Raw genomic sequence first — 54,969 nt, 5'->3', positions numbered from 1 at the left:
CACGGAAAGTTTACGCCAGCTTTTGTGCGATGGCCTTGCGCACGGCATCGGGCACGAACTGGCTGATATCTCCGCCGTGAATGGCCACTTCCTTGACCAGGGTGGAGGAGATAAAGGAGTTTTCTTCGGCCGGGGTGAGGAACACGCTTTCAAGCGTGGGCATCAGTCGCCGGTTCATGTTGGCCAGCTGAAATTCATACTCAAAATCCGAGACGGCCCGCAGGCCCCGCACCAGCACGGTAGCGTTATATTCCTGAGCAAAGTCCACCAGCAGGCCGGAGAAGCCCACCACGGTCACATTGCTCAGCTTTTCGTTGCAGACCACTTCCTTGACCAGTGCCACCCGCTCTTCCAGCTCAAACATGGGCCGTTTGCTGGGGCTGAAGGCCACGCCCACGATCACCTCGTCAAACAGCTGTGAAGCGCGTTCTATCAGGTCCAGGTGGCCATTGGTGATGGGGTCGAAGGTGCCGGGGTAGATGACCCTGATGCTCATGACGGTTCCTTTTATCAAACGATGAACGAAAAGAATAAGGTAGAATACCGCGGCACGAGAGCAAGCGGGAGAGCGGATTGACTGCTTCCCTCCCTAAAGGAAGGGGATTCCCAATTCATCGAGAACAGGACACGGACACTGACCCCATGCCACTTACATTCTCTCCAAGGGCTAACACCGCCAGCCCGGCGGCTTTAATGTTGGCTGCGGCGTTGATGTCGCGGTCATGGTGTGCACCACACTCGGGGCAGCTCCATTTCCTGACCGACAACGGCAGCGACGATAAGGTGTGCCCGCAACCCGAGCAGCGCTTGGTGCTGGAAAACCACTGGTCAATGGCAACCAGTGAGCGCCCGGCCCATTCCGCCTTGTACGCCAACTGGCGCACGAACTCCCCCCAGCCAGCGTCGGCAATAGCTTTGCTAAGGGAAGGATTGCGGATCATGTTTTTCACTTTCAGGGATTCGACGCAGATCACTTGGTTCTCGTTAATCAATCTGCGGGACAGCTTGTGCAAGTTGTCCTGTCGGCAATCGGAGATTTTGGCGTGAAGTTTCGCCACCTTCTGCCGGGCCTTGGCGCGGTTGGCCGAGCCGAGCTTTTTCTTGCTCAGTCGGCGCTGCGTCCTGGCCAGTCTGGTGGCGTATTTTGCGGTATGGCGGGGATTGCCGACCCGTTCACCCTTATCGGTGATAAACAGATCTTTCAGGCCCAGATCAATGCCGGTCATGTTGGGGGTAACCGGCAGTTTGCGGGGCTCGAACTCGCACAGGCAGCTCACAAAGTAGCGGCCTGCCGAGTCTTTGGAAACGGTTACGGTACTGGGCTCGCCTGGTAGTTCACGGCTCCAGCGAATATTCAGCGGGGTTTTGCTCTTGGCCAGATACAGCTTGCCGTCCCGGTATTTAAAGGCGGAGCGGGTAAACTCCGCCGACTGGCGATGCCGCTTGCTCTTGAATGCCGGGTACCTGGCGCGGCCTTCAAAGAAGTTCTTGAACGCAGTTTGCTGGTGGCGCAGGCATTGCTGTAACGGCACACACGACACCTCAGACAGAAACGCCAACTCAGGATCTTTCTTGAGTTCGGTCAGTCGGGCGTTGGCGCCGACATAGCCGATTTTTTCCTGCCGTTGGTAAAAGGCATCGGTACGCCAGCGCAGTATGGCGTTATAGACAAAACGCACACAGCCGAAGGTCTGAGCCAGCAGCTCAGTTTGTTCAGGCGTTGGGTAAAACCGATATTTATAGGCGCGCTTTATCATGCCTCACAGTTTAGTATCATTTATGTGAAGATGGCAGCCAACTTAAAACGGAGGAGCGGGAACAGGGGCGGCTGACGCCGCCGCGCTATCCCTCCCCGCCCTGAAAGGACGGGGTTTCCCGCGCAAAATTGATGAAACGAATACTGGTGGTACGCAACGACAAGATCGGCGATTTTATGCTGGCCTGGCCGGCCTTTGCCATGCTGAAGGCATCCCTCGACTGTCATATTACCGCCCTGGTGCCGGGCTATACCCGGCCCCTGGCCGGGCTGTGCCCCGGCATCGATACAGTGCTGGCGGATCCGGGTAAAAACGGCGACGCTACCGCGCAAAAGCAGCTGCTGAAACGGCTCAAGGAAGGCAATTTCGACGCTGTTATCTGCCTGTTCTCCAACTTTCGCAACGCAAAGCTGATGTGGCAGGCGGGTATTGCCCAGCGCTGGGCTCCGGCCACCAAGTTGGCGCAGGTGCTTTACAACCACAGGGTAAAGCAGCGCCGGTCCGAGTCCGCCAAGCCGGAATTCGAATACAACCTGGATCTGGTGCGGGCCTTTCTGACTAAAAACGGCATTACGCCGGTAGAGCCGACCACACCCTATCTGGGCTTTGATGCCGGTGAACTGGTGGCGTTTCGTGAGCAGCAAGCGCAAGCGCTTGGTATTGATGCCGGCCGGCCTTGGCTACTGGTGCATACCGGCAGCGGCGGATCCGCCAATAACCTGAGTGCCAGACAGTACGCCGGGTTTATTGACCGGTTACAGGCGGACTTTCCCGCCGCACAGCCGGTGCTGACCGCCGGCCCGGGGGAAGAAGCGCTGGCGAAAGAAGTGGCCAATATGGCGGGAGAAGGGGCTGTGGTAGCCAGTGGCTTGCCGCTGCCGGACTTTTGCCGGCTGCTGGCCTGTGGCCAGCTGTTTGTGGCCGGCAGTACCGGACCGCTGCATATTGCCGCCGCCCTGGATGTGCCCACGGTGGGATTCTTTCCCCTGCGCCGCTCGGCGACCCCGCTGCGCTGGCGGCCCCTTAACAGCGAGGGCCGCCATCTGGCGTTTCATCCGCCGGCAGGAGCGGAAGCCGAAGACATGAGCAGTGTGGATATCAATTCAGTGGCCGAAAAGGTCAGTCCCTGGGCGGCTGGGTTTCTGTCCTGATCCAGAGGTCGGCGTATTTCACAAAGGTGGAATGGGCCGACAGCAGGCTGAGCAGCAGCCCCTGCTTGCCGTCAAGAAAGCCGGCCTTGAGCACATACATTTTCATAAAACAGCCAATGCCGTGGAGCAGGCCCTGTGAGAGTGAGCCTTTCTTGCCGCGCCGCTGGCGCTGCTCGGCCCAGGCGGCGGCATAGCCTGCCGATTTCACCAGATAATGCTGCAGATCCCGGTAGGTGTAGTGCAGCAGATCGCCCTTGAGCGGCGCAATTTTCATGCCGGGGCCAATCTCTACCTTTTCATGCACCAGGGCGTCGTTATAGCCAGTCAGTGCTTTGGGGTAGAGCCGTAACACCCGGTCCGGATACCAGCCGCAGTGGCGAATATAGCGGCCAAACACCCAGGACAGGCGGGGAATGGAATAGACGGTGTTATCGGCGGGACTTTCCAGCACCGCTTCGATGCTGGCACGCAGCTCCGGGGTGACCCGCTCGTCGGCGTCTACCCACAGCACCCAGTCAGAATTGACCTTGCTCTGGGCCAGCCGGCGCTGAGGGCCAAAGCCCGGCCACTGATCGTTGACAAAAAAGCGGGCGCCGGCGGCCTCGGCCACGGCCTGAGTGGCGTCCGTACTGCCCGAGTCCATCACCACGATTTCATCCACCCAGTCCAGGGTTGCAAGGCACTCGGCCAGATTGTCGGCCTCGTTTTTGACGATTAACACGGCGGCAAGGGTAGGGCGGCTCATGACGGCTCCTGTAATAAATGGAAATCACCGCAGATGCGGTCGAATTGCGCGATTACTCGCTCTATGGTGATGCGCTTCATGGCGTGCTCATCCTTGACCCGGGTGCGCCAGGGCAGCTCGGCCGGCGTTTTACCGGTTTCCGCCAGCAGGGCCTCTTCGTAGACGCTGACCACATAATCCCGGCAGTGGTAGGGGCCGGTGCGGGCCGGGTTGTGGTGGGCATAGAGCCCCAGCACAGGGGTGCCGGTGAGGGTGGCCATGTGCGCCGGGCCGGTGTCGGGGGCCACCACCAGAGTGGCGGTTTGGATAAGCGCCATCAGTCCGGGCAGGCTGGTCTGTCCCACCAGATTTTCGTTGATGTTATCGGTGAGCCGCTCAATCTTCGTTGCCAGCTCCCGCTCCATTCTGGCCGGGCTGCCGATCAGTATTACCTTCATTCCTTTGTGATGAGCATGGTCGGCCAAAGCGGCATAGCCCTCGGCGGTCCAGTTCTTGTAGGCCTTGCTGGCGGCGGGGCAGATCAGCAACAGCGGACGCTTGTCCTTATACTGGGCGGCCTGCGCCAGCTCCTGTTGTGAGCATGGCCAGCTCCACTGCGGCTTTGTCTTCTGCAGCCCGAGCGCCTCGCCAAAGCTCATAAAGCCGTCGGCCACGTGCTCACCACTGGCGGTGACCTTGAGATTGGTAAACAGCCACTGACCGTCCTTGGCGCGCTCCCGCTCAAAACCCAGGCGGTATTTGGCGCGAATGCCCAGGCTGGCAATGCTGGCGCGCATGGCCGCCTGCATGTGCAGCAAGGCGTCGAAGCGACGGCCACGCAGTTGCCGCCACAACCGGCGGTAGCCTTGCCAGCCGGCGCTTTTGTCGAAGCTGATGATTTCAACATCGGGCAACTGGCACAGCAGTTGGGCTTCAACCTTGCCGGTGATCCAGGTTATGCGGGTTTGTGGCCACTGGCGTTGTATGGCCTGTACCAGCGCCACCGCATGGCAGCAGTCGCCAATGGCAGACAGGCGCAGCAAACACAGAGACTCGGGGGCCGAGGTGAACAGTGCCATAAGGAAACTCTTGTGGAATTGGAGTCCGGCATTATGCAAAGCCTTTTCGGCCATGTAAAATTCGGCTTTTCGCTGGGGGGATGGCAATGGAACGAATTGAGCACGGCTCCGAGATTATCTGGTACGACCCGGAATGCTTTGGCGACTTTCACCGGGATTTTTTTGAAATCGATTACTGGCGTGAGCAGGACGCCATTCGCGGCAAATCGGTGGGGCGCAACACCACCTGGTTTGTGGAAGACGAGGTGGGCCACAAGGTGCTGCGTCACTACTACCGGGGCGGCATGATCGGCCGGGTGATGGAAGACACCTTCCTGCACGTAGCCGAGTCCAAAAGCCGGGCCATGGCCGAGTTTACCGTGCTGACCAAGCTGTACCGCAAGGGACTGCCGGTGCCGCGCCCCTGCGCCGCGCGCATGATCCGTTCCAACTTTGTTTACCGGGCCGATATTATTCTTACCCGTATTCAGAACGCGCAGGATCTGGTCGCCATTCTCAAAGAGCGCGAGCTGAGTGCCGAACAGTGGCAGGGCATTGGTCAGACCATTCGCCGCTTTCATAATGCCGGCCTGTATCACGCCGATCTCAACAGTCATAACGTGTTGCTGGACGACAGCGGCAAAAGCTGGCTGATCGACTTCGACAAATGCCACTTCCGCCAGCCGGGCAGCTGGGCCAAGGAAAACATGGAGCGCCTGTTGCGCTCCTTCCGCAAGGAGCAGAACCTGCACCAGGAATTCCACTGGGAAGAGCAGGACTGGAAAGCCCTGCTGAAGGGGTATTACCGGGGAAGCTGAGTATTGATGGCGGCCAGGGTGCGTGCCAGCGCGCCCTGGTTGGCCTCGACTACCTTCAGGGCCGCTTTCCCCATGGCGTTGCGCTGTGGTTCATGCTCAAACAGCTGAGCCAGTGTGTTAGCCAGCTCCTGGCTGTCGGCCACGATACTGGCGCCCTTCGCCTGTAACAGCTCGCGGGTAATATCACTGAAGTTAAAGGTAGAGGGGCCGGTCAGCACCGGCTTGCCCAGGGCTGCCGGCTCCAGCAGGTTATGGCCGCCGCGCTCAATAAGACTGCCCCCCACAAAGGCCACATCGGCTGCAGCCAGCATCAGCGGCAACTCGCCCATGGTATCCCCCAGATAAACCTGAGTGCCTGCTTTCGGCTCACTCTGAGTGCGGCGATGCAGAGTGAGTCCCTGTTTTTGCACCAGAGCCGCGACCTGATCAAAACGCTGGGGATGGCGTGGCACCAGGATCAGCAGGGCGTCCGGAAAGCGTGGCAGAAGGGTTTGGTGCGCTTCCAGCAGCTGCTCGTCTTCCCCTTCGTGGGTAGAAGCGGCAATCCATACCGGGCGCTGTGATCCCAGTTGTGCCCGCAGCATTTTCCCCTGCTCCCGTACGGTCTCGTCGTAGTCGATATCAAACTTGATGGAGCCGGTGGTGCTCAGTCGATTCCGGGGGACGCCAAGGCCGGCAAAGCGGTCCGCATCGTCCCGGTACTGGCAGGCAATATGCGTAATATTTTTCGATAACAGGCGGAAAATGCCGTGAAATTTCCGGTATCTGTCGGCAGAGCGGGCAGACAGCCGGGCATTCAGTACCATTACCGGAAGCTTGCGCCGGCCGCAGGCGGTCAGCCAGTTGGGCCAGAGCTCGGTTTCCATTATCAACAGGGTCCGGGGTTGAACCCGGCGCAGAAACAGCGCCACTGCCCAGGGAAAGTCCAGCGGCGCATAGCGATGCTCGATGAGATCACTCAGCTTTGCGGCCTGATCGGCGCCGGTTCGGGTAGTGGTGGTCACCAGTATTGGAAGGTTCGGATGTTCAGCCTTCAGTTGCCGAATAAGCGGCGTAGCTGCCACCATTTCACCCACACTGACGGCATGCAGCCACACCGGCCGTTTGCCGTTGGTGGGTGACACAAACCCCAGATGCTCTGGCCAGCGTTTGCCAAAGCCGGGCTTGCCCTTTTTCGGCCAGTACAGCAGTGCCAGCAGCAGCGGGCTGAACAGGTGAATAAGCAGGTTGTAGAGTAAGCGATAGAACATGGCTACTCACCCGCTAGCCGGGTCAGTGCGTCAATTACCCGCTGAGGTGGCAGTTCTTTCAGGCATTTGAGGTGACCCAACGGGCACTCGCGCTTGAAGCAGGGGCGGCATTCGATATCGGTATGCACCACGGCCACTTTTTCCGCCAGGGGCGGGGTGTACTGAGGTGAGGTGGAGCCATATACCCCGACCAATGGCCGCTGCAGGGCGGCGGCAATGTGCATCAGCCCGGAGTCATTGGATACCACGGCGGTGCTCAGCGCCATCAGGTCGATAGCCTGGTGCAGCGAGGTTTTACCGGCCAGTACATGGCAATGTTGCTGTAGATGTGTGGGTAAATAGTGTCTGATGGCTTCGGCAACCGGCACATCCTTGGCCGAGCCGAAAATCCACACCTGCCGGCCCAGTTCAATCTGCTGTTGCGCCACCTCGGCATAATACTGCTCAGGCCAGCGCTTGGCCGGGCCAAACTCGGCGCCGGGGCACAGGCTCAGTACCGGCCTGGTGGTATCCAGGTTCAGCTCGGCCAGTGCAGACTGCTGATTATTAACATCCACTCGCAGTGCCGGCCAGGGCAGGTCGGGAATATTCTGATGGCTTTTCATCTGCGTCTTGGGATAGGCGAGGGCGTTATAGCGCTCCACCATCAGCGGAAAGTCCCGCTTGTTGCTGCGCAGATCATTGAGCAGGCCGTAGCGGGACTCGCCCTTCCAGCCGGTGCGTTTTTTAATGCCGGCAAACAACGGGATCAGTGCCGATTTCAGGGAGTTGGGCTGAATAATGGCCCAGTCGTAGCCTTCGGCGGCCAGTTGCCGGCCCAGCCGGAATCGCTCGGCGAGCTTGAACTCGCCGTGCCCCAGCGGCATCACGATAGCCTTGTCGACCTCGGGCATGCGTTCCAGCAGGGCACAGCACCAGGCCGGCGCCATCACATGCAGCTCGGCCTGGGGATGTTGCTTTTTCAGGGTGATGTAAAGGCTCTGGGACATCACCATATCGCCCACCCAGGATGGGGCTATAATCAGAATTTTCATGACGTTGATACTTTGTCTTTGATGACTTGGGATTATACAATCGGTGGCCTGACCTCTCCACGGTAATGCATAGTGTTTAGACGATTTATCTCCAGATCACAGTTACTCAGGGATCAACTGCGCCGAAAAATGGGTAGGCTGTTGTTTGACCGGTCTTCTCCTGGAGGCGATCTTAGGCAGGTAAAACGTGTCTTGCTGGTCCGCTGGGATGCCAAAATCGGTGACTCCATTGTGTCATCATTTTTCTTTAGAGAATTGCGACGGTTTCGGCCAGAAATGCACATCGATGTGATCACCGCGCCTCATATGGCTGCCCTGTATCGGGACCATTTTGGTGTGGATCATGTTTACTGCTGCAAAAAACGACCGACTTATGCTGAGCTGAAAAAACTGAGTACTGAAATTGGCTCTATAGACTTGGTTATTCACCTCAGCAAGCAACTGAAGATGAAGGATATCTATTTTCTTCGTTGCCTCAGTGCTAATAATGTGATGGGGCTGGATGATGAGTTGCGTCTTGTTAACGTTAAACTTGGTGAAGCTACCAAAGGGCGTCATTTTTCTGAAAAGTTTGCATATGCGCTTGGTTTACTGGGAATTACTTCTCCTGATCGTCAATATATTATTCCTGAAGACAGTGAGCGGCGTCAGCTTATACTACGGGAATGGCCTGATACACCTGTAGTGGCACTTAATCCATATGGTAGTGGCAGTAGCCGGCGCCTTAACTTTGATAGTGTATCCATGTTGGTTGAGCTGATAGGCAAGTACAAGCCGGCATGGAAGGTGTGTCTGATGTCGACACCAGATACCAAAGCAGAGGTGGAAAAATGGTGTTGGGAGTTAGAAGGGGGACGAGTGTTCACAGTTAAGTATAGTGAGACTATTCAGGATGCCATCGAAATCGTGCGTTTGTCTGATGCTGTAATTTCTGTGGATACGGCTATAGTACATATTGCTAGTGGTTTGGGAAAACCTTTGTTGGGTATTTACAATCATGATGAAGAGAATTTCTCAGAGTGGCACCCTAACTCTGAAAAGGCTTCTAGCTTTTTTGCAGAAAGGTGTACAGGGTCGTTATTAGACATTAATTTTTTTGATGAGAATAAGTTAATTAGAAAGTTTGACGAGGAGTTCATGTGTAACTAAGTGCTATTACTTGTCTTGTCATGCCCCCTTACTTGTAGGGCTTGTAGGGGGCGAGATTTTGAAGTGTACTTAGTTTTAGCTTTATGTGACGGCTAATTAAATCTTTTTAAGCACATCTCTAAGTAATGTGCTGGATGTATGTTGGGTGTATGGAAAATATATTATTTCTACACCTACCTTTTTAAAATCACTCTCTATTGTTTTCCAAGTTGGACTTCCCTTCCAATCATCCCCTACAAACATTTTGTCAAACTTTATGTTTTTCCATGCTTTCATTTTGTCCATAGATGTTTGAGGAAGAACCTCATCAACAAACTTTATATTCTCAACAATTTCAAGGCGCTCATGAAATGGAATTATGGGTTTTTTATTTTTTCTAGAGAATGCTAGTTCATCGGTTGTCACTCCTACAATCAAGTAGTCGCATTCCAATCTTGCTCTTCTGAGGAGATTTAGATGGCCGATATGAAAAAGATCAAATACCCCTGTCGTATATCCTATTTTTTTCATGAGATTCACTCTTCTTATCATGTGTTATGAGTTGGCTTCAAGTATTATTCTTTTTCTGATTTTTTTCACTGTGGCCATATCGGAAATGCCAGAATCAAGATCTGATGGATGATTTGGCCAGTTAAGATCATGGAATGATTTTTCTTCGAATGTTCTTGAGTTGTTATACCTTGGTATTACATGGAAATGAACTATGCTATCAAGCATCATCAGTGCTAGGTAGTTCATCTTTTCAAATGACACCCACTTACAAAATTTTGTTTCTATATCTTTGAAAATCATGGAGAGCTCTTGAGTCTCACTTTCAGTAAGCTCTGATAGTGACTCACACTCTCTGTTTATACTTACTATGAGGCACGAAAGTGTTATCTGATTTGGTCGAACAGAAACCGTCCAATGTTTATATTTTTTTATGGACAGAGCATCTATGTTAAATTTTTCCTTAAAATCTTTAATACTCAAGAGACTATCTCCCTAACTGATTTTATGGCTTCAAAGACTCTCTCACAGTTTTTCTGGTCATAGAATGAAAAAAAACGAGATGCTTTTTTTTCATCTTTCATTGAGAATGTAAATTCATTGTTTATATTTTCTATTATCTTTTCAATTAAGCTATTATGATCGCTTACTACAGTGCCTGGTATATCTTTTTTGAAGTCTATAAAGGCTTTTTCTTTTCGAGAGGAAATAAATTCATCATAATCAAACTGATACGAAATAAAAGGCTTTTTCATATAGACGAAATCAAAAAAAACACTGGAGTAATCTGTAATAAGTAAGCTGGATCTTTTTAGTAGATCTTGTACGGTGTAGCGCCCTTGTTTAGCCACAGATACATTTTTAGATGAGAAACCGTCTAAGCTGTCACTATATTTTTGGATATTTTGATGCAGGTAGATGACTAGTTTGATATTTTTTTCTTCCAAGCTATTTAACAGCTTTTCATCTATCATAAGCCTTTTAGTCGCCTTATATAAACTTGTACTTTTAAAAGCATCATGTTCTAAATTATCTTCACCATCTCTATATGTTGGCATGAAGGTAATTGTCTTTTTTTCCTCACAGAAGTCGACGAGGTCATCAAAACGTGGATAACCTGTTATAATTACATCTTTATCATCATAGCCATAATGTGTTGTAAATATTTTTTTGTGATCAGGTGATAATGCAATTATCAAATTGTTCAATGGGAAGGTCTTTTTATGATAGTATTTTGAACCATTTTTCAAAAAGCCGACCCCATGGTTAAGCATTACACCATCAAAGTTTAGTTTCTTTCTGGTTATTTTTTTCAAAATACCTAACTCATCAGGTATCATCCATAAGCCATGAGTGGATATTATTTTGTTGGCATGGTAAAGAAAAAACACTTGCTTTATTGTTCCAAGAACTAACGTATTCCCTAGTTCTTGGGGCTTTTTGAGTGACGGTGATTTACTTGATATCACATAGTAAACATCCATTTCTGGATGATTTTCCCTGATCCAGCGGAATAAGAAGTAACCGTTTTCTTGTGCTTGATTTTCTGTTTCACCAATTATCCATATGTCTTTTTTAAAAAAAGGTTTGCTGATCAGATACCCGATCCTGGCAATTTCACAGATAATGGTTAACTTTATTGTGTTATAAAGTTTGCCTAGTCTATTTTTTTTTATTTTTTTATGTTTCATTATAATTTCCTATTTTTCCTAAACACATAATCCCCCTTAATCTTTCGCCATAGTCCGAACACATCGGTACGGGGAAAGATGGCGATGCGGCGGATCTGCCAGGGATCCTCGTGCATGGCCAGGGGGCCGCTGTCGGTGGCCACGGCAAAGGGGTAACCCAGCTCTTCGGCCAGTTGTTTGCTGTCGTTGTTATGAATGCCAAAGGGGTAGGCGAAGGACGTCAGTTCTTGACCCAGTAATTGTTCCAGTTGCGCCTTGTTGCCGGCAATTTCCACGCGTTGTTGTTCGCGGTCGAGCCGGTCCAGCTTGGGGTGGGTCAGGGTATGACCGCCAAATTCCACCAGGCCTGAGGCGGCCATTTCCTTTATCTGGTCCGGGGTCATCAGCTCCACGGATTTTTCCGGGTTGTCGGGGTTTTCTACGTCCCAGCGGTTAAAGGTTTCGCCGGTCACGGCATAGATCACTGCCTTGAAGTCATACTTTTGCAGCAGCGGAAACAGCAACTCATAATTATCCTTGTAGCCGTCATCCACCGTGATAATGATGTACTTTTTGCCAGCACTCAGCCGGCTGGCCAGACCTTTGTCGGCGAGATCGGCGAAGGTCAGCGTTTCATAGCCCAGCCGTTTCAGCAGTCTAAAGTGCTTTTCCAGCATTTTCACATGCAGATAGGTGCCATGTACGCCCTTTTCGCTGTCATCGCGAATAAAACGGTGATACATGATGACGGGCACTTCCCGCCGCAGCCGGTGCACGATTACACTCTGATAATGAGCTTCAAGCTCGGTGGCTACCGCCTGCAGGTCGTAGGCGCTTTTAACAGTGCTGGCCAGAGCGGCGCTGTCGAACCGGGTGTCCAGAGCAGCGGTAATTTGAGCGGGCAGGGTAGCAAAGTCGATATTCAGGTCGTTCGGGCCAATATCGCCAAAATTGCTCGCCATGGCGGCGTCAATGTTGTCGGGAGTCACCAGCCCCACGGCTTCTGCCTCGCCCACGGCAAAGACCGGGCGTTGCATCAGTATGGCTTCCATGGCTACCCGGCCGGCACCGATCACCAGATCGGATTGCGCCATCAGGCCGGGCACATCCTGTACATAGCCAAGAAATTCCGCCTGGTCGCGAAAGCGTTCAAACCGCTCCGGCACTTGCGTGCCCGAGGCAATCTGTACCCGATAGCGGTTCAGATCCAGGCACTGATCCAGCAGCCGGTAGCATAGCTCGCCCTTGGGGCCGGAGAGCCGGCCGATGATGCTGATCAGCGGCTTGTTGTTGGCGGGCGCCGGCACCGGCTGGTAGTGGTGGGTGTCGATGCCGTTGCGGCCGATGGCAATCAGCTCGGGCGCGACTCCCAGACCGGCAACCAGCTGATCCCGTACCGCCTCGCACACCGCCAGGGCGCGATCGCCCAGGGCGTGAAACTTCTTGCGCGAGGCATGCACCGGCTGGCGGCCATGCACTGTGGTGATCATGGGGGTACCGGTGAGCTTGCAGGCGACGTAGCAGCTCCAGCTGGAGGCGCGGCTGTGAGCATGCACCAGCTGAATGCGGTGCTTTTTAATCAGGTAGATCAGATAACCCACATGCCAGAACCGGCGGGGAATGCTGCGCTTGTTAAAGCGCAGTTTGAAAAAAGCTCCCCGGTGCGGTTTGGTCAGGGTGTCGGATACATAAAACACTCGGTGACCACGTTCAGTCAGGGCGTCACCCACCGTAGTGGCATATACCTCCGCGCCGGTCACCTCGAGCTGGGACAGCGCCATCAAAATGTTCATGGTGTGCCTTATTTATTCAGCCAGCTCATATACTCAGCCACGCCTTCGGCCACGGTCTTGAACTCGTGGGGGTAGCCGGCGGCGCGCAGTTTGGTGAGGTCGGCTTCGGTAAAGCTCTGGTAGCGACCCTTGAGATGCTCCGGGAAGGGGATGTATTCAATTTCACCCTTGCCGTGGTGTTTGATCACCGCTTCGGCCACGTTCTGGAAAGGCTCGGCGCGGCCGGTGCCGCAGTTGAAGATGCCGGAGACCTCGGGGTTCTGCCAGAACCAGAGGTTGACCTTGCACACGTCGCCCACATAGATGAAGTCGCGCATCTGGCCGCCGTTGCCGTAGCCGTCGCAGCCTTCAAACAGTTTGGGATTTTCACCCTTGTGCAGCTGAGTATTGAGGTGAAAGGCCACGCTCGACATGCTGCCCTTGTGCTGCTCGCGGGGGCCGTACACGTTGAAGTACTTGAGACCCACCACCTGTGAACTGATCTCCGGCATCAGCCGGCGCACATACTGGTCGAACAGTTGCTTGGAATAGCCGTAGACGTTAAGCGGCTGTTCATATTGCGGCTCTTCAATGAAGTTGTCGTTGCGGCCGCCGTAGGTGGCGGCGGAAGAGGCGTAGATAAACGGAATTTCCCGCTCCAGGCAGTAGTGCAGCAGATCCTTGGAGTACTCGTAGTTGTTCTCCATCATGAACTTGCCGTCCCACTCGGTGGTGGCGGAGCAGGCGCCCTCGTGGAAAATCACCTCGATGCCGCCCCATTCCTCGAACTCGTCGCCGGATACAATGCGGTGCAGGAACTCGTCCTTGTCCAGGTAGTCGGCAATGGTCAGGTCAACCAGATTGACGAACTTGGTACCGTCGGTCAGATCGTCGATCACTACCACGTCGGTACGGCCTTGTTCGTTCAGGGTTTTTACCAGGTTGCTGCCGATAAAGCCGGCACCGCCAGTTACAATGATCATCGCTGTTCGCCTCTTGCTGGCCGGAGCGGGTGCCCGGCTGTTCGAAGAAAAATGGCCGCCAGTTTACCATGGCTCGGCCGCGAAAAACTAACTTGCGGCTCTGTGTTACTATTTCAGGTATCACTCAGTGAAACGCCATTGTGGCCGGGTTATCCCCATGAAAACCAGGGACCGCATTGTGGCCGCGGCTCTGGTTCTGTTTAACGAACGGGGCGAAGCCGGGGTCACCACCAATCATATTGCCGCCCACCTGGGCATTAGTCCGGGTAACCTCTACTACCACTTTCGCAACAAGAACGACATTATTCACTGTATTTTTGAGCATTTATGCGCACATTTGCGCAAGAGCTTTACGCCGGTGAACGGCTCGGCCAGTGCCAGTCCGGTGCTCTGGTGCCATTATCTGGATGCGGTGTTTTACGTGATGTGGGAATTCCGGTTTTTTTACGCCAACCTGCACGACATTTTGCAGCGGGATCCACAACTGCACCGGCAGTATCTGGAGTTGCAGCAAGAGTTTGGTGACAGCCTGCAGGCCTTGTTGCGGGAGCTGAACATTCAGCGAGTGCTGCAGGTGCCCGATGACGACATCATCGCTCTGGCGCAAAACCTGAAAATGCTGCTGTCCTGCTGGATCAGCTACCAGCAGGTACAGTCGCTTGAAACTCGTATTGGTCAGGCGGTGTTGTACAACGGCATGGTCCGGGTACTGACGCTGCTCAAACCCTACTTTCATGGGGGTAAAGGACTCGAACTGAACAATATTCTGGCACATTATCGCGTTTTGGCAGGGGCGTCCGGTGATCCCTTTCACAAATAGGGCAGATTGGTGGAATAAGTTATGAGTATCCCCTTATGAGGTAGTAAAATGGCCTGAATTAAACCCAGATAGCCACATGGAAAACGGGAGTTTGTTATGTCGTCGGCATTTTATGCTTACTTAACCGAGCAGCTGGAAAACACCAAGGCAGAAGGCCTCTACAAGCAGGAGCGGGTGATCAGCTCCCCGCAGAACGCGGCCATTCGCGTGGGCGGAGAAGAGGTCGTCAACTTCTGCGCCAACAACTATCTGGGACTGGCCAACCACCCATCTCTGGTGGAAGCGGCGCAGCAGGGTCTGGACAGCCATGGCTTTGGCATGGCCTCGGTGCGCTTTATCTGCGGCACTCAGGATCTGCACAAGCAGCTGGAAACAGCCCTGTCTTCCTTCCTCGGCATGGAAGACACCATTCTTTATACCTCCTGCTTCGATGCCAATGCCGGGCTGTTCGAAACCCTGTTAGGCCCGGAAGACGCCATTATTTCCGATGCCCTCAACCACGCTTCCATCATCGACGGCGTGCGGCTGTGCAAGGCCAAACGCTACCGCTATGCCAACAACGACATGGCCGAGCTGGAAAAGTGCCTGCAGCAGGCCGAGGCCGATGGCGCCCGTTTCAAGCTGATCGCCACCGACGGTGTCTTCTCCATGGATGGCGTCATCGCCAACCTGAAGGGCATCTGTGATCTGGCCGACCAGTACAACGCCCTGGTGATGGTGGACGACTCCCACGCCGTGGGTTTTGTCGGCGAGCAAGGCCGGGGTACCCATGAATACTGTGAGGTGATGGACAGAGTCGACATTATCACCGGCACTCTGGGCAAGGCCCTGGGCGGCGCCTCCGGCGGTTACACCTCGGGCAAGAAGGAAGTGATCGACTGGCTGCGCCAGCGTTCCCGGCCCTATCTGTTCTCCAACTCGGTGGCGCCGGCCATTGTTGCCGCCTCGATCAGAGTGCTGGAAATGCTGAAGAGCGGCGACGATCTGCGGCAGAAAGTGCGCGAAAACAGCGATTACTTCAGAGAGCAGATGACCGCCGCCGGCTTTACTCTGGCAGGCAAGGATCACGCCATCATTCCGGTGATGCTGGGGGATGCGGCCCTGGCGGCGCAAATGGCCGACAAGCTGCTGGAAAAGGGCATTTACGTTATCGGCTTCTCTTTCCCGGTGGTGCCCAAGGGCCAAGCCCGTATTCGCACCCAGATGTCGGCGGCCCACACTCGTGAGCAGCTGGATCGGGCCATTGCGGCCTTTACCGAAGTGGGTCGTGAACTGGGCGTGATTCAAGGAGAAAAAGCATGAAAGCGCTGGCAAAACTGAAAGCCGAACCCGGCATCTGGATGACCGATGTGCCCGAGCCCGAGCTGGGCCACAACGATCTGCTGATTAAAATCCGCAAAACCGCCATCTGCGGTACCGATATTCATATCTACAACTGGGATGACTGGTCGCAAAAGACCATTCCGGTGCCCATGGTGGTGGGCCACGAATACGTGGGCGAGGTAGTGGCCATCGGCCAGGAAGTTCGTGGTTTCGAGATCGGTGACCGGGTTTCCGGTGAGGGCCATATCACCTGCGGTCACTGCCGCAACTGCCGTGGCGGTCGCACGCATCTGTGCCGCAATACCGTGGGGGTGGGCGTGAACCGGGAAGGGGCCTTTGCCGAATACCTGGTGATTCCGGCCTATAACGCCTTCAAACTGCCCGATGAAATCTCCGATGATCTGGCGTCCATTTTCGATCCCTTTGGCAACGCCGTGCACACCGCACTGTCGTTCGATCTGGTGGGCGAAGACGTGCTGATCACCGGTGCCGGCCCCATCGGTATCATGGCTGCGGCCGTGGCCCGTCATGTGGGTGCCCGCCATGTGGTGATCACCGATGTGAATGAATACCGCCTCGAGCTGGCCCGCAAAATGGGCGTGACCCGGGCGGTCAATGTGGCCACTGAAAAACTGGACGACGTGATGGCCGAGCTGGGCATGACCGAGGGCTTTGACGTGGGCCTGGAAATGTCCGGCGTGCCGGCGGCGTTTCAGGACATGCTGGCCAAAATGAACCACGGCGGCAAAATCGCCATGCTGGGCATTCCGCCGTCCGACATGGCCATTGACTGGACCCAGGTGATCTTCAAGGGTCTGGTGCTCAAGGGCATCTACGGCCGGGAAATGTTTGAAACCTGGTACAAGATGGCCAGCCTGATCCAGTCGGGCCTGGATCTGACCCCCATTATCACCCATCACTTCAAGGTGGACGACTTCCAGCAGGGGTTCGACACCATGCGCTCCGGCCAGTCCGGCAAGGTGATCCTCGACTGGCAGTAAAGTCCCCAGCCCCATACGAAACATTTTCCCCTTGTGCTAATTTCGTACAAGGGTTAGAACATGATGTGACAGCCGAAGCTCCTTCGGCGGTACCCGGTTTCGAATAGAGGACGTTCGTATGGTGACAAGGAATAAAAAGGCGGTCGCACTGGCGGTGTTTGCGGCCCTGGGTTACGGCGCTGCATTCTCTGCCAGCGCCGACAACATCAAGATTGCCATTGCCGGCCCGGTGACCGGTCCGGTGGCCCAGTATGGCGACATGCAGTTTACCGGCGGCCGCATGGCGGTGGAGCTGATCAACAAGTCCGGCCGGCTGGGCGAGCACACCCTGGAGGCGGTGGAATTTGACGACGCTTGTGATCCCAAGCAGGCGGTGGCGGTGGCCAACCGCATTGTCAACGACGGCATTCAGTTTGTGGCCGGTCACCTGTGTTCCGACAGCACCCTGCCGGCGTCTGATGTTTACGACGACGAAGGCATTCTCATGGTGACCCCGGCGGCCACCAGCCCCACCATTACCGAGCGGGGCCTGGAATTCGTGATGCGCACCATTGGCCTCGACAGTGCTCAAGGACCCACTGCGGCGCGCCACATCGTCGACAAGGTCAAGCCCGAACGTATCGCCATTATTCACGACAAGAAGCAATACGGTGAAGGCCTGGCCTCCAGCGTGCGCGATGCCCTGAAGGAGGCCGGTGCCAATGTGGTGGCCTATGAAGGCATCACCTCCGGCGACAAGGACTTCTCGGCGCTGATTGCCAAGCTGCAGCGGGAGCAGGTGGACTTTGTTTATTACGGTGGCTACCACCCGGAGTTGGGGCTGATTTTGCGCCAGTCTGCCGAAAAAGGCTTCAAGGCCCGCTTTATGGGACCGGAAGGGGTGGGCCATAAAGACATTACCTCCATCGCCGGTGACGCCTCCGAAGGCCTGCTGGTGACCCTGCCCAAGAAATATGACCTCGACCCGGCCAACGCCGACATAGTGGCGGCCATTCAGGCCAAGGGCGAAGATCCCACCGGTCCCTTTGTGTGGACCACCTATGCGGCGGTGGAAGCCATTGCCGAGGGCATCAAGCGCGCCGGTGCCGATCCGGAAGCGGTGGCCACGGCACTGCGGGCCGAGCCGGTCGACACCGTGATGGGTCCGCTGGCCTGGGACGACAAGGGTGATCTCAAGGGCTTTGAGTTCGGCGTGTTTGAATGGCACAAGGACGGCTCCTCCACCCAGCTGTAACAGTCGTTACTCCATTCGTCAGCAGGCGGGGTCAGCCCGCCTGCTGACGGCGCTCATCGTGCTACGACAAGGAAAGGTTGTATGTCCGAGCCCCTTCTTTATTTTATTCAGCAGCTGCTTAACGGCCTGACCATCGGCAGCACCTATGCCCTGATCGCCATCGGCTACACCATGGTGTACGGCATTATCGGCATGATTAACTTCGCTCATGGCGAGGTGTACATGATCGGGGCCTACGCCGCCTTTATGGTGATGACGGCGCTCACCATGCTGGGCATCGACAGCACCGCCCTGCTGCTGTGCGGTGCCTTTGTGGTAAGCATCATTATTACCAGTGTTTATGGTTATTCCATTGAGCGGGTGGCCTACCGGCCGTTGCGGCACAGCAAACGGCTGATTGCACTGATTTCCGCCATCGGCATGTCCATCTTTTTGCAGAACATGATGCGCCTGGCCCAGGGCTCCCGGGATATCGCCATTCCACCCTTGCTGCCCGGCGGCTGGAGCTTTGGCGATACCGGCTTTCAGGCCAGCCTGTCCTATATGCAGCTGATCATCTTTGTGGTCACCTTTATCGCCATGACCCTGCTGTCGCTGTTTATCTCCCGCTCGCGCATGGGCCGGGCCTGCCGGGCCTGCGCCGAAGATCTGAAAATGGCCAATCTGCTCGGTATCAACAGCAACAGCATTATTGCGCTGACCTTTGTGATTGGTGCCGCCCTGGCGGCGGTGGCCGGGGTATTGCTCGGCTCCTATTACGGCGTTATCAACCCCTATATCGGCTTTATTGCCGGGCTCAAGGCCTTTACCGCCGCCGTGCTCGGTGGCATTGGCAGCATTCCCGGCGCCGTGCTCGGTGGCCTGCTGCTGGGAGTCACCGAGGCCATGACCGGGGCCTATTTCAGCACCGAATACAAGGACGTGGTGTCCTTTGGCCTGCTGATCTTTGTGCTGCTGTTCATGCCCACCGGCATTCTGGGTAAACCGGAGGTGGAAAAGGTATGAGCAAACTGAAACCTGCATTGATCGCCGCCGGGCTGTTTCTGCTGCTGGCGGGCTGGCTGCTCGGTTTTCGCCTGGAAACCTCGGGCACCCGGCTGGTGGTGGCCAACCGGCTGGACGCCAGCTGGCAGTGGCTGGCGCTGGGAGCGGGGCTGGTGTTTCTGGCCCAGCTGTTTGCCGAGCAGTGGCGCAAGCCCTTTCGTTACCTGGCCGATCGCAAGGGCGGCTTTGCCCTGCCGGCGCCCGAGGAGCAGCCCTGGCTGTACCGCATCATCACAGTGCTGGTGCTGGCGGCCCTGCTGGTGTGGCCCTTTATGGGCTCGCGGGGGGCGGTGGATCTGGCCACGCTGACGCTGATCTACGTGATGCTGGGGCTGGGGCTGAACGTGGTGGTGGGCCTGGCCGGCCTGCTCGATCTGGGCTACGTCGCCTTTTATGCGGTGGGGGCCTACAGCTACGCCCTGCTCAACGCCTATTTCGGTCTGGATTTCTGGACCTGCCTGCTGCTGGGCGGCGGCCTGGCGGCGCTGGCCGGGTTTTTGCTGGGCTTTCCGGTGCTGCGGCTGCGGGGCGACTACCTGGCCATCGTCACCCTCGGGTTTGGCGAGATCATTCGTATCCTGCTCAACAATATGACCGAGATCACCGGCGGCCCCAACGGCATTGCCGGCATTCCCAAGCCCACCCTGTTCGGGCTGGAGTTTGAGCGCCGGGGTGACAATACTTTTCACGAGTTTTTCGGCATCGCCTACAACTCGGGTTACAAGGTAATTTTCCTTTACCTGCTGGCGCTGGTACTGGTGGTGCTGACCATCTTTATCATCAACCGGCTGCTGCGCATGCCCCTGGGGCGGGCCTGGGAGGCGCTGCGGGAAGACGAGATCGCCTGCCGTTCCCTGGGGCTTAACCCCACCCTTATCAAGCTCAGCGCCTTTACCATAGGGGCGGCCTTTGCCGGCTTTGCCGGCTGCTTCTTTGCCGCCCGCCAGGGCTTTATCAGCCCGGAGTCGTTTGTGTTTATCGAGTCGGCCATCATTCTCGCCATCGTGGTGCTGGGGGGCATGGGCTCACAGATAGGCGTGGTGCTGGCGGCCATTATCATGACCATTTTGCCCGAGCTGACCCGGGAGTTTAACGAGTACCGCATGCTGTTGTTTGGCCTGCTGATGGTGCTGATGATGATCTGGCGGCCCCAGGGGCTGCTGCCCATGCATCGCCCTCACATGGAGCTGAAATCATGAGTGAACTGCTGAACGTATCCGGCCTCACCATGCGCTTTGGCGGCCTGGTGGCGGTAGACGGGGTGGCGCTGGCCATGAATGAGCGGCAGATCGTGTCCATTATCGGGCCCAACGGCGCCGGCAAGACCACTGTGTTCAACTGCCTGTCGGGGTTTTACCGGCCCAGCGGCGGCACGGTGCGCTTTCGCGGCCAGCCCATCGCCGGTTTGCCCGGCCATAAAATTTCCCGGTTAGGCATGGTGCGCACCTTTCAGCATGTGCGCCTGTTCAGGGAAATGACGGTGCTGGAAAACCTGCTGGTGGCTCAGCATGCCCACCTCAACACCCACTTTCTCGCCGGCCTGCTGAAAACTCCGGGATTTCGCCGGGCCGAGCGGGAAGGGCTGCAGCGGGCTCACTACTGGCTGGAAAAGGTCAATCTCACCGAGTTTGCCAACCGTGCCGCCGGCAACCTGGCCTATGGCCAGCAGCGCCGGCTGGAGATTGCCCGCTGCATGGCGGCGCGGCCGTCTTTGCTGATGCTGGATGAGCCGGCGGCGGGGCTTAACCCCTTTGAAACCCAGGAGCTGAACCGGCTGATCCAGGATCTGCGTGATAACGAGGGAGTCAGTGTGCTGCTGATCGAGCACGATATGAAACTGGTGATGGACATTTCCGACCATATCTATGTGGTCAATCAGGGCCGGCCCCTGGCCGACGGCAGTCCCGAGGAAGTGCGCAGCCACCCGGACGTGATCAACGCCTACTTGGGAGAAGCCTGATGCTGCATGTTGACAATATTTGCGCCCACTACGGCAAGATACAGGCGCTGGAAGACGTCACCGTACATATCGAAAAGGGGGAGATCGTCACTCTGATCGGTGCCAACGGGGCCGGCAAGACCACATTAATGATGAGCATCTGCGGCGATCCCCGCCCGTCCCGGGGCCGGGTGGTGTATGAAGGGCAGGATCTGTCCGGACTGGACACCGCCGCCATTATGCGCCGGGATATCGCCATTGTGCCGGAAGGGCGGCGCATCTTTGCCCGGCTCACGGTAGAGGAAAACCTGCACATGGGGGCCTTTTTCGTGGACAGGCGTGAGCATGCCGGCCTGATGGCCGAGGTGTTTGCCATGTTCCCCCGGCTCAAGGAGCGGCGTCATCAGCGCGCCGGCACCATGTCCGGTGGCGAGCAGCAGATGCTGGCCATTGGCCGGGCGCTGATGAGCAAGCCCCGGCTGTTGTTGTTGGACGAACCGTCCCTGGGGCTGGCGCCCATTATCATCACCCAGATCTTTGACACCATTGCCCGGCTGCGGAAAGAAAAGGGCATGACCATCTTTCTGGTGGAGCAAAACGCCAACCAGGCGCTCAAGCTGGCGGACCGGGGCTATGTGCTGGAAAACGGCCGGGTGGTGCTGGCCGACACCGGCGCCGCCCTGCTGGTGAATGAGCGGGTACGCAACGCCTATCTGGGCGGCTGAGGCTGAATTGGGTACACTGGCGCCACATTAATGAGGAGGAATTCATGGATCAGTTTGCCCATATTTCGGTGGATGAAGCCCACACCATGCTGAGCGAAGGCCGGGCCCGGCTGGTGGATATTCGCGACCCCCAGTCCTTTGCGCTGGCTCACGCCGAGGGTGCCTTTCACCTGACCAACGACAGTCTGGTGAGCTTTACCAACGAGGTGGATTACGAGGTGCCGGTGATCGTGATGTGCTATCACGGCATCAGCAGTCAGGGCGCCGCCCAGTATCTGATCAATCAGGGCTTTGAGGAGGTCTACAGCCTGGACGGCGGCTTTGAGGCCTGGCGGCGCAGCCAGCCGGTGGTCGGCCAGTTGTGAAAGCCCTGCTGGTGCTCGACGATCCGCGCCGGGCCCAGGCCTTTGTGGATTATCTGGCCGAGCTTGGCCTGCACTGCGAGCTCACTCAGGACGACGATGGCAACGTACACCTCTGGCTGGTGGATGAATCCCGTTTTGAAGAAGCCCACCGGGAAGTAAAGCGCTTTCTGGCGGAGCCGTTTCATCCCCGCTATCAGGAAGCTTCATGGAAGCGGGGTGACAGTCACGCGCACTTTAACGATGGCCCCCGGCAAACCGGCTGGATCAGCGATCTGCTGCGTCAGACCGGCCCGGTCAATCTGCTGGTGCTGCTGGCCTGTCTGACGGTTTATGGCCTGAGCTGGCTGGGGCTGCCCATGTTTGGGGTGCTGTCGTTTCCGGCTCACCCTGGTGACCTGCTGGGAGTGGAGTTCTGGCGTGCCCTGACGCCGGCGCTGATGCACTTTTCCCTGATGCACCTGGTGTTCAACCTGTTCTGGTGGTGGTACCTGGGCGGCATGGTGGAAAAGCGCCTTGGCAGCGGCAAGCTGCTGGTGCTGCTGCTGGTGGCCGCGGTGCTGCCCAACCTGCTGCAGTTCTGGGCCAGCGGGCCGCGCTTTGGCGGTCTGTCGGGAGTGGTGTATGCGCTGCTGGCCTACGTCTGGTTCAGCGGCCGGCTCAACCCGGCCCGGGGCATTGGCCTGCCCGATGGCATGGCGGTGTTTATGGTGGTGTGGCTGGTGCTGGGCTTTGCCGATATGCTGGGCACGCCGGTGGCCAACATGGCTCACCTGGGCGGCGCCCTGATCGGCCTGTTTCAGGCCTGGTGGGACAACCGCCGGCCTGCCGGTCAATCAGAGTAAACAGCTGGCCATTTGCCTGCTGCCGGTAGCTGGTAATAATGTCTGGCGTCATGGTGTAGTATACGGGTCCGGTGACGTCAATCTGCCGCCGTATCCGGCGGCCTGAAAAATGCGGTGGTCTTTTCGGGCCTGACCGCTGTAGCAGGATCCTATGCGTTTTTATGTCTTTGTTATTTCCTAACACAACCATGGCGCTCAGCACCGACAGCGGCTGGTGCTGGGGTCATTTGCCACCGGCCTCTCCTGCACTGTACGACTGGTTACATGAACCGGGGTCGCTGACCCGGCGCCTGCAACGTCACTGCCGGCACTTTCGCGTGCAGGTACTGTCCGATTCGGTGTTGCGCCCGCTGACCACCGCGCAGGCGGCGCTGCTGGATGCCGGAGAGGGCTATTGCCGGGAAGTGCTGTTGTTGTGCGATGACGTTCCCTGGGTGTATGCCACTTCTCTGTATTCCCCGGCGACTCAAGCGGCTTTGCCGGCCCTCTCCGGGCTGGGCACCAGGGCGCTGGGTGAGCTGATGTTTGAAGCGCCGGATCTGGCGCGCACCCCCTTTGAATTTGCCGCTCTCGACCCTGCGGATTGTCGTCGGCTTGCTGTCCGGACCAATCTGAACATCAGGATAACGCCACCCATCCCCCGGCTTTGGGCGCGGCGTTCCGCCCTCAGCACCGGCCTCGCCCGGGTGCTGGTCACCGAATTATTCTTGCCGGCTGCGGCCGCCTATCAGGAATCCTTGTCATGACTACCCTGACTTCTTCTTCCCGCCCGCGCTGGCGTGCCTATATGGCGCTGGCCCGGCTCGACAAGCCCATTGGTACTTTGCTGTTGTTATGGCCCACCCTGTGGGCGCTGTGGATTGCCGCCGAGGGGGTGCCATCACTCTGGCTGCTGGTGGTGTTTGTGGCCGGGGTGTTTTCCATGCGCTCCGCCGGCTGCGTGATCAACGACTACGCCGACCGCCATATTGACGGCCACGTCAAGCGTACCCATGCCCGGCCACTGCCGTCCGGCGAGCTGACCGAGCGCCAGGCGCTGGGCTTTTTTGCCCTGCTGGTAGGCATTTCCTTTATTCTGGTGCTGACGACCAACGTCCTGACCATTGGCCTGGCCTTTGCCGGCCTGTTCTGGGCGGCGCTTTATCCCTTTATGAAACGGGTGACTCATCTGCCCCAGCTGTTTCTCGGTATCGCCTTTTCCTGGGCCATACCCATGGCCTTTGCCGCCCAGGCCAACAGCCTGCCCGCCGGACTCTGGCTGCTGTTTGCGGCCAACCTGACCTGGACCGTGGCCTACGACACCATGTATGCCATGGTGGATCGGGACGATGACCTCAGGATAGGCGTCAAGTCCACCGCCATTCTGTTTGGCCGGCGCGACAAGCTGATGGTGGGTTTGCTGCAACTGGCCACTTTACTGTTGCTGGTGGCAGCGGGCCGGGTATTTGAACTGGCTGCTCCTTTCTACTGGGGATTGCTGGTGGCCGCCGGGCTGTTTGTGTATCAGCAGCGGCTGATCCGCGACCGGGAGCGGATGCCCTGTTTTCGCGCCTTTCTCAATAACAATTACGCCGGCATGGCGGTGTTCGCCGGCCTGGTGCTGGCGCTGTGGTAAACAGCGAGTGGGGCTTGCTCCGAACTGATTACTGGATATACTGACAGTTAACTGTATAAAAAGACAGGTGTCATCATGAAGGCCCTTACTCCCCGCCAGTCGCAGGTGCTGGACATTATTAAGGATCATATTCAGCAAACCGGCATGCCGCCCACCCGGGTGGAAATTGCCAGGGTGCTGGGGTTCAAGTCCGCCAATGCCGCCGAAGAGCACCTCAAGGCGCTGGCCAAAAAGGGCGTGATTGAAATTATGCCCGGCACGTCACGGGGCATTCGCCTGACCGGTGAAGAAGCGGAAGTAGAGCAGGGCTTGCCGCTGGTAGGCCGGGTGGCTGCCGGTGAGCCCATTCTGGCCCAGCAGCATATAGAGAGTCATTACCGGCTGGATCCTGGTCTGTTTCATCCTTCCGCCGATTTTCTGCTGCGGGTGCAGGGCATGAGCATGAAGAACATCGGCATTATGGACGGTGATCTGCTGGCGGTGCACAAAACTCAGGAGGCCCGCAACGGCCAGGTGGTGGTGGCCCGGCTTGACGACGAAGTGACCGTGAAGCGCTTTCAGCGCAAGGGCAGCAAGGTCAGCCTGCTCCCCGAGAACGAAGAACTGTCTCCCATTGAAGTGGACTTGCGCAGCCAGGAGCTGATCATAGAAGGGCTGGCCGTGGGCGTGATCCGCAACGGCGATTTTTAAACAGTCCGCTTGATCCGGCAGGCCAGCATTTTCCATGCTGACCTGCCAGTCCCCATTCCCCAGTCCCCAGTCCCCAGTCCCCCAAATCTTTATATTTTACATTTTCTTAACTGGTGCTTTACTTAGAGTCAGCCGGACCTGAGGGATGTAGTCGTTCGGCACACAAAAACACCATACTCAAGTACTCCGGGTGACAGGACGAAACTATTGGGGGTGCGCGTGAAGCCGATTTTGCTGCTGTTGTCCTTGCTGACAACCCTGCCTGTAGGGGCGCAAGCCCGCCTTAACATGACCGAAGGGGTCACCGAGATCAGTCAGCAGGTCTATGGCCTGCATATGACCATTCTTACTATCTGTGCGGTGATCGGCCTGCTGGTGTTCGGAGCCATGTTCTGGGCCATTATTCATCACCGCAAGTCAAAAGGGGCGCAGGCCGCCCAGTTTCACGAAAGCACCAAAGTCGAGATCCTCTGGACCATTATTCCCTTTCTTATTCTTGTTGCCATGGCCATACCTGCCACCCAAACCTTGGTGGCCATGGAAGATGCCTCCGAGCCCGATCTCACCGTGCAGATCACCGGTTCCCAGTGGAAATGGCATTACCGTTATTTCAACGAAGACGTTGAGTTTTACAGCCTGCTCGCCACCATGCCCGAGCAGATCAGCGGGCGGCTGGGCAAGGGCGAAAACTATCTGCTGGAAGTGGATCACCCTCTGGTGCTGCCCACGGATCGCAAGGTGCGGTTTCTGATCACCTCCGACGATGTCATTCATTCCTGGTGGATGCCGGCCTTTGCGGTAAAAAAAGACGCTGTGCCCGGCTTTATCAACGAGGCCTGGACCCGCATCGAACAGCCCGGTCTGTACCGGGGCCAGTGCGCCGAGCTGTGCGGCAAGGATCACGGCTTTATGCCCATTGTCGTGGATGCCCGCCCGCCGGAAGAATTTGACGGCTGGCTGGCACAACGTAAAACCGAGCAGGCCGAAGCCAAAGCGGCCGAGCAGGAGTTGCTGGCCATGGAGATGAGCCGGGACGAGCTGATGACCCTGGGCGAGCAGGTGTATCAGAAGGCCTGCGCCGCCTGCCATCAGGCCAGTGGCGAAGGCATTCCCGGCGCCTTTCCGGCGCTCAGGGGCAGCGACATGGTGCTGAACGACAGGGCCGGACATATCGACATAGTGCTGTACGGCAAGGCAGGCACCGCCATGCAGAGCTTTGACAAGCAGCTGGCGCTCAAGGAGCTGGCGGCGGTGATCACCTATGAACGCAATGCCTGGGGCAACGACACCGGAGATTCGGTGCAGCCCGGGGACATTCATCAGGCCAGACAGGGACAATAGGGGGCAGCATGGCGCAGATGGATCGCACGGAAACCGCGGACATTCACCTGGCGGAAGAGCCGCATCACCACGGCCCCGCCAAAGGCATTGGCCGCTGGCTGTTCACCACCAACCACAAAGACATTGGCACCATGTATCTGTTGTTCAGTCTCACCATGTTCCTGGTGGGCGGGGCCATGGCCATGGTGATCCGGGCAGAGCTGTTTCAGCCCGGACTGCAGCTGGTGGAGCCCAACTTCTTTAATCAGATGACCACCATGCACGGTCTGGTGATGATATTCGGGGCCGTGATGCCCGCCTTTGTGGGCCTGGCCAACTGGATGATCCCCATGATGATAGGCGCGCCCGATATGGCGCTGCCGCGCATGAACAACTGGAGCTTCTGGATACTGCCCTTTGCCTTTGTGCTGATGCTGAGTTCGCTGTTCGTACCCGGTGGCGGCCCCAACTTCGGCTGGACCTTCTATGCCCCCTTGTCTACCACCTATGGCCCCGACAGCACGGCGCTGTTTGTGTTTGCCATTCACATCATGGGCATCAGCTCCATCATGGGGGCGATCAACGTCATCGTCACCATCTGGAACTTGCGGGCGCCGGGCATGACCTGGATGAAGCTGCCGTTGTTCTGCTGGACCTGGTTGATCACCGCCTTTCTGCTGATTGCTGTGATGCCGGTGCTGGCCGGTGCCGTAACCATGGTGCTGACCGACAAATACTTTGGCACCAGTTTCTTTGAAGCCGCCGGGGGCGGGGATCCGGTGATGTTCCAGCATATTTTCTGGTTCTTTGGCCACCCCGAGGTCTACATCATGATATTGCCGAGCTTTGGCATTATCTCGGCCATCATACCCGCCTTCAGTCGCAAGCGGCTGTTTGGCTATGCCTCCATGGTCTATGCCACTGCCTCCATCGCCGGGCTCAGCTTTCTGGTATGGGCCCACCACATGTTCACCGTAGGCATGCCGGTGGCGGCAGAGCTGTTCTTTATGTACTGCACCATGCTGATCTCGGTGCCCACCGGGGTCAAGGTATTCAACTGGGTGGCCACCATGTGGCGGGGGTCCCTCAGCTTTGAGGTGCCCATGCTGTTTGCCCTGGCCTTTATTGTGCTGTTTACCATAGGCGGCTTCAGCGGCCTGATGCTGGCCATTACCCCGGCCGATTTTCAGTATCACGACACCTACTTTGTGGTGGCTCATTTTCACTATGTGCTGGTGACCGGCGCCATCTTTTCGGTGCTGGCGGCGGTGTACTACTGGCTGCCCAAATGGACCGGCCATATGTTCGACGAGCGCCTGGCCAAGTGGCATTTCTGGTGTTCTGTGGTGTCGGTAAACGTCTTGTTTTTCCCCATGCACTTTTTGGGGCTGGGGGGCATGCCCCGGCGTATTCCCGACTATTCGCTGCAGTTCGCCGACATTAACGCCCTGGTCAGCATCGGCGGCTTTGCCTTTGGCCTGTCGCAACTCTTGCTGGTGGCGGTGGTAGTCAAGTGCGCTCGCGGCGGCACCAGGGCCGAAGCCAGACCCTGGGAGGGCGCCGAAGGCCTGGAGTGGACTGTGCCCTCTCCGGCACCCTACCACACCTTTGAAACGCCGCCGGAGGTGAAGTGATGAACCACGGCAGCAAGGCGTGGCGGCTGGGCCTGCTGGCCCTGGCCATGTTCGGTTTCGGCTTTGCCCTGATCCCCCTGTATGACGTGTTCTGCGATATCACCGGGCTGAACGGCAAAACCGCCAATACGGCGGCGGTGGCGGCACAGCAGGTGGATGAACAGCGGCTGGTGACGGTGGAGTTCATCACCTACCAGAACACCGGCCTGGGAGGGGACTTTTCTCCCTCGGTCAACCGGCTGAAAGTACACCCGGGAGAAATGCACAGAGTGGACTTTACCGTCACCAATCCGGGGGTGGATAACCGGGTGCTGCGGGCCATTCCCTCGGTGTCGCCGGGGCGGGCGGCGGGCTACCTGCGCAAGACCGAGTGTTTCTGCTTTGAGGAACAACCTCTTGATGGCCTGGCGCGAGCGGTGATGCCCATGACTTTTTATGTAGATGAAGCCCTGCCCGACGACATTGAGGTGTTTACCCTGTCCTACACCCTTTACGACATCAGCGAGCAGGTGGCCAGCAAAGGCTGACAAGGAGGCAAGCATGGCGGTCAAGACGGAAAAATATTATGTGCCGGCGCAAAGTCCCTGGCCTCTGGTGGGCGCCGTTGGTCTGTTCCTGCTGGCGTCGGGGGCGGGCATGTGGGCCGCCGGCATTGCCGGTATTGCCGGGCCTGTGGTGTTTGCCGCTGGCACCCTGGTCATGACCATTATGTTGTTTGGCTGGTTTTCCAACGTGATCAGCGAATCCCACCAGGGCCTGTACAGCGACCAGATGGACAGATCCTTTCGCCAGGGCATGAGCTGGTTCATCTTTTCGGAAGTGATGTTCTTCGCCGCCTTTTTCGGCGCCCTCTTTTATGCCCGGGTGCTGGCGGTGCCCTGGCTGGGGGGCGCCGGCAACAACGCCATGACCCATGAGGTGCTCTGGCCACAGTTTCAGCCCATCTGGCCATTGCTCACCACCCCGGGCGGCATTCAGACTGCCGCCATGGGCTGGCTGGGGCTGCCGCTGATCAACACAGTGATTCTGCTGTCTTCATCGGTAACGGTACACGCCGCCCACCTGGCCCTGCTGCAGGAACAGCGAAGCAAACTGAAAACCTGGCTGGGCATCACAGTGCTGTTGGGGGTGCTGTTTCTGTCACTGCAGATCTGGGAGTACGTGCATGCCTATGAGGATCTGGGGCTGCGTCTCGATTCGGGCATTTATGGCAATACCTTTTTTCTGCTTACCGGCTTTCACGGCGCCCATGTGACCCTGGGCACCCTGATGCTGTTCATTATGTGGCTCAGGGTTAACAAGGGACACTTTACCCCGGCCCAGCATTTCGGCTTTCAGGCCAGCAGCTGGTACTGGCATTTTGTGGATGTGGTGTGGCTGTGCCTCTTTATCTTTGTCTATATTTTGTAATGGTTCTTTTGAGTCTTATGTCGGGGTGGGGTTGGGCGTCAGCAGGCCGGCAGCCAGAGCGAAGATCAGCAGCAGCACTATGATGACCGCAAACAGCAGACGCCGCCCGATATAGCGGGCCATCAGGGCCGGATCGCGCCGGTGCAGCATGGCCCGCAAGCCCAGCATCAGGTTACCGATCATCAGCAACAACAACAGCACTATCAGCAGTTTTAGCAGCATGTCTCGCGACGGTGAAAAGGGTGGAGCCTTGAGTATAGGAAAGCGTGGCGGATTACTGGTGCTGACCGCGGCCATCAGTGCCCTGATGGTATTTATGGGCATGTGGCAGCTGTCCCGGGCAGATGAAAAGCGCCTCCTGCTGCAGGAATGGGAGCAGCGCAGCCAGGTGGAACTCGAGCTGAAAGAGGCACTGGCCATGAAAAGCCCCTTTGGCTACCAGTTACGGACAGGAGGCGTTTTTCTTGCGGGGGGAGAGCTGTTTCTCGATAACCAGATTGAGCAGGGGCGGCCCGGCTACCGGCTGATATTGCCACTGCAGACTCCTTTGGGCTTGCTTGCCGTCGATCAGGGCTGGTGGCCGGCGGATGCGGATCGCAGCAAGTTGCCTCAGGCCGAACCGCTTGAGGAGGGCCCGGTGTTATTGCGCGGGGTACTGGTGCGGCCCTGGCAGCCCCCTCTCGGTTTTGGCAGCAGTGGGCAGCAGGAGGCCAGGCGCATTGCCAGCCTGGCGCCCGAGTTGCTGGCGCAACGCTGGGGTCAGCCGGTGCTGCCGGTGGTGCTGAAAGCCGGTGCCGATGACTGGCAGCCGGTGGTCATGGGGCCGGAAAAACATCTGGGCTACGCGGTGCAGTGGTTTGCCATGACCGTCGCCATCTGGCTGGCGGCTGCGTGGTGGTACTGGAGGGGGCATGAAAAATAAACCGGTATGGGCATTGATAGGTGTGTTTCTGTTGCCGCCGTTGCTGGCCTGGCTGGTGCTGGCTCAGGGCTGGTTCACGCCCGGGGTGCGCGGCCACGGTGAGTGGGTGCAGGGAAATATCAATGAAGCGAAACAGTGGCGGCTGGTGCTGGTGACGACCGGGCAATGCGACTACTGCGCATCGGCGAAGCACCTGCTTGACAATCTGGATCTGGCATTGGGCCGTGATGAAGAGCGGGTTGCGGTCGTACAGCAGCCTGCCGGTGAGGGGCTGGAAGCCGGTTTTGTCTATATTGCCGATCCGCCCGGCATGCTGGTGATGCGTTATCCCATGGACAGCGACACGGCGCAAAACAGAAGCACCGGCAGAGCCTTGCTGGAAGACCTGCGCCGCCTGCTTAAAAACTCCCGCGCCGGGTAGGAGGAAACATGCAGAAGTTGTGTACTTTTGCCTTTGCCCTGACCCTGGTGGTGGTGGTGCTGGGGGCCTGGACCCGGCTCACCGACGCCGGCCTGGGCTGCCCCGACTGGCCCGGCTGTTATGGCTTTAATTATGTACCGGCCACGCCCGGTGAGCATGCCCTGGCCGCTGAACGCTTTCCCGATGCGCCCCTGGAAGTGGTCAAGGCACGCAATGAAATGATCCATCGCTATGCCGCCGGCACCCTGGGGCTGACCATATTACTGATGGCGCTGTGCTCCCTGAAACAGAGCAACCGCCGTTACCGGTTGCCGGCCTTTCTGCTGCTGGGGCTGGTGGCGGGACAGGCTACCCTGGGCATGCTGACCGTCACTCTTAATCTGCTGCCCTTTGTGGTGATGGGGCATCTGCTGGGTGGCTTTACCATATTGTCGCTGCTGTTCTGGGTGTGGTGCCGGCACCGGCCGCACGCCGGCACCCGGCATGACGGGCGTGGCCTGAGCGGCCTGTTCCGGCTGGCGCTGGCGGCACTGATATTACAGATAGCGCTCGGGGGCTGGACCGCCGCCAATTACGCGGCCATGGCCTGCACCGAGCTGCCGGTGTGTCAGGGTGACTGGCTGGGCCAGTGGCAGTGGAGTGCCTTTCATCCTCACGGTATGCCGGCAGAAACCTACCAGTATGGTGTGCTGAGTCAGGCGGAGCGGGCCACCATTCATGCCACTCACCGGCTGTGGGCCATGGTAACGGCGCTGCTGTTGCTGGCCCTGGCCTGGCGGCTTGTTCGCCGGCCCGGTCTGCGCGGCTGGGGACTGGCGCTGGCAGCCATGGTGCTGGTGCAGCTGACACTGGGCCTGGCCAATGTGGTGTTGCACCTGCCGTTATGGATAGCGGTGGCCCATAATGGCGGCGCCGCCGTTTTGCTGCTTATTTTAACGGGAACGGGAGAACGCCTGGGGCGTTACAGGGAGGTAGCATGGCACGAAGCCTGGCATTATCCGCGAGTGGAACACGAGTCTGGCGGGACTATTTCGCGCTGACCAAGCCCAAGGTGGTGGCGCTGATATTGCTCACCGCCGTGGTCGGCATGTTTCTCACCGAGACCCTGCCGTCAACCCTGACGGTGGTGGCGGCCACCCTGGGGATTGGTCTGATGGCCGGGGGAGCGGCGGCCATCAACCATGTGCTGGACCGGCGCATCGACCTTAAAATGGCGCGCACCCATCACAGACCGGTGGCCCAGGGACGAGTGGCCACCATGCCTGCACTGGCTTTTGCGCTGGGGCTGTCGGCCACGGGACTGGCGGTGTTGTTGCTGCTGGTTAACCCCCTGACCGCCTGGCTGACCCTGGCATCGCTGCTGGGTTATGCCGTGGTGTATACCGTCTGGCTGAAGCGGGCCACACCGCAGAATATCGTGATTGGTGGTCTGGCCGGAGCCATGCCGCCCTTGCTTGGCTGGACGGCGGTCAGCGGCGAGTTTCATGGCCACGCCCTGCTGTTGGTGATGATTATCTTCACCTGGACGCCGCCCCACTTCTGGGCGCTGGCCATTCACCGCCGGGATGATTACGCCAGGGCCGAGATCCCCATGCTGCCGGTGACCCATGGCATTGCATTCACCAAAACCTGTGTGCTGCTCTATACCCTGTTGCTGACCCTGGTGTGCCTGTTGCCCTGGATAACGGGCATGTCGGGACCGGCCTATCTTCTGGGCTCGCTGGCGCTGAATCTGCGCTTTGTGCAGTGGGCCTGGCGGCTGAAGTTTAGACCCGGACCGCAAACCGCATTACAATGCTTCCGCTTTTCAATCAGTCATCTGATGTGGCTGTTTGTTCTTATTCTGGCGGATCACTGGATAGACTATGGCTAACACGAGCAAGCTGATTTGGTTACTGGCGCTGGCCCTGCTGGTGACGGGAGCCCTGAGTGGGCTGGCCTGGTACAGCGACAGGAACAGTGCCCTGAGCGAGGCGGTGGTGGTGTATCCCGAGCCCAGAGCCCTCAAGGCCATGGCATTGACCGATGCCGGTGGCCGGCCCTTTACCGAAGCCCGTTTTCAGGATCACTGGAGTCTGGTGTTTGTGGGTTATACCTTCTGTCCGGATATCTGCCCGACGACCCTGGCGGATCTGGCCCGCATCTATCCTGAACTCAAACAATTGAGCGACAAGACTCAGGTGGTATTTATCTCCGCGGATCCCGGACGGGATACTCCAGAGCGGCTCAAGGCTTATACCGCTCATTTCAATCCGGCCTTTGTGGCTGCCACGGCAGAGCATGCCAACCTGATGCCGGCGGTACAGCAGCTGGGGCTGATTTACGGGGTGCACGAGCGCGGCGGGCAGGACTATCTGGTGGATCACTCCGCCTCCATTGCTCTGGTCAACCCTGACGGCGAGCTGCATGCGTCTTTCCGTCCGCTGTTTGATGAAGGCAGCGGCATGCCGCTGGTGGACGGCCAGCGGCTGCTGCAGGACTTTGACCGTATCGTAACCCGCTGGCGCGGCTGATTTCTTTCACTTCTTATTGTTCCGGATTGTTCTTGAAAACGTCTTTTTACCATGCCGCACGGCATCGCCAGGTGTTTGCCCTGGCGATGCCCATGGTGCTGTCCAATATTACCGTGCCCTTGCTGGGGCTGGTCGACACCATGGTGATCGGTCACCTGGAGCAGGCGTACTACCTGGGTGGGGTGGCGGTGGGCGCCACCATTATCAGTCTGCTGTTTTTTCTGCTGGGTTTTTTACGCATGTCCACCACCGGTCTCACCGCTCAGGCCTTTGGTGCCCGGGATGAGCAGCGCTTGCTGGGCGTACTGGCCCGGGCGCTGGTACTGGCCTGGGGACTGGCGCTGTGCTTGCTGTTGCTGCAAACGCCCATTATCGAACTGGCGTTCAGTCTGGCCGGGGCCAGTGCCGAGGTGGAGCAGTACGGTCGCCAGTATGTGAGTGTTCGTATCTGGAGTGCACCGGCGGCGCTCACCAATCTGGTGTTGCTGGGCTGGCTGCTGGGCAACCAGAACGCCAAAGCCCCCATGTGGCTGCTGATCCTGGGTAACGGTGCCAACATAGTGCTCGATATCTGGTTTGTGGTGGGGCTGGGCTGGCAGGTTCAGGGCGCCGCCGCCGCCTCTGTGCTGGCGGACTATGCCGCTACCGGGCTCGGCGCCTGGCTGGTGTGGCGCACGCTTGAGCGGCGTGGCCTGCGCCCGGCCGCCGGGTTCTGGCGCAATGCGCTGAACGGTGCCGCCTTTCGCCGCCTGCTGGGGCTGAACCGGGATATTTTTATTCGTGCCCTCTGCCTGCAGCTGACCTTTGTGTTTATGACCTTTCAGGGCGCCCGTCTCGGCGACACTGTGGTGGCCGCCAATGCCGTGCTGATGAACTTTCTGATGTTTATTTCCTATGGCATGGACGGCTTTGCCTATGCGGCGGAAGCCATGGTGGGCAAGGCCATCGGTCGTGGCAGCCGGCGGCATTTCCGGCTGGCCTGTGGCCTTAACCTGCTCTGGGGCGCCCTGGTATCGGTGCTGTTTACCCTGGTGTTTGCATTTGCCGGCAAGGCGCTGGTGCACCAGATCACCACCATCACAGAAGTGCGCGAGCAGGCCGGCGATTTCCTGCCCTGGCTGGTGGCCATGCCGCTGGTGTCCTGCTGGTGCTTCGTGCTGGATGGCATCTTTATCGGCGCCACCCAGGGCAGGGCCATGCGCAACATGATGCTGGTGTCCACGCTTGGGGTGTTCTTTCCGGTATGGTGGCTGAACCAGGAACTGGGCAATCATGCTCTCTGGCTGGCCATGCTGTGCTTTATGGCGGCCCGGGGCCTGACCCTGGGCTGGGCCTGGCGGCAGCTGGACGGTCGCCGTCTTTTTATTCCCGACGCCCTGACTGCGGAGAAATAATTCAGTGTTTGAAATCGCCCTTTACGAGCCGGAAATTGCACCCAACACCGGCAATATCATGCGGCTGGTACGTAACAACGGCTGCCGGCTGCACCTGATTGAGCCGCTGGGTTTCAGCCTGGATGAAAAACGGCTGCGCCGGGCCGGGCTGGATTATGCGGATTACGGCCGTATCACGGTGCATGAAAATTACACCGTCTTTGTGCAGTCCATGGCCGGACGGCGTATTTTCGCCTGCACCACCAAGGGTAGCCGCCACCATCACGAAGCGGCCTACCAACCCGGCGACGTGCTGCTGTTTGGCCCCGAGACCCGCGGCCTGCCCGATGCGGTGCTGGCAGGAATAGCCCCCGGCTTTCGCATTCGCATTCCCATGCAGCCCGACAGCCGCAGTCTTAACCTGTCCAATGCGGTGGCGGTGATCAGCTATGAAGCCTGGCGACAGCAGGGTTTTGCCGGAGCCTCAGCCGTCCCGGGCTGAATGGAAATAACAGTCATTTATTGTGATTGTTTATTAATTAATCTGGCCTACACTTGGTGGCTGAAGTCGGCAACCAAGGAGAATGGCCATGTTGATCAGACGATGCATCTATACGCTGGCAGATACTCATCCTGCACAAGCCCACATGACGCTGCATCCAACCGGCGAGCTGGAAGTGGAGGTAGCTGAACGACAGCAGCATTTTATTGTCGACTTCGACCATGTGCTGTTTCGCCGGGGGGAACAGGGGATGGTGCTTATTTGCGAAGACGTGGCCGGCGCTCCCGTCTGCCTTTCTCTTTCAGCCTATGATGCCTTTGAACTCTATCATCTGATGGAAGACAGCCGCGAAGAGCTGGAAGAGCTGATGTGTGATCTGGCCTGATATTACGCCTTTTTCAAAAACACTGACGGCCGGTGGTCTGACGTTATAATGACCCAAATGTTTCCACCGGCCCATTCATGACCAAGTCTTACTCTCGTCTGGTGACCAGGGCAGCCATGGCGGCCACCCTGGTGGCCGGCCTGCTGATCGTCGCCAAACTCATCGCCTGGTTTTATACCGGCTCCGCCAGCATGCTGGCCTCGCTTACCGACTCTCTGCTGGATATCAGCGCCTCATTGATCAATCTGATGGCCATTCGCTATGCCCTGGTGCCTCCGGACGAGGAGCATCGTTTTGGCCATGGCAAGGCGGAGTCGCTGGCGGGCCTGGCCCAGTCGGCCTTTATCAGTGGCTCGGCGGTGTTTCTGGTGATCAACGGTATGTCCCGGCTGCTCAATGCCGAACAGGTGCAGCGTCCGGAAGCCGGTATCTGGGTAATGCTGTTTTCGCTGGTGCTGACCGGTATGCTTATCGCCTTTCAGCAATATGTGATCCACCGCACCCAGTCACTGGCCATTCAGGCCGATCAGCTGCACTACCGGGCCGACATATTACTGAATCTGGCGGTATTGCTGGCGATCGTGCTGTCCTGGCTGGGCTGGCACTGGGCCGACGGCCTGTTTGCGGTGCTGATCGGTGGCCATATTTTGTATGGTGCGCTTAAAATCGGTTACGATTCTGCCCAGATGCTGCTCGACAGGCGGTTGCCGGATGAAGAGCAAAAGCGCATTATTGAATGCTGTCTGGCGGTGGAAGGGGTGCGGGGGTTGCACGATCTGCGTACCCGGCGGTCGGGCCGGACCCGCTTTATTCAGCTGCACCTGGAGCTTGCGGATCAACTGCCTCTGGTCCGTGCCCACGGCATTGCCGACAAGGCCGAACGTGAACTGCGACGGCTGTTTCCCGACGCTGACATTATCATCCATATGGATCCTGTGTCGGTAGTACCTTTCAAGACCCGGCTTGAAAGTGAGTGAAAATACATTTAAAAACAAGGTTTTACCCATGGAAGACGGCATTCAATCCAGAACCTGGCTGCGTATTCGTGAAGAAGCCCAGCGTATGATTGCGGAAGAGCCCATGCTGGGCAGCTTTTTCTACTCCACCATTCTTAACCACGATACCCTCAAATGCGCCCTGAGCTTTATTCTGGCCAACAAGCTGGAAAGTTCGGTGATGCCGGCTATCTCGCTGCGGGAAATCATCGAGGTGGCGCTGGATGAGGAACCCGCCATTCTCGATATGGTGGCTACCGATATCTGTGCGGTACAGGAACGGGATCCGGCGGTAGAGCTGTTTTCCACCCCCTTGCTGTATCTCAAGGGCTTTCATGCCCTGCAAGGCTATCGCATTTCCAACTGGTTGTGGCGCCATGGCCGCCGTGCACTGGCCACCTACCTGCAGAACCAGATTTCGGTGGTGTTCGGAGTGGATGTCCACCCGGCGGCGCGGATTGGCAAGGGCATCATGTTTGATCACGCCACCGGCATAGTGGTGGGGGAAACCGCCGTGATCGAGGATGATGTCTCCATTCTGCAGAGCGTAACCCTGGGCGGCACCGGCAAGGAAGGGGGCGACCGTCATCCCAAGATTCGGGAAGGGGTCATGATCGGCGCCGGCGCCAAGATCCTGGGCAATATTGAGGTGGGTACCGGTGCCAAGATCGGCGCCGGCAGTGTGGTGCTGGAACCGGTACCGGCCCACACTACCGTGGCCGGTGTGCCGGCCCGGGTAGTGGGGCGACCGGGCTCCGACAAGCCTTCGCTCGATATGAGCCAGAATATCTGACGTAGTGATTTGACCGGGCCGGCATAATTTTGCGACAAACGGCTTGCAGCCCGGCGCGGTGTCTTGTTGTCCGCGCGGGGCCAAGGTATGCTCGAGGCTGAGGGGCCGAACGGCCGGAAACGTGAATTACAGGGGTTAGCACATGTCTTTTGATGTACTGGAAAAGCTGGAAGCCAAAATCCAGACTGCGGTTGACACCATCTCTCTGTTGCAGATGGAAGTGGACGAGCTGAAAGAGCAAAATGGCAAGCTGGGCGACGAAAACCAGCAGCTGCGTCAGCAGCAACAGGCCTGGCAGGAGCGTCTGCAGGCACTGCTGGGCAAGATTGATCAGGTGGAAGAAAGCGCCTGATTGCGCTTGGCGCGTTCACGCTTTCATAAAAATGCCGGCCTTGAGGCCGGCATTTTTTTACTCGATATCCAGGGCTTCCGGTGAAAGGATAATGCCGGTGGTGTCGGCATAGAGATGATCTTCCGGCAGGAAAGTGACGCCGCCAAAGTTGACCGGCACGTCCAGCTCGCCGGTGTCGTTGTCGTCTGCACTTACCGGAATGGAGGCCAGGGCCTGAATGCCGATGTCGGTGTCTTCAAGGGCGTCGACTTCGCGTACGCAGCCATAGCAGACAATGCCTTCCCAGCCATTTTCCGCCGCGGTTTCGGCGATATCGGCATCGATCAGCGCCCGGCGCAATGAGCCGCCGCCGTCGATCAGCAATACCCGGCCCACGCCATTTTGTTTGACCACCTCAAGGATCAGCCCGTTGGACTCAAAGCACTTGACGGTGGAAACGACGCCGCCAAAAGAGCTGCGGCCGCCAAAGGTGGAGAACATGGGCTCGACCACGTCGACCATATCAATGTAGGTATCGCACAGTTCAGAAGTATTGTATTCCATGGAGTCAGCCACGTCTGAGGACAAGGTAACTTCAGTATAAGGGGGCGGGAGCGGTTTTCAATCACAATGATGTGACCGCTCCCGGAATCATATGAATCAGAGGATAAAGCGGCTCAGATCCTCGTCTTCCACCAGATTCTTGAGATAACGATCCACATAATCGGCATCTACCGTGATGGTTTCGCCGGATTTGTCGGATGCCTCGAACGACAGCTCGTCCAGCAGCCGCTCCATCACGGTGTGCAGACGACGGGCACCAATGTTCTCGGTGGTCTCGTTCACCCGCCAGGCGGCATCGGCCAGGCGGCGAATGCCGTCATCGGTAAACTCCACATGCACGTTCTCGGTGGCCAGCAGTGCCTTGTACTGCTCGGTAAGCGAGGCGCTGGGCTCGGTAAGAATGCGCTCGAAGTCTTCGGTGGTGAGCGAGCTCAGTTCGACACGAATGGGCAGACGGCCCTGCAGCTCGGGGATCAGATCCGAAGGTCTGGCGACCTGGAAGGCGCCGGAGGCGATAAACAGCATGTGATCGGTACGCACCATGCCATGCTTGGTGTTGATGGTGCTGCCCTCAATCAGCGGCAGCAGATCCCGCTGTACCCCTTCCCGGGACACATCGGGGCCCGAGCTTTCGCCGCGCTTGCAGATTTTGTCGAACTCGTCGATAAACACAATGCCGTGGTTTTCCACCGCGTGAATGGCCTGCTCTTTCAGCTCTTCCGGATTCACCAGCTTGGCGGCTTCTTCTTCTACCAGCAGCTTGAAGGCTTCCTTGATTTTCATCTTGCGCTGTTTGCTGGTATTGCCGGCCAGGTTCTGGAACATGCCCTGCAGCTGATTGGTCATTTCTTCCATGCCGGGGGGGGCCATGATCTCCACGCCCATCTGCGGCGCGGCCACATTGATCTCGATTTCCTTGTCGTCGAGCTTGCCCTCGCGCAGTTTCTTGCGAAAGATCTGGCGGCTGCCGCTGTTGTCGGCCTTTTCTTCCTCGCCCCAGGTGTTGCGCGGGTTGGGCAGCAGGGCGTCAAGCACCCGCTCTTCGGCGGCTTCCTCGGCGCGGTGGCGGTATTTCTCCACCTGCTGCTCACGCACCATTTTCATGGCGATGTCGGTGAGATCGCGAATAATGGAGTCTACTTCCTTGCCCACATAGCCCACTTCGGTGAACTTGGTCGCTTCCACCTTGATAAAGGGCGCATTGGCCAGTTTGGCCAGGCGGCGGGCGATTTCGGTCTTGCCCACGCCGGTGGGTCCAATCATCAGAATGTTCTTGGGGGTGACTTCCTGGCGCAGCTCGGGCTCGAGCTGCATGCGGCGCCAGCGGTTGCGCAGGGCGATGGCCACGGCGCGCTTGGCGTCGGCCTGGCCGACAATGTGACGGTCCAGCTCGTGGACGATTTCTCTCGGGGTCATGTCAGACATAATGTAATCCTGTTGCAGCGGCCCGCTTCAGTGGCCGTAGTCGAGTTCTTCGATGGTCTGGTTGCCGTTGGTGTAGACGCAGATGTCACCGGCGATGGTGAGCGCCTTTTCCACTATGTCCCGGGCGTCCATGTCGGTGTTCTCCAGCAGGGCGCGGGCGGCGGACTGGGCGAAGGCGCCGCCGGAGCCGATGGCGATCAGATCCTGCTCGGGCTGCACCACGTCGCCGTTGCCGGTAATGATAAAGGAATGCTTGTCATCGGCCACCGCCAGCAGGGCCTCGAGCCGGCGCAGGGCGCGGTCGGTCCGCCAGTCCTTGGCCAGCGCCACGGCAGCGCGCTCCAGGTTGCCCTGATGGGCCTGCAGCTTGGCCTCAAAGCGTTCCAGCAGGGTAAAGGCGTCGGCGGTGCCACCGGCAAAGCCGGCCAGCACCTTGCCGTTGTGCAGGCGGTGAACCTTGCGGGCGTTGCCTTTCATCACGGTATTGCCCAGGGAAACCTGGCCATCGCCACCGATAACCACCTTGCCGTTACGGCGTACTGAAACGATTGTTGTCACTGTGAACCTCACTTGACGGTGTTGCCGGCCGGGCCGGCGAAAATGTCATGTTCACGAAGATGGGGGCGGGCGGGAAAAACTTCAACCCTGCAGCACGATGCAGCCGGTGTTGATGCGGCTCATTTTGTGCTTTTCCTGATCGGCCAGGCGCTTGCTGTCGTAGGGGCCCATGACCACCCGGTACCAGACCCCGTTGCTGCCTTCGCTGCGCCTGACTTCCGAGGTCAGCCCCTGAAAGGCGATGCGGGCCTTGAGCTGCTCCGCCTGGGCCGAGGAGCGGAACGAGCCGCATTGCATGTAGTAGGTCACGCTGGGGGCGGCATCGGGCTTTTTGCGCTCGCTGGCGGGGGTGGGCACGCTCACCACCACTTCCTTGTTTTCCAGCTGCTCAATGTAACGCCACTTTTCCACCGGCTTTTGATCAATGGGATTGATCTTTTTTGCCGGTGCCGGCTGCTGGGCAGGGGGTGGTTCGGCAACCTGCTGTTGCCCGGCAGACCCCTTGATCAGAAAGATGATGTAGCCGAGGCCACCCAACAGCATCAGGGCAAACAGGATGGCGAGCCAGGGAATACGTCGCTCCGGCGCCCGGCTGCGACCGCCGGCACGCTTTGGGGAGCCGCCCTTTTTTTTGGGCGGGCTGCGGCGAACGTAATCCCTGGGCATGGCTTACATCCGCTCCAGGGTGTCGATACCGAGCAGGGACAGACCCTGCTGCAGCACTCTGGCGGTGGCGGCACACAGACGCAGGCGGCTGGCCCGGGCCTCGGCTGGCACGCCGTCCTTGTTGATGGGGCAGGCTTCGTAGAAGCTCATAAAGGCGCCGGACAGTTCATACAGATACAGACACAGCAGGTGCGGCATGCCCTTGTCGGCCACGGATTTGACGGTATCGTTGAACTGCACCAGCTTCTGGGCCAGGGCTTCTTCCGCCGGGGCTTCAATCACCACCTTGCCGGTCAGGGCATCGGCGCTGACGCCGGCCTTGCGGAAAATGGACTGCACCCGGGTGTAGGCATACTGCAGGTAGGGGGCGGTGTTGCCCTCAAACGACAGCATGTTGTCCCAGTCGAAGATGTAGTCGGTGGTACGGCTTTTGGACAGATCGGCGTATTTCACTGCGGCCATGGCCACCCGCTTTGCGACCTGGGCCTTTTCTTCGGCGCTGAGATCGGTCTTTTTCTGCTCCAGCAGGGCGGTGGCGCGTTCTTCCGCCTCATCCAGCAGATCCACCAGCTTGATGGTGCCGCCGGAGCGGGTCTTGAACGGACGGCCATCCTTGCCCAGCATCATGCCAAAGGCGTGGTGCTCCAGGCTCATGGTGTCGGGGATATAGCCGGCCTTGCGCACTATGGTCCAGGCCTGCATCAGGTGCTGGTGCTGGCGGGAGTCGATAAAGTACAGGGCCCGGTCGGCACCCAGCTGCTCGTAGCGGTATTTGGCGCAGGCGATGTCGGTGGTGGTGTAAAGGAAGCCGCCGTCCTTCTTGCGCACGATCACGCCCATGGGGTCGCCGTCTTTATTCTTGTATTCGTCGAGGTACACCACCAGGGCGCCCTCGTCTTCCACCGCCAGACCCTTTTGCTGCAGATCGGCGACAATGTCGTTGAGCATGGGGTTATACATGCTCTCGCCCATCACATTGTCCGGCGTCAGGGAAACGCCCAGACGGTCATAAACGGCCTGATTGTGCTGCAGGGTGATGTCCACCAGCTTCTGCCACATGTTCAGGCAGTAGGCGTCACCGCCCTGCAGTTTCACCACATAGTTGCGGGCGCGCTCGGCAAAGTCGGGGTCGGCGTCGTACTGCTGCTTGGACTCCCGGTAGAACTGCTCCAGATCCGACAGGCCGGAAGACAGCACGTCCGGATTTTCCTGTTCCAGCTTTTCCAGATAGGCAATCAGCATGCCGAACTGGGTGCCCCAGTCACCGATATGGTTGGCGCGGATCACCTTGTGACCGAGGAATTCCAGAGTGCGCACCACGGCGTCGCCGATAATGGTGGAGCGCAGATGGCCCACGTGCATTTCCTTGGCCACGTTGGGGGCGGAATAGTCCACCACCACGGTTTGTGGATGCTCGGTGGCAGGCACGTTGGCGCGCTCGTCGGCGACCATGGCATCGACCTGGCGGGCCAGCCAGCCACTGTCGAGAAAGAAGTTGATAAAGCCGGGGCCGGCCAGCTCGGTTTTGGCCACCAGCTCGGAATCGGGCAGGTTGTCCACCAGCAGCTGAGCCAGGGTGCGGGGGTTCTGTTTGGCCGGCTTGGCCAGCAACAGCGCCAGATTGGTGGCCAGATCGCCGTGAGCCTTGTCTTTGGTGCGGTCTACCTGGATGCGGGGCTCCAGCTCGGCAGGCAGCTTGCCCTGTTGTTTGAGAGTAGAGACCGTCTGCTCAAGCAGCGCTTGAATATGTTCTTTCATTATCAGTTCACCAAAGTTTGAGACAAGGTCGAGCAAAACCCGAGGGGGCGTAAATTCTACTCATAACGGGCGTCAAAAACTACCGTTCAGGGCAGTCACCGAACTTGTCTGAAAGCCGGACAGCTTGTGGCGGGTCATTCTGGTATACCGCTGCAGCATGCACCATGTCCGTCGAAAGGCTGGCATGTGGCAAAACAGGTGTTTCCCGTTCATGCTGATAGAAAGCGCATAAGGAGCAGCCCATGAAACTGGCACTGTTACCGCTGACTCTTCATTTGCTGCCGGAAGGCAGAGTGCCGCTGCGCATTTTTGAACCCAAATATGTACGCATGGTGGCCGAGGCCGGCAAGGACGATCGTGGCTTTGGCATCGGCATGCTGGAAGATCCCGACGACAGTGGCAAGGGCGATCTCTATATGCTGGGGGCACGAGTAAAAATTGTCGACTTCTATACTCTGGAAGACGGCCTGCTCGGCATTACCGTGGAAGCGACCGAGCGCTTTCGCATTCGCGAGCTGGCTCAGGAGGCAGATGGCCTGTTGCAGGCCGAGGTGGACTTGCTTGATAACTGGCGATCCTGCTCATTGTCGCCGGTAGAACAAATTCTCTCCGACAAGCTGCAGGAGGTGTTTACCGAATATCCCGAGCTGGCGGAGCTGCATCCCGAGCCGCGCTGGCAGGACGCCGCCTGGGTGACCCAGCGCTGGCTGGAGGTGTTGCCCATCAAGAACGATTACACCCAGCTGCTGATGAGCGAGCCCAGCTGCCGTCGCGCCCTGACCTTTCTGTTATCCATGATCCGGCCCGACGATGCTCACCCGGGTCAGCAGCACTGATTCCAGCCTCACCGCAACTTTCTGAAGTGACAATGGGGATTGCCGTAGCCGACCGTCATATGGCATGGACGCCATGTGCCGAGCGACACACGGATGTGCTTGAAGCGTGTCGGCGGAGTGTAACCGCATTGTTGCTTCCTGCAGGTCACCACAACTCCTGCGGATCCACATCCAGCGACCATCTGACCCTGCGCGCCGCCGGCAGCGTGTCGGCAATGGCCAGCGCCCGCCGGCAGGCGCTGGCCAGCTCCCGCCGGCTGCCGGCCTGCAGCAGCATCTGGTAGCGGTACTGCCCGGCCTTGCGTTCCATGCGGGCACTGAACGGGCCCAGACAGAGTACGGCGGCGGGCAGGGCAGGGGCCAGTTGTTGCGCCAGTAGCTCCAGAAACGCCCGGCAGGCGTCGGCCTGCGTGGCCTGACAGCGAAACAGCGCCTGATGGCTGTAGGGCGGCAGCCCGGCCTGACGGCGCTCCTGCAGGGCGGTATGGGCAAAATGGCGATAGCCCTGATTGGCCAGATCCTGCAGCAGGGCGTGGTCCGGATGGTGGGTCTGCAGCACCACCCGGCCCGGCTTGCTGGCCCGTCCGGCCCGGCCGGCCACCTGAATATAAAGCTGGGCCAGGCGCTCGGCGGCGCGAAAATCCCCGGCAAACAGGGCGCCGTCCACGTCCAGCATGGCCACCAGGGTCACGTCGGGAAAATGGTGACCCTTGGCCAGCATCTGGGTGCCGATCAATATCTGGTATTTGCCGGCACGAATGCCTTCCAGGTGCTGCTCAAAACTGCCCTTGCGCCGGGTATTGTCCCGGTCGATGCGAATGGTGCTGTACTGGGGAAACAGCATGGCCAGGGCCTGCTCCACCTGCTCGGTACCCAGGCCGGTGCCCACCAGCTGCTGGCTGCCGCACTGGGGGCAATGGGGTGGCCGGGCGCGCTGATGATCACAGTGATGACAGTGCAGCCGGTTGCCGCTCTTGTGCCAGGTGTAGTGGGCATCGCAGCGCTCGCAGTCCGCCAGCCAGCCACAGTCGTGACACAACAGCACGGGGGCATAGCCCCGGCGGTTGAGAAACAGCATCACCTGATTGCCTTTTTTCAGCTCCTCACTCATCAGCTGCTGCAGCTGGGGTGACAACCCGGCTTCCAGCTGAACGTGGCGGCTGTCCAGCAGCAGGTGCTCGGCCACAGTCGCGCTGCCGGGGCGCTGGCTCAGGGTGAGCAGCCGGTATTTGCCGGTGGCGGCGTTGTGCAGGCTTTCAAAACTGGGGGTGGCCGAGCCCAGCACGATGGGAATGTTCAGCATCCGGGCCCGCAGCAGGGCCAGATCCCGGGCATGGTAGCGAAAACCGTCCTGCTGCTTGAACGAGCTGTCGTGCTCCTCGTCGATAATAATCAGTCCCAGCCGGGCAAAGGGCGTCAGCAGGGCGGAGCGGGTGCCAATCACAATGGCGGCGCTGCCGTCCTTGCAGGCCAGCCAGGCGTCGAGCCGTTCCCGCTCGTTCATGGCGGAGTGCAGGGTGCACACCGGCAGCGGAAAGCGGCGCTGAAAGCGGGCGATGGTCTGGGGGGTGAGGCCGATTTCCGGCACCATCACCAGCACCTGTTTGCCCGCCTTCAGCACCGGCTCCATGGCCTGCAAATAGACCTCGGTCTTGCCCGAGCCGGTAATGCCTTCCAGCAGAAAGGGACTGAAACTGTCTGCCTGCTGTAACAGGCTCACTGCCAGCGCCTGCTCCGTGGTCAGCCGGGGTTTGCCGTCTTCATCTATGTGTATGTCTTCGCGCCAGTCGGTGCGGGCGGGCAGGGTTTCCCGTTTTTCCGCCAGCCCCTTTTTGGCCAGGGCGTTGAGAATGGCTGAGGTCACCCCCCGGGCCGCCAGTTCGCCCGGGGTCATGGGGGCCTGTTGCAGCAGCGTATGGGCCTGGCGTTGTTTGACCGCCCGGCTCAGGGTGCCGGTGTCGCCCTCCAGCGCGTGCCAGCTTTCTAGGGGTTTATAGCCGGCGTCCTCACCCTTGCGCAGCAGGGTGGGCAGGGCCTGGAAATACACCTCGCCCGGCGGGTGCAGATAATATTGCGCCGCCCAGGCCAGCAGTCGTCGCTCGGCTTCGCCCAGTACCGGTGTGGTATCGATAATGGCAGTCACGGGTTTGATGCGGGCGAGGTCCACCTCGGTTTGCTCGGGGTGGGAAACCACCAGTCCCACCAGGGCCCGGTTGCCGAACGGGACGCTCACCCGACAGCCGGGGGCAGGCAGGGGCGGCGGGCACAGATAATCGAACTCCCGGCGCAGCGGAACGGGCAGCACCACCCGCAGCAAGCCCTGTTGCTCGAGTGTGGTTGTTGCTGGTTTTTTCATCCGCATTTTCCTTGCCTGAAAAAAGGCGATCCTATATTATTCGCACCCTTCACAAAACGTGTAACTCTCGTGTGGTGTCTGGCTCAGGATCAGATAGCGACACGGCCTACTGACAGAGGTTGTCCATGAAACAAGGTATCCACCCGGAATACAAAGAAATTGTTGCCAAATGTTCTTGCGGTAACGAGATCAAGACCCGCTCCACCCTGGGCCACGATCTGAACCTGGACGTTTGCTCTTCTTGCCACCCCTTCTTTACCGGCAAGCAGAAGATTCTTGACACCGGCGGCCGTGTTGATCGCTTCAACAAGCGTTTCGGCATGCTGGGCAGCAAAAAATAAGCTGCTGCTCCGGTCTCAAAAAAGCGCCTGCGGGCGCTTTTTTGTTGCCTGTTATTTGCCCCCGCCCGCTTTCTTTACCATGGTTAACAGGCTCGCCTGACGCCGGTACGCCATCATGTTTGTGCATATCCTGTTTTTTCTTTTCATTCTGTCGTCTTTTGAAGCCATCGCTTCCTGCCCGCAATTCCATCAGTATGAAACCGTAAATGTTAAAAAAGTAATAGACGGAGATACCGTACTTCTTATGGACGGCAGAAGTATTCGCTTTGTGGGCGTGGATACACCGGAACTATACAAAAAGGGTCGTCTGGCTCCCGAGCCGGGTGCAAGCGCTGCCCGGCGCTGGCTGCGCAATAAAATACCAGATAAGAGTCAAATGAAACTGGTTTTTGCAGCGGAAAGGCGTGATGATTATGGACGCCTTTTGGCTCATCCATTGACCGATGGCGGGCAGTTGCTGGTAAAAAATATGCTGGCGGCGGGCCTGGGTGAGTTATTGCTGATCCCGCCCAATCACGGTTACTGGCCCTGTTTGCTGCTGGCCGAGCAGGCTGCCCGCCAGCAGCGACTGGGCATCTGGTCGCAAGGTGTGCCGGCAACGCCGAAGCGCACCGGCTGGCAACGTTTGCTGATCAGGGTGAACGACGTGCGTGTTTATCGCGGGGGCGTGGTGCTGCTGGCCGAGGGTGGCCTCAGGGTTCGTGCCGGCAAGCGGCTTGCTGCTGCTTCACGGCGTGAGCTGGGGCGCCTGCAGGCCGGTGACTGGCTGTTTGTGCGTGGTTATGTCCGTAAAACGGCCGGCGAATGGCTGCTCTGGATTAACCATCCCTGGCAGTTTTACCGTGAAAAATAACTGGATCAGATCTGGGCAAGGTGAAAAAAGTTGATTAGTATCACATTGTATAAACATTGTGATAAACTTGTTCACAGCGTAATCGAATAACTGTCTACAATCGCATCAGGGTACTCGCAAAATGACCGACTTCCGTCAAAAAGCGCTCGACTATCATGCTTTCCCCAAGCCGGGCAAAATCTCCGTTGAAATCAGCAAGCCGGCAGAAACCGCCAAGGATCTGTCCCTGGCCTACAGCCCGGGTGTAGCCGAGCCGGTGCGCGAAATTGCCGCCGATCCGGAAAACGCCTACAAGTACACCGCCAAAGGCAACCTGGTTGCGGTTATCTCCAACGGCACCGCCATTCTGGGTCTGGGTAACCTGGGTCCGCTGGCGTCCAAGCCGGTAATGGAAGGCAAGGCGCTGCTGTTCAAGCGTTTCGCCGGCCTCGACTCCGTGGATATCGAAGTCAAGCACCGCACCACCGAAGAATTCATTCAGACCGTTGAGTCCATCGCCGACACTTTTGGCGGTATCAACCTGGAAGACATCAAGGCTCCCGAGTGCTTTGAAATTGAACGTGAGCTGATCGAACGCTGCAACGTGCCTGTATTCCACGATGACCAGCACGGCACCGCCATTGTAACTGCCGCGGGTCTTATCAACGCACTGGAAGTTCAGGGCAAGGACATCGCCGACGCGCACATCGTATGTATGGGTGCCGGCGCCGCCGCCGTTGCCTGTATGGAGCTGCTGATCAAGTGTGGCGCCCAGCGTGAAAACATCTACATGCTGGACCGTAACGGCGTTATCCATACCCGTCGTGACGATCTGAACGAGTACAAGGCACTGTTTGCCAACAACACCGACAAGCGTACTCTGGAAGACGTGATCACCGACGCCGACGTATTTGTGGGCGTATCCGGCCCGGACGTACTGCCGGCCGAAGCCATCAAGCTGATGGCGCCGAACCCGGTTATCTTCGCCTGCTCCAACCCGGATCCGGAAATCAAGCCCGAACTGGCTCACGCCACTCGTCAGGATCTGGTGATGGGTACCGGTCGCTCCGACTACCCCAACCAGGTGAACAACGTACTGTGCTTCCCCTTCATCTTCCGCGGTGCTCTGGACGTGCGTGCCACCCGCATCAACGATGAAATGAAAGTGGCTGCCGTTGACGCCATTCGCTCTCTGGCCAAGGAGCCGGTGCCGCAGGAAGTATTGACCGCATCCGGTTACGACGCTCTGGAATTCGGCAAGGACTACGTAATTCCGAAGCCGATGGACCCGCGTCTGCTGCCCCGCGTAGCCCGTGCCGTGGCCGTGGCTGCCGTGGAATCCGGTGTCGCCCGCATCGAGCTGCCGGAAAACTACATGCTGCAGGACTGAGTTTCAGCCCATGCATGAAAAAGGGGAGCCTCGGCTCCCCTTTTTGTTGTTCGAATGTGAGGTGTGAAGCGTGAGGGGTAAGGTGAGCCTCTTCATCTTCACCCCTTACTCCTCACTCCTCACCTGTGGCGGGTCAGGTAGACCCCTGCTTCCATATGGTGGGTATAGGGAAACTGATCAAACAGCGCAAAGCGGCTGATCTGGTGAGTCTGGCTCAGGGTCTCCAGATTCTGGCGCAGGGTGTCCGGGTTGCAGGAGATATACACGATATTGTCGTAGTCCTGCACCAGCTTCACCGTATCTTCGTCCAGCCCGGCCCGGGGCGGATCCACCAGTATGGTGTTGCAGTCGTAGCTCTTGAGATCCACACCCTGCAGCCGGCGAAACTCGCGCACGCCCCGCATGGCCTGAGTGAACTCTTCCGCCGACATGCGCAGTATGGTGACGTTGTCGATGGCATTGGCGGCAATATTGTACTGGGCCGACTTCACCGATGAGCTGGATATTTCCGTGGCCAGAACCCGGCGAAAGTTTCGCGCCAGGGCCAGGGAGAAGTTGCCGTTGCCACAATAGAGCTCCAGCAGATCGCCGCTGGCATTCTGAGTCACGTCCAGGGCCCAGCTCAGCATTTTTTCATTCATGCGGCCATTGGGCTGGGTAAAGCTGTTTTCCACCTGCTGATAAATCAGCTCGTTGCCGGCTACATTCAGCCGCTCCACCACATAGTCGCAGTCGTGCACCAGCTTCTGCTTTTTGGCCCGGCCGATAATGTGGGCGTTGATGCCTTTTTCCTGCAGCCAGGCGCGCAGGCTCTGTACCTCCGCCTGCCAGTCTTCCCCCAGCTGACGATGATAGAGCAGGCTGATCACCAGCTCGTTGCTCAGCGATGACAGAAAGTCCACCTGAAACAGCTTGCGACGCAGCACCGGGTTGGGACGCAGAGCTTCCAGCAGCAACGGCATGGCGGTGTTGATGAGCTTTGAGGCGACGGGAAACTGCTCCACCCGGTATTTTTCCCGGGTGGTCTGATCAAACATGATGTAGTAGAGGTCGTCGCCCTCGTGCCATACCCGGAACTCGGCCCGCATGCGGTAGTGCTCGGGCTCGGAGGCGAATACTTCCAGTTTGGGCGGGGTAAAGGGAGCAAAGGTCTGCTCCAGCCGGGCGGCCTTTTCGTCCAGTTGGGTCTGGTAGCTGTGCGGGGTGACCTGGGTGCTCATGACGTGCCTCACTTTAAAACGGAGCGCAAATTCTACGGGTTGTAGTGAATTTGTCCAGTTGGCCAGAGGGTGCTGGTGACGATGGCGGCTTTTTGCCAGACTGCGAGCTTGTGAATCCAACATCAGGAGCCAGGCCATGCGGCGACCCAGGCCGGACGATTTGCGGGAGTGGTGTTACCCCTTCATTTATGAAACCCGCCTCACCTGCGATTATGAAATTCTTACCGACGAACTCTGTTGCCATATTGGCGTGGTGCTGGCGGCACTGCCCGAGGGGTGCGACGACATACGCGCCGATCTGGAACAACTGCAACCGCTGATTTACAACCTGAACGGCTCGGTGCGGGGCAAGAACGGCATTTTTGAGCAGGATATCGAGTGGCTGAAAGCACGTTACAGCCATTATCAGCAGCAAACCGAAGGCAGGGTCACGGGGTTTGTTTTGCCGCGCGGGCCGGCGCCGGTGCCGCAGCTGCACCTGTGCCGCTGTACCGGCAAGAAAATCGTGCGCATGCTGGTGCGGCTGGAGGAAGAGGGCAGGCGTTTCGATGAAACCCTGCCCCGCTTTGCCAATGTGCTGGCCAACTTCTTCTTTGTGCTCACCGTGACCATCAAGGCCCGGTTAAACGAGGAAGAAGTGCCTTACATCAGCATTAATTACTGAGCCTTGGCCGGTTGCCGGTAGGGGTTTTCCGGCAGCTGATCGGCCCGCAGCGGAGGCCGGCGTGCACCTTCCTTGGGGCCGTAGGCAGAGCTCAGATAGTCGAGAATGGTCTTCTCGGTCTGGGCATCAAAAGGCCATAATCCCTGTTTGTCCTGCATCCAGCGGATCAGCGACAGCCAGTGCTCCCGGCTGCCACTGTTCTGGGTGACCAGTCTGGATGAATGACAGGCGGTGCAGTTGTTGCGTACCGTCTCCCAGCCGGGGGCAATAATAAAGCCGGTTTGCGGATCCAGCTCGGCAGCCGAGGCGGGCGCGGCCGTCAGGCCCAGCAGCAATGCCAGTGCAGCAGTGCGTATCATGCTCACCTCCTAGACGATTTGTACCGCAATGCGATGGCAGGCGTTATTGAGATAGCCCTTGGGATTCCAGCCCGGCACCACCATGGGCTGGGCCTTGCCTTCGCTGTCTACTGCCTTGGCCCAGACTTCGTAGTAGCCCTTCTCGGGAAAGGTCAGCTCGCTTTGCCAGTGCTGCCAGGCCAGCCGGTTGGCAGGTTTGCGCAGCTCGGCCTTGTGCCAGGTGGCACCAAAGTCGATGGACAGGTGCAGCTCGCTCACTTCCAGATCGCCGGCCCAGGCATGGCCGCGTACCTGCAACGGCTGACCCAGCTGGTGGCTGATGCCGGTTTTGGGGAAGGTGATCAGTGACTTGACCGGCATGGACTCGATAATTTCCATGTCTTCGTTCGGTACCTGGGTGCCCGGGGCGACCGGATATTTGGGCACGCTGTAGGAGGGGGCCGCCATCTTGTTGCCGTCGTGCACTCGATTGCGAATGACGATCTTTTTCAGCCACTTGCCCGAGGTGGAAGCGGGCCAGCCGCCGCACACCAGCCGCAGCGGGTGGCCGTTCAGCACCGGAATGTCTTCATCGTTCATGGCCCAGGCGATCAGGGTTTCGTCTTCCAGCGCCTTGGACATGGGCACCCCGCGGGAAATGGATTCCTTGCTGGGGTCGCCGCTGGGGTGAAGGTCGCCGCCGTAATAGCCAATGTAAACCGCGTCTTTCTTGATGCCGCAGGCTTCCAGCACGTCCCGCAGGCGTACGCCGGTAAATTTGGGGCTGGCCACGGCGCCGGTGGTCCACTGGTTGCCGCTGGCTGCCGGCACGTATTCGCTGCGGCCGTTGCCGCCACATTCCACTGTCAGCTGGTAGCTGTGATGCTTGAAGCGGGACTTGAGCTCGGCAATGGTAAAGGTGGTGGGGTTCTCGCAGGACTCGCCGGCGATCTCCAGGGTCCACTTCTCCGGATCCAGACTGTCGATATTGGGCACCAGGCCGTTGTTGCGCACAAACATATGCTTGGCCGGGGTGATTTCGTCGTCCAGCAGGTGGGGCGGAGTTTCGGCGTTGATGGGCCTGTCGTTGAGAATGGTCAGGCCTTCCTTGCCCGGCAGGGAAAAAGGCTCGTCGGACTGAGCGAAGGCTGCCGGGATCAGGCCGGCGGGCATGTTTTTGGCAAAGGGAATACTGGCCCCCAGCGCCGTGGCCATGGCCAGCAGGCCACTGCGCTTCAAAAAGCCGCGACGGCTGCCGGCATCGGTTTCCCGGCCCCAGACCAGTTCGTCGGCCTTGATGGGATCTTCCCGGTAAATTTCATGCAGCCCGCGCTGCTGTGGTTTCTGCTCGTTATTGGAATCGCTGGCCATGGTGTTCTCTCCTTGTGACGTGTGGCAATGCCTATGACCCGAACGGGTAGGCTATCAAATGCGGCAAGGTTAAATATATGTGATGCTTGTGTAATTGAGATGGCGCTCATGTTTTACAACTGATTATCCAGTGCGTTTATTCTCATAAATCATGCATATACACCCGGTTAACCTTTTCCTATAATGCCCGCGCTTTGGTGCCGACAGGCGTAAACGGGAATCCGGTGCAAATCCGGAGCTGGCGCGCAGCGGTGAGAAGGAACGAAAGCGACACGGAAAATTCCAGGCACTGCCGCAGGGCGGGAAGCCGTCGCCGTAGGTGGGCAACCACAGCCCGAGCCATCAAGCCCGAAAACCTGCCAAAGAGAGAGTCACAAGGCCCGTGGGCCTCACTACGCGTACTAGGGAAGAACATGTCCAGAAAGTTGTTGGCAGCTACTCTGCTGCCATGGGCCGCCTTTGCCCAGAATTCATCCGAACCTACCAGCATCACCATCTACAACCGGGTAGAGCAGCCGCTCACCAGCGCCCTGGCCCCGGTGGAAGTGATCACCAAGGCCGAAATCGAACGCCGCCAGCCCCGCTCTCTTGTGGATCTCCTTGAAACCCTGCCGGGTATGCAGTTTGGTACTCAAAGTGGTGGTATTGGCCAGAGCTCCAGCCTGTTTGTGCGTGGCACCGAGTCCGACCATGTTCTGGTATTGCTTAATGGCCGCCCCATGGCACAGTTGGTGAATACTAACGTTGACTTCAGTCAGTTACCGGTCAGCAATGTTCAGCGCATTGAATATATTCGTGGCCCCCGTGCCGCCATCTATGGCTCCCGTGCCATTGGCGGTGTGGTCAATATCATCACCACTTCCAAGGTAAATGATACTAGTGTGGGCGTTACTGCCGGCAGTAATGACTACTATGCCGCCGATGTATCCGTTAACCAGTGGGTGACCGATGCCACTCGTCTGCAGCTGGCGACCGGCTACCGGGAAACTAGAGGTTACGACGTTATTCCTGATAATAACGAGCCGGATCGGGATGGCTTCGACAGCAAGAATCTGACTCTGGGTGTTGAGCATCAACTTAACCAGAATTGGACAATAGATGCTAATTATAGTGGCTGGAAAAATAATACTGATTTCGATGATGATGGCAGTGGCTTCGCAGATACTGGAAATACTCAATACTTCCAAGTGGATGCAGGCCTGAGCTTTGAGGGAAGTGAAATAAATAGTGAGTTAAATGCCAGTTATAGCGAGTTTGAAGATGAAAGTTGGATTAAAGGGAAGCGTGCTAGTACTTTTTCAGAAGCTAGTTCTGCTATAACTCGTTTAGATGGTTTGATACAGCATCATTACTCAGCCCAAGGTTATGCTCTGGTCGGAATAGATTGGCAACGGGATCGATTGCTATCTGGCTTTGTAGCCCCGGACCGTGATAATACCGGTGTGTTTATTTCAGCTTTTCACTCATGGAACTCGTTATCTATCGAGCTGACAGGTCGCGTTGATGATAACGAACAGTTTGGCACCCATGGTACCTGGCAGAGTGCTTTGTCACTTGATCTGCCTGAGAAGCACAAAGCGACTTTAAGTTATGGTACTGCTTTTAGAGCACCGAGTTTTAGCGACCTCTATTATCCCAACTACTCAAACCCTGATTTGCAGCCAGAGGAGTCTCAAAATTGGGAGTTAGATTTCACCGGTGATTATGATTTGTTAGATTGGAGGTTGAGCGTCTATAGAAATGAAATAGATAGCATGATCAGTAAATTAGAAAACTCTACAGAAAATGTTGATGTTCTCATCAGAGGAGTAGAGTTCGTTGTTAAGGCTGATACGGGACCCGTACATCATACAGTCAATTATGAGTATAACAATGCGAAAAATATAGCCACGGTGAAACAATTGGATCGTCGCGCAAAGCGTAAATTCAGCTGGATCGGTGATATCGATGTAGCCAGAGCTAACTTATTTGCACAAGTATTATATGTTGGTGAACGGAATGATGGTTTTTATCAGGTGGTAAATGGCGACTATGTCAAAATGCCAGTGGTTATGCCTTCCTACACTATCTGGAATATCGGTGCCCGCTATCCGCTTACCAGCAACCTGACTCTGAACGGCAAGATCAATAACCTGTTCGACAAGGACTACCAGGTAGCCTACAGCTACGATGCTCCCGATATGGAGTTCTACGTCGGGGCCGACTACCGCTTCTGAGTGAGTGATACTTCTTCGCTCTATGCATTTGGCAGAGCATGAAGAAGGACAAGGTGTTCCCAAAGCCAACCGTCGATGGCAAGGATGCCATCGTCGAGCATACATGGGCGAGTTTGCTCGCTAGTACCGAGTTTGTTGCCTGACCGAACTTCCTGTGAAAGTTCGCAGCAGGCGACAAGCGAAGGTGGCACGTAATGCTGCGTGTTGGTGTGGGATACCTTGTCCTGATTGATGCAAGCCGGCCTTCGCGCCGGCTTTTTTGTTTGCCCAGCGAAGCTGGCAAACCCGTCAGGTTGAAAGAAACCTGAATCACCCTGACTGAGGGGAAGATAATCCGAATGGCAAGGGCGCTGTTGGCCAACGGCAGGGCCTGAAGGAAGCC

Annotated in this window: 59 protein-coding genes and 1 riboswitch; of the genes, 37 read left to right on the top strand and 22 right to left on the bottom strand. The window is 57.9% G+C overall.

The features are described 5' to 3' along the window. Window positions 1-10: 10 nt before the first annotated feature. Window positions 11-496 carry a pantetheine-phosphate adenylyltransferase gene (gene coaD / locus DA373_RS04740; protein ID WP_107851196.1) on the bottom strand — a complete coding sequence of 162 codons (486 nt, stop codon included), beginning with the start codon at window positions 494-496 and terminating at the stop codon, window positions 11-13. A 115-nt stretch (window positions 497-611) separates the two neighbouring features. Then, window positions 612-1,757 carry an RNA-guided endonuclease InsQ/TnpB family protein gene (locus tag DA373_RS04735; protein WP_107851195.1) on the bottom strand — a complete coding sequence of 382 codons (1,146 nt, stop codon included), beginning with the start codon at window positions 1,755-1,757 and terminating at the stop codon, window positions 612-614. 131 nt (window positions 1,758-1,888) lie between these two features. Between DA373_RS04735 and DA373_RS04730 the strand changes: the two genes are divergently transcribed. Continuing rightward, complete coding sequence (locus DA373_RS04730; RefSeq protein ID WP_107851194.1) at window positions 1,889-2,908, top strand: glycosyltransferase family 9 protein; 1,020 nt, start codon at window positions 1,889-1,891, stop codon at window positions 2,906-2,908. Here the strand turns inward: DA373_RS04730 and DA373_RS04725 are convergent. Together DA373_RS04725 and DA373_RS04720 are read right to left on the bottom strand one after the other, a co-directional pair. Next, on the bottom strand, window positions 2,877-3,653 hold the full coding sequence (locus tag DA373_RS04725) for a glycosyltransferase family 2 protein (protein WP_107851193.1): 777 nt from the start codon (window positions 3,651-3,653) through the stop codon (window positions 2,877-2,879). The two genes, DA373_RS04730 and DA373_RS04725, sit on opposite strands and share 32 nt — an antisense overlap. Beyond that, the gene (locus DA373_RS04720; RefSeq protein WP_107851192.1) at window positions 3,650-4,711 is read right to left on the bottom strand and encodes a glycosyltransferase family 9 protein; all 1,062 of its coding nucleotides are present in this window, start codon (window positions 4,709-4,711) and stop codon (window positions 3,650-3,652) included. Before DA373_RS04720 ends, DA373_RS04725 begins: the two co-directional genes overlap by 4 nt. Window positions 4,712-4,797: 86 nt before the next feature. Between DA373_RS04720 and DA373_RS04715 the strand changes: the two genes are divergently transcribed. Beyond that, entirely contained in the window at window positions 4,798-5,508 is a 711-nt protein-coding gene (locus tag DA373_RS04715) for a 3-deoxy-D-manno-octulosonic acid kinase (protein ID WP_107851191.1), read from the top strand. On the opposite strand, the gene waaA is transcribed toward DA373_RS04715, so the two are convergent. Both waaA and waaF read right to left on the bottom strand, forming a co-directional pair. Next, complete coding sequence (gene waaA, locus DA373_RS04710; protein WP_107851190.1) at window positions 5,493-6,758, bottom strand: lipid IV(A) 3-deoxy-D-manno-octulosonic acid transferase; 1,266 nt, start codon at window positions 6,756-6,758, stop codon at window positions 5,493-5,495. The genes DA373_RS04715 and waaA overlap by 16 nt on opposite strands. 2 nt (window positions 6,759-6,760) lie before the next feature. Beyond that, on the bottom strand, window positions 6,761-7,792 hold the full coding sequence (gene waaF, locus DA373_RS04705) for a lipopolysaccharide heptosyltransferase II (RefSeq protein WP_107851189.1): 1,032 nt from the start codon (window positions 7,790-7,792) through the stop codon (window positions 6,761-6,763). A 141-nt stretch (window positions 7,793-7,933) separates the two neighbouring features. Here waaF and DA373_RS04700 point away from each other — a divergent pair, with 141 nt between their 5' ends. Then, entirely contained in the window at window positions 7,934-8,941 is a 1,008-nt protein-coding gene (locus DA373_RS04700; RefSeq protein WP_157953679.1) for a glycosyltransferase family 9 protein, read from the top strand. Between the two features lie 96 nt (window positions 8,942-9,037). On the opposite strand, the gene DA373_RS04695 is transcribed toward DA373_RS04700, so the two are convergent. Genes DA373_RS04695 through rfaD form a run of 5 tightly spaced genes read right to left on the bottom strand, consistent with a single transcriptional unit; the run spans window position 9,038 to window position 13,855 of the window. After that, a complete protein-coding gene (locus DA373_RS04695) occupies window positions 9,038-9,451 on the bottom strand; it encodes an adenylyltransferase/cytidyltransferase family protein (RefSeq protein ID WP_107851292.1) in 414 nt (137 codons plus the stop codon). Window positions 9,452-9,475: 24 nt separating this feature from the next. After that, the gene (locus tag DA373_RS16265) at window positions 9,476-9,913 is read right to left on the bottom strand and encodes an HIT family protein (protein WP_157953678.1); all 438 of its coding nucleotides are present in this window, start codon (window positions 9,911-9,913) and stop codon (window positions 9,476-9,478) included. Beyond that, window positions 9,910-11,121, bottom strand: a complete 1,212-nt coding sequence (locus tag DA373_RS04690; protein WP_107851187.1) for a CDP-glycerol glycerophosphotransferase family protein — start codon at window positions 11,119-11,121, stop codon at window positions 9,910-9,912. Before DA373_RS04690 ends, DA373_RS16265 begins: the two co-directional genes overlap by 4 nt. Beyond that, complete coding sequence (locus DA373_RS04685; RefSeq protein WP_107851186.1) at window positions 11,121-12,893, bottom strand: polysaccharide deacetylase family protein; 1,773 nt, start codon at window positions 12,891-12,893, stop codon at window positions 11,121-11,123. Before DA373_RS04685 ends, DA373_RS04690 begins: the two co-directional genes overlap by 1 nt. An 8-nt stretch (window positions 12,894-12,901) precedes the next feature. Continuing rightward, window positions 12,902-13,855, bottom strand: a complete 954-nt coding sequence (gene rfaD, locus DA373_RS04680) for an ADP-glyceromanno-heptose 6-epimerase (protein ID WP_107851185.1) — start codon at window positions 13,853-13,855, stop codon at window positions 12,902-12,904. A 157-nt stretch (window positions 13,856-14,012) separates the two neighbouring features. Here rfaD and DA373_RS04675 point away from each other — a divergent pair, with 157 nt between their 5' ends. The 17 genes from DA373_RS04675 (at window position 14,013) to DA373_RS04595 (ending at window position 29,817) form a co-directional block, all read left to right on the top strand. Continuing rightward, window positions 14,013-14,675 (top strand): TetR/AcrR family transcriptional regulator, encoded by a 663-nt coding sequence (locus tag DA373_RS04675; RefSeq protein ID WP_107851184.1) that lies wholly within the window; start codon window positions 14,013-14,015, stop codon window positions 14,673-14,675. A gap of 96 nt (window positions 14,676-14,771) precedes the next feature. Continuing rightward, a complete protein-coding gene (locus DA373_RS04670; RefSeq protein ID WP_107851183.1) occupies window positions 14,772-15,977 on the top strand; it encodes a glycine C-acetyltransferase in 1,206 nt (401 codons plus the stop codon). Next, on the top strand, window positions 15,974-16,999 hold the full coding sequence (tdh, locus tag DA373_RS04665) for an L-threonine 3-dehydrogenase (protein WP_107851182.1): 1,026 nt from the start codon (window positions 15,974-15,976) through the stop codon (window positions 16,997-16,999). The genes DA373_RS04670 and tdh overlap by 4 nt, the downstream gene beginning before the upstream one ends. Window positions 17,000-17,117: 118 nt before the next feature. Then, a complete protein-coding gene (locus DA373_RS04660) occupies window positions 17,118-18,233 on the top strand; it encodes a branched-chain amino acid ABC transporter substrate-binding protein (protein WP_232821193.1) in 1,116 nt (371 codons plus the stop codon). An 81-nt stretch (window positions 18,234-18,314) separates the two neighbouring features. After that, window positions 18,315-19,238: a high-affinity branched-chain amino acid ABC transporter permease LivH gene (gene livH / locus DA373_RS04655; RefSeq protein ID WP_107851181.1), complete on the top strand. Its 924-nt coding sequence runs from the start codon at window positions 18,315-18,317 to the stop codon at window positions 19,236-19,238. Further along, the gene (locus DA373_RS04650) at window positions 19,235-20,476 is read left to right on the top strand and encodes a high-affinity branched-chain amino acid ABC transporter permease LivM (protein ID WP_107851180.1); all 1,242 of its coding nucleotides are present in this window, start codon (window positions 19,235-19,237) and stop codon (window positions 20,474-20,476) included. Before livH ends, DA373_RS04650 begins: the two co-directional genes overlap by 4 nt. Further along, window positions 20,473-21,237: a high-affinity branched-chain amino acid ABC transporter ATP-binding protein LivG gene (livG, locus tag DA373_RS04645; protein ID WP_107851179.1), complete on the top strand. Its 765-nt coding sequence runs from the start codon at window positions 20,473-20,475 to the stop codon at window positions 21,235-21,237. Before DA373_RS04650 ends, livG begins: the two co-directional genes overlap by 4 nt. Next, on the top strand, window positions 21,237-21,941 hold the full coding sequence (locus DA373_RS04640; RefSeq protein WP_107851178.1) for an ABC transporter ATP-binding protein: 705 nt from the start codon (window positions 21,237-21,239) through the stop codon (window positions 21,939-21,941). The genes livG and DA373_RS04640 overlap by 1 nt, the downstream gene beginning before the upstream one ends. A 44-nt stretch (window positions 21,942-21,985) precedes the next feature. Continuing rightward, window positions 21,986-22,306 (top strand): thiosulfate sulfurtransferase GlpE, encoded by a 321-nt coding sequence (glpE, locus tag DA373_RS04635; RefSeq protein WP_107851177.1) that lies wholly within the window; start codon window positions 21,986-21,988, stop codon window positions 22,304-22,306. After that, window positions 22,303-23,148 (top strand): rhomboid family intramembrane serine protease GlpG, encoded by an 846-nt coding sequence (glpG, locus tag DA373_RS04630; protein ID WP_107851176.1) that lies wholly within the window; start codon window positions 22,303-22,305, stop codon window positions 23,146-23,148. The genes glpE and glpG overlap by 4 nt, the downstream gene beginning before the upstream one ends. A gap of 161 nt (window positions 23,149-23,309) precedes the next feature. Continuing rightward, entirely contained in the window at window positions 23,310-23,894 is a 585-nt protein-coding gene (locus DA373_RS04625; protein WP_107851175.1) for a chorismate--pyruvate lyase family protein, read from the top strand. Next, complete coding sequence (gene ubiA, locus DA373_RS04620; protein WP_107851174.1) at window positions 23,891-24,763, top strand: 4-hydroxybenzoate octaprenyltransferase; 873 nt, start codon at window positions 23,891-23,893, stop codon at window positions 24,761-24,763. The genes DA373_RS04625 and ubiA overlap by 4 nt, the downstream gene beginning before the upstream one ends. Before the next feature lie 75 nt (window positions 24,764-24,838). Beyond that, window positions 24,839-25,453: a transcriptional repressor LexA gene (lexA, locus tag DA373_RS04615; RefSeq protein WP_107851173.1), complete on the top strand. Its 615-nt coding sequence runs from the start codon at window positions 24,839-24,841 to the stop codon at window positions 25,451-25,453. 219 nt (window positions 25,454-25,672) lie between these two features. Next, on the top strand, window positions 25,673-26,794 hold the full coding sequence (gene coxB, locus DA373_RS04610; RefSeq protein ID WP_332871061.1) for a cytochrome c oxidase subunit II: 1,122 nt from the start codon (window positions 25,673-25,675) through the stop codon (window positions 26,792-26,794). Window positions 26,795-26,811: 17 nt separating this feature from the next. Continuing rightward, window positions 26,812-28,407 (top strand): cytochrome c oxidase subunit I, encoded by a 1,596-nt coding sequence (gene ctaD, locus DA373_RS04605; RefSeq protein WP_198650238.1) that lies wholly within the window; start codon window positions 26,812-26,814, stop codon window positions 28,405-28,407. Continuing rightward, the gene (locus DA373_RS04600) at window positions 28,407-28,934 is read left to right on the top strand and encodes a cytochrome c oxidase assembly protein (RefSeq protein WP_107851171.1); all 528 of its coding nucleotides are present in this window, start codon (window positions 28,407-28,409) and stop codon (window positions 28,932-28,934) included. Before ctaD ends, DA373_RS04600 begins: the two co-directional genes overlap by 1 nt. A 13-nt stretch (window positions 28,935-28,947) precedes the next feature. Further along, the gene (locus DA373_RS04595; protein WP_107851170.1) at window positions 28,948-29,817 is read left to right on the top strand and encodes a cytochrome c oxidase subunit 3; all 870 of its coding nucleotides are present in this window, start codon (window positions 28,948-28,950) and stop codon (window positions 29,815-29,817) included. Between the two features lie 15 nt (window positions 29,818-29,832). Here DA373_RS04595 and DA373_RS04590 read toward each other — a convergent pair whose 3' ends face one another. Next, window positions 29,833-30,039, bottom strand: a complete 207-nt coding sequence (locus tag DA373_RS04590; protein WP_107851169.1) for a DUF2909 family protein — start codon at window positions 30,037-30,039, stop codon at window positions 29,833-29,835. A 28-nt stretch (window positions 30,040-30,067) separates the two neighbouring features. On the opposite strand from DA373_RS04590, the gene DA373_RS04585 reads away from it, so the two are divergent. The 11 genes from DA373_RS04585 (at window position 30,068) to DA373_RS04535 (ending at window position 38,073) form a co-directional block, all read left to right on the top strand. Beyond that, the gene (locus tag DA373_RS04585) at window positions 30,068-30,739 is read left to right on the top strand and encodes an SURF1 family protein (protein ID WP_107851289.1); all 672 of its coding nucleotides are present in this window, start codon (window positions 30,068-30,070) and stop codon (window positions 30,737-30,739) included. Next, window positions 30,729-31,160: a hypothetical protein gene (locus tag DA373_RS04580; RefSeq protein WP_107851168.1), complete on the top strand. Its 432-nt coding sequence runs from the start codon at window positions 30,729-30,731 to the stop codon at window positions 31,158-31,160. The genes DA373_RS04585 and DA373_RS04580 overlap by 11 nt, the downstream gene beginning before the upstream one ends. A gap of 8 nt (window positions 31,161-31,168) precedes the next feature. Then, window positions 31,169-32,200, top strand: coding sequence for a COX15/CtaA family protein (locus DA373_RS04575; protein WP_107851167.1), 1,032 nt, complete (start codon window positions 31,169-31,171; stop codon window positions 32,198-32,200). Then, window positions 32,137-33,033: a heme o synthase gene (gene cyoE, locus DA373_RS04570; protein ID WP_107851166.1), complete on the top strand. Its 897-nt coding sequence runs from the start codon at window positions 32,137-32,139 to the stop codon at window positions 33,031-33,033. The genes DA373_RS04575 and cyoE overlap by 64 nt, the downstream gene beginning before the upstream one ends. Continuing rightward, entirely contained in the window at window positions 33,026-33,673 is a 648-nt protein-coding gene (locus tag DA373_RS04565) for an SCO family protein (protein WP_107851165.1), read from the top strand. Before cyoE ends, DA373_RS04565 begins: the two co-directional genes overlap by 8 nt. Before the next feature lie 32 nt (window positions 33,674-33,705). After that, window positions 33,706-35,067: an MATE family efflux transporter DinF gene (dinF, locus tag DA373_RS04560; protein ID WP_107851164.1), complete on the top strand. Its 1,362-nt coding sequence runs from the start codon at window positions 33,706-33,708 to the stop codon at window positions 35,065-35,067. A 4-nt stretch (window positions 35,068-35,071) separates the two neighbouring features. Next, window positions 35,072-35,548, top strand: a complete 477-nt coding sequence (locus DA373_RS04555) for a tRNA (cytidine(34)-2'-O)-methyltransferase (protein ID WP_107851163.1) — start codon at window positions 35,072-35,074, stop codon at window positions 35,546-35,548. A gap of 88 nt (window positions 35,549-35,636) precedes the next feature. Continuing rightward, window positions 35,637-35,933, top strand: a complete 297-nt coding sequence (locus tag DA373_RS04550) for a hypothetical protein (protein WP_107851162.1) — start codon at window positions 35,637-35,639, stop codon at window positions 35,931-35,933. Between the two features lie 77 nt (window positions 35,934-36,010). After that, window positions 36,011-36,910, top strand: coding sequence for a cation efflux pump FieF (gene fieF, locus DA373_RS04545; RefSeq protein WP_107851161.1), 900 nt, complete (start codon window positions 36,011-36,013; stop codon window positions 36,908-36,910). Between the two features lie 28 nt (window positions 36,911-36,938). Then, window positions 36,939-37,721 (top strand): serine O-acetyltransferase, encoded by a 783-nt coding sequence (cysE, locus tag DA373_RS04540; protein ID WP_107851160.1) that lies wholly within the window; start codon window positions 36,939-36,941, stop codon window positions 37,719-37,721. Between the two features lie 142 nt (window positions 37,722-37,863). Continuing rightward, entirely contained in the window at window positions 37,864-38,073 is a 210-nt protein-coding gene (locus DA373_RS04535) for a cell division protein ZapB (RefSeq protein WP_107851159.1), read from the top strand. A gap of 57 nt (window positions 38,074-38,130) precedes the next feature. On the opposite strand, the gene rraA is transcribed toward DA373_RS04535, so the two are convergent. From rraA to argS, 5 genes are all read right to left on the bottom strand, one after another. Continuing rightward, window positions 38,131-38,616 (bottom strand): ribonuclease E activity regulator RraA, encoded by a 486-nt coding sequence (gene rraA / locus DA373_RS04530; protein WP_107851158.1) that lies wholly within the window; start codon window positions 38,614-38,616, stop codon window positions 38,131-38,133. Window positions 38,617-38,712: 96 nt separating this feature from the next. Continuing rightward, complete coding sequence (gene hslU / locus DA373_RS04525) at window positions 38,713-40,041, bottom strand: HslU--HslV peptidase ATPase subunit (RefSeq protein ID WP_107851157.1); 1,329 nt, start codon at window positions 40,039-40,041, stop codon at window positions 38,713-38,715. A 27-nt stretch (window positions 40,042-40,068) separates the two neighbouring features. Continuing rightward, entirely contained in the window at window positions 40,069-40,599 is a 531-nt protein-coding gene (gene hslV / locus DA373_RS04520; RefSeq protein ID WP_107851156.1) for an ATP-dependent protease subunit HslV, read from the bottom strand. A gap of 81 nt (window positions 40,600-40,680) precedes the next feature. Then, the gene (locus DA373_RS04515; protein WP_107851155.1) at window positions 40,681-41,265 is read right to left on the bottom strand and encodes an SPOR domain-containing protein; all 585 of its coding nucleotides are present in this window, start codon (window positions 41,263-41,265) and stop codon (window positions 40,681-40,683) included. A 3-nt stretch (window positions 41,266-41,268) separates the two neighbouring features. Then, window positions 41,269-43,023 (bottom strand): arginine--tRNA ligase, encoded by a 1,755-nt coding sequence (gene argS / locus DA373_RS04510; protein WP_107851154.1) that lies wholly within the window; start codon window positions 43,021-43,023, stop codon window positions 41,269-41,271. Window positions 43,024-43,265: 242 nt separating this feature from the next. Here argS and DA373_RS04505 point away from each other — a divergent pair, with 242 nt between their 5' ends. Beyond that, complete coding sequence (locus DA373_RS04505) at window positions 43,266-43,859, top strand: LON peptidase substrate-binding domain-containing protein (protein ID WP_107851153.1); 594 nt, start codon at window positions 43,266-43,268, stop codon at window positions 43,857-43,859. Between the two features lie 145 nt (window positions 43,860-44,004). On the opposite strand, the gene priA is transcribed toward DA373_RS04505, so the two are convergent. Further along, window positions 44,005-46,215: a primosomal protein N' gene (gene priA, locus DA373_RS04500; protein ID WP_107851152.1), complete on the bottom strand. Its 2,211-nt coding sequence runs from the start codon at window positions 46,213-46,215 to the stop codon at window positions 44,005-44,007. A 125-nt stretch (window positions 46,216-46,340) separates the two neighbouring features. On the opposite strand from priA, the gene rpmE reads away from it, so the two are divergent. The 3 genes from rpmE (at window position 46,341) to DA373_RS04485 (ending at window position 48,778) form a co-directional block, all read left to right on the top strand. Next, window positions 46,341-46,556: a 50S ribosomal protein L31 gene (gene rpmE / locus DA373_RS04495; protein ID WP_107851151.1), complete on the top strand. Its 216-nt coding sequence runs from the start codon at window positions 46,341-46,343 to the stop codon at window positions 46,554-46,556. Between the two features lie 115 nt (window positions 46,557-46,671). Continuing rightward, a complete protein-coding gene (locus tag DA373_RS04490; protein WP_107851150.1) occupies window positions 46,672-47,409 on the top strand; it encodes a thermonuclease family protein in 738 nt (245 codons plus the stop codon). A gap of 121 nt (window positions 47,410-47,530) precedes the next feature. After that, window positions 47,531-48,778 (top strand): malic enzyme-like NAD(P)-binding protein, encoded by a 1,248-nt coding sequence (locus tag DA373_RS04485; RefSeq protein ID WP_107851149.1) that lies wholly within the window; start codon window positions 47,531-47,533, stop codon window positions 48,776-48,778. A gap of 119 nt (window positions 48,779-48,897) precedes the next feature. On the opposite strand, the gene trmA is transcribed toward DA373_RS04485, so the two are convergent. Beyond that, a complete protein-coding gene (gene trmA, locus DA373_RS04480) occupies window positions 48,898-49,998 on the bottom strand; it encodes a tRNA (uridine(54)-C5)-methyltransferase TrmA (protein ID WP_107851148.1) in 1,101 nt (366 codons plus the stop codon). A 136-nt stretch (window positions 49,999-50,134) separates the two neighbouring features. On the opposite strand from trmA, the gene DA373_RS04475 reads away from it, so the two are divergent. Then, entirely contained in the window at window positions 50,135-50,662 is a 528-nt protein-coding gene (locus DA373_RS04475) for an ATP--cob(I)alamin adenosyltransferase (RefSeq protein ID WP_107851147.1), read from the top strand. On the opposite strand, the gene DA373_RS04470 is transcribed toward DA373_RS04475, so the two are convergent. Together DA373_RS04470 and DA373_RS04465 are read right to left on the bottom strand one after the other, a co-directional pair. Further along, window positions 50,656-51,021: a hypothetical protein gene (locus DA373_RS04470; RefSeq protein ID WP_107851146.1), complete on the bottom strand. Its 366-nt coding sequence runs from the start codon at window positions 51,019-51,021 to the stop codon at window positions 50,656-50,658. The two genes, DA373_RS04475 and DA373_RS04470, sit on opposite strands and share 7 nt — an antisense overlap. Before the next feature lie 9 nt (window positions 51,022-51,030). Then, the gene (locus DA373_RS04465; protein WP_107851145.1) at window positions 51,031-52,371 is read right to left on the bottom strand and encodes a sulfite oxidase; all 1,341 of its coding nucleotides are present in this window, start codon (window positions 52,369-52,371) and stop codon (window positions 51,031-51,033) included. Between the two features lie 178 nt (window positions 52,372-52,549). Next, a riboswitch (cobalamin riboswitch) is annotated at window positions 52,550-52,749 on the top strand. Window positions 52,750-52,784: 35 nt separating this feature from the next. On the opposite strand from DA373_RS04465, the gene DA373_RS04460 reads away from it, so the two are divergent. Then, window positions 52,785-54,587 carry a TonB-dependent receptor domain-containing protein gene (locus DA373_RS04460; RefSeq protein WP_107851144.1) on the top strand — a complete coding sequence of 601 codons (1,803 nt, stop codon included), beginning with the start codon at window positions 52,785-52,787 and terminating at the stop codon, window positions 54,585-54,587. A gap of 20 nt (window positions 54,588-54,607) precedes the next feature. On the opposite strand, the gene DA373_RS16420 is transcribed toward DA373_RS04460, so the two are convergent. Further along, window positions 54,608-54,969 (bottom strand): hypothetical protein (locus DA373_RS16420; RefSeq protein ID WP_232821192.1); only part of this gene is annotated, 362 nt, incomplete at its 5' end.

It is taken from the genome of Oceanimonas marisflavi (genome assembly GCF_003049725.1).
Classification (GTDB): Bacteria; Pseudomonadota; Gammaproteobacteria; order Enterobacterales; family Aeromonadaceae; genus Oceanimonas; species Oceanimonas marisflavi.
The sequence above is the reverse complement of the archived record's forward strand: the minus strand, read 5'-3'. Positions and strand labels throughout refer to the sequence as shown.

Excerpts from the sequence above, each read along its gene's own strand:
- coaD (WP_107851196.1), bottom strand. The coding sequence starts at position 496 with ATGAGCATCAGGGTCATCTACCCCGGCACCTTCGACCCCATCACCAAT.
- DA373_RS04735 (WP_107851195.1), bottom strand. The coding sequence starts at position 1,757 with ATGATAAAGCGCGCCTATAAATATCGGTTTTACCCAACGCCTGAACAA.
- DA373_RS04730 (WP_107851194.1), top strand. The coding sequence starts at position 1,889 with ATGAAACGAATACTGGTGGTACGCAACGACAAGATCGGCGATTTTATG.
- DA373_RS04725 (WP_107851193.1), bottom strand. The coding sequence starts at position 3,653 with ATGAGCCGCCCTACCCTTGCCGCCGTGTTAATCGTCAAAAACGAGGCC.
- DA373_RS04720 (WP_107851192.1), bottom strand. The coding sequence starts at position 4,711 with ATGGCACTGTTCACCTCGGCCCCCGAGTCTCTGTGTTTGCTGCGCCTG.
- DA373_RS04715 (WP_107851191.1), top strand. The coding sequence starts at position 4,798 with ATGGAACGAATTGAGCACGGCTCCGAGATTATCTGGTACGACCCGGAA.
- waaA (WP_107851190.1), bottom strand. The coding sequence starts at position 6,758 with ATGTTCTATCGCTTACTCTACAACCTGCTTATTCACCTGTTCAGCCCG.
- waaF (WP_107851189.1), bottom strand. The coding sequence starts at position 7,792 with ATGAAAATTCTGATTATAGCCCCATCCTGGGTGGGCGATATGGTGATG.
- DA373_RS04695 (WP_107851292.1), bottom strand. The coding sequence starts at position 9,451 with ATGAAAAAAATAGGATATACGACAGGGGTATTTGATCTTTTTCATATC.
- DA373_RS04690 (WP_107851187.1), bottom strand. The coding sequence starts at position 11,121 with ATGAAACATAAAAAAATAAAAAAAAATAGACTAGGCAAACTTTATAAC.
- DA373_RS04685 (WP_107851186.1), bottom strand. The coding sequence starts at position 12,893 with ATGAACATTTTGATGGCGCTGTCCCAGCTCGAGGTGACCGGCGCGGAG.
- rfaD (WP_107851185.1), bottom strand. The coding sequence starts at position 13,855 with ATGATCATTGTAACTGGCGGTGCCGGCTTTATCGGCAGCAACCTGGTA.
- DA373_RS04675 (WP_107851184.1), top strand. The coding sequence starts at position 14,013 with ATGAAAACCAGGGACCGCATTGTGGCCGCGGCTCTGGTTCTGTTTAAC.
- DA373_RS04670 (WP_107851183.1), top strand. The coding sequence starts at position 14,772 with ATGTCGTCGGCATTTTATGCTTACTTAACCGAGCAGCTGGAAAACACC.
- tdh (WP_107851182.1), top strand. The coding sequence starts at position 15,974 with ATGAAAGCGCTGGCAAAACTGAAAGCCGAACCCGGCATCTGGATGACC.
- DA373_RS04660 (WP_232821193.1), top strand. The coding sequence starts at position 17,118 with ATGGTGACAAGGAATAAAAAGGCGGTCGCACTGGCGGTGTTTGCGGCC.
- livH (WP_107851181.1), top strand. The coding sequence starts at position 18,315 with ATGTCCGAGCCCCTTCTTTATTTTATTCAGCAGCTGCTTAACGGCCTG.
- DA373_RS04650 (WP_107851180.1), top strand. The coding sequence starts at position 19,235 with ATGAGCAAACTGAAACCTGCATTGATCGCCGCCGGGCTGTTTCTGCTG.
- livG (WP_107851179.1), top strand. The coding sequence starts at position 20,473 with ATGAGTGAACTGCTGAACGTATCCGGCCTCACCATGCGCTTTGGCGGC.
- DA373_RS04640 (WP_107851178.1), top strand. The coding sequence starts at position 21,237 with ATGCTGCATGTTGACAATATTTGCGCCCACTACGGCAAGATACAGGCG.
- glpE (WP_107851177.1), top strand. The coding sequence starts at position 21,986 with ATGGATCAGTTTGCCCATATTTCGGTGGATGAAGCCCACACCATGCTG.
- DA373_RS04625 (WP_107851175.1), top strand. The coding sequence starts at position 23,310 with ATGTCTTTGTTATTTCCTAACACAACCATGGCGCTCAGCACCGACAGC.
- ubiA (WP_107851174.1), top strand. The coding sequence starts at position 23,891 with ATGACTACCCTGACTTCTTCTTCCCGCCCGCGCTGGCGTGCCTATATG.
- lexA (WP_107851173.1), top strand. The coding sequence starts at position 24,839 with ATGAAGGCCCTTACTCCCCGCCAGTCGCAGGTGCTGGACATTATTAAG.
- ctaD (WP_198650238.1), top strand. The coding sequence starts at position 26,812 with ATGGATCGCACGGAAACCGCGGACATTCACCTGGCGGAAGAGCCGCAT.
- DA373_RS04600 (WP_107851171.1), top strand. The coding sequence starts at position 28,407 with ATGAACCACGGCAGCAAGGCGTGGCGGCTGGGCCTGCTGGCCCTGGCC.
- DA373_RS04595 (WP_107851170.1), top strand. The coding sequence starts at position 28,948 with ATGGCGGTCAAGACGGAAAAATATTATGTGCCGGCGCAAAGTCCCTGG.
- DA373_RS04590 (WP_107851169.1), bottom strand. The coding sequence starts at position 30,039 with ATGCTGCTAAAACTGCTGATAGTGCTGTTGTTGTTGCTGATGATCGGT.
- DA373_RS04580 (WP_107851168.1), top strand. The coding sequence starts at position 30,729 with ATGAAAAATAAACCGGTATGGGCATTGATAGGTGTGTTTCTGTTGCCG.
- DA373_RS04575 (WP_107851167.1), top strand. The coding sequence starts at position 31,169 with ATGCAGAAGTTGTGTACTTTTGCCTTTGCCCTGACCCTGGTGGTGGTG.
- cyoE (WP_107851166.1), top strand. The coding sequence starts at position 32,137 with ATGGCACGAAGCCTGGCATTATCCGCGAGTGGAACACGAGTCTGGCGG.
- DA373_RS04565 (WP_107851165.1), top strand. The coding sequence starts at position 33,026 with ATGGCTAACACGAGCAAGCTGATTTGGTTACTGGCGCTGGCCCTGCTG.
- DA373_RS04550 (WP_107851162.1), top strand. The coding sequence starts at position 35,637 with ATGTTGATCAGACGATGCATCTATACGCTGGCAGATACTCATCCTGCA.
- fieF (WP_107851161.1), top strand. The coding sequence starts at position 36,011 with ATGACCAAGTCTTACTCTCGTCTGGTGACCAGGGCAGCCATGGCGGCC.
- cysE (WP_107851160.1), top strand. The coding sequence starts at position 36,939 with ATGGAAGACGGCATTCAATCCAGAACCTGGCTGCGTATTCGTGAAGAA.
- DA373_RS04535 (WP_107851159.1), top strand. The coding sequence starts at position 37,864 with ATGTCTTTTGATGTACTGGAAAAGCTGGAAGCCAAAATCCAGACTGCG.
- rraA (WP_107851158.1), bottom strand. The coding sequence starts at position 38,616 with ATGGAATACAATACTTCTGAACTGTGCGATACCTACATTGATATGGTC.
- hslU (WP_107851157.1), bottom strand. The coding sequence starts at position 40,041 with ATGTCTGACATGACCCCGAGAGAAATCGTCCACGAGCTGGACCGTCAC.
- DA373_RS04515 (WP_107851155.1), bottom strand. The coding sequence starts at position 41,265 with ATGCCCAGGGATTACGTTCGCCGCAGCCCGCCCAAAAAAAAGGGCGGC.
- argS (WP_107851154.1), bottom strand. The coding sequence starts at position 43,023 with ATGAAAGAACATATTCAAGCGCTGCTTGAGCAGACGGTCTCTACTCTC.
- DA373_RS04505 (WP_107851153.1), top strand. The coding sequence starts at position 43,266 with ATGAAACTGGCACTGTTACCGCTGACTCTTCATTTGCTGCCGGAAGGC.
- priA (WP_107851152.1), bottom strand. The coding sequence starts at position 46,215 with ATGAAAAAACCAGCAACAACCACACTCGAGCAACAGGGCTTGCTGCGG.
- rpmE (WP_107851151.1), top strand. The coding sequence starts at position 46,341 with ATGAAACAAGGTATCCACCCGGAATACAAAGAAATTGTTGCCAAATGT.
- DA373_RS04490 (WP_107851150.1), top strand. The coding sequence starts at position 46,672 with ATGTTTGTGCATATCCTGTTTTTTCTTTTCATTCTGTCGTCTTTTGAA.
- DA373_RS04485 (WP_107851149.1), top strand. The coding sequence starts at position 47,531 with ATGACCGACTTCCGTCAAAAAGCGCTCGACTATCATGCTTTCCCCAAG.
- trmA (WP_107851148.1), bottom strand. The coding sequence starts at position 49,998 with ATGAGCACCCAGGTCACCCCGCACAGCTACCAGACCCAACTGGACGAA.
- DA373_RS04475 (WP_107851147.1), top strand. The coding sequence starts at position 50,135 with ATGCGGCGACCCAGGCCGGACGATTTGCGGGAGTGGTGTTACCCCTTC.
- DA373_RS04470 (WP_107851146.1), bottom strand. The coding sequence starts at position 51,021 with ATGATACGCACTGCTGCACTGGCATTGCTGCTGGGCCTGACGGCCGCG.
- DA373_RS04465 (WP_107851145.1), bottom strand. The coding sequence starts at position 52,371 with ATGGCCAGCGATTCCAATAACGAGCAGAAACCACAGCAGCGCGGGCTG.
- DA373_RS04460 (WP_107851144.1), top strand. The coding sequence starts at position 52,785 with ATGTCCAGAAAGTTGTTGGCAGCTACTCTGCTGCCATGGGCCGCCTTT.